The sequence below is a fragment of the Aestuariirhabdus haliotis genome (assembly GCF_023509475.1).
In the GTDB taxonomy this organism is placed as follows: domain Bacteria; phylum Pseudomonadota; class Gammaproteobacteria; order Pseudomonadales; family Aestuariirhabdaceae; genus Aestuariirhabdus; species Aestuariirhabdus haliotis.
In genome coordinates, this window is the sequence record NZ_JAKSDZ010000022.1 from 1 (window position 1) to 52048 (window position 52048).

At 52.8% G+C, this 52048-nt stretch carries 49 protein-coding genes; 24 read left to right on the forward strand and 25 right to left on the reverse strand.

From position 1 onward, the window contains the following. Nucleotides 1–432 precede the first annotated feature (432 nt). From MIB40_RS12665 to MIB40_RS12720, 12 genes are all read right to left on the reverse strand, one after another. Entirely contained in the window at nucleotides 433–846 is a 414-nt protein-coding gene (locus MIB40_RS12665) for a hypothetical protein (protein ID WP_249694794.1), read from the reverse strand. A 109-nt stretch (nucleotides 847–955) separates the two neighbouring features. Continuing rightward, on the reverse strand, nucleotides 956–1471 hold the full coding sequence (locus tag MIB40_RS12670; protein WP_249694795.1) for a DUF2489 domain-containing protein: 516 nt from the start codon (nucleotides 1469–1471) through the stop codon (nucleotides 956–958). Beyond that, complete coding sequence (locus MIB40_RS12675; RefSeq protein ID WP_249694797.1) at nucleotides 1468–1854, reverse strand: SseB family protein; 387 nt, start codon at nucleotides 1852–1854, stop codon at nucleotides 1468–1470. Before MIB40_RS12675 ends, MIB40_RS12670 begins: the two co-directional genes overlap by 4 nt. Next, nucleotides 1851–2315: a YiiD C-terminal domain-containing protein gene (locus MIB40_RS12680; protein WP_249694799.1), complete on the reverse strand. Its 465-nt coding sequence runs from the start codon at nucleotides 2313–2315 to the stop codon at nucleotides 1851–1853. The genes MIB40_RS12675 and MIB40_RS12680 overlap by 4 nt, the downstream gene beginning before the upstream one ends. After that, nucleotides 2308–3045 carry a tRNA (cytosine(32)/uridine(32)-2'-O)-methyltransferase TrmJ gene (gene trmJ, locus MIB40_RS12685; protein ID WP_249694809.1) on the reverse strand — a complete coding sequence of 246 codons (738 nt, stop codon included), beginning with the start codon at nucleotides 3043–3045 and terminating at the stop codon, nucleotides 2308–2310. Before trmJ ends, MIB40_RS12680 begins: the two co-directional genes overlap by 8 nt. 97 nt (nucleotides 3046–3142) lie before the next feature. After that, nucleotides 3143–5032 (reverse strand): hypothetical protein, encoded by a 1890-nt coding sequence (locus MIB40_RS12690; protein ID WP_249694810.1) that lies wholly within the window; start codon nucleotides 5030–5032, stop codon nucleotides 3143–3145. Nucleotides 5033–5157: 125 nt separating this feature from the next. Further along, complete coding sequence (locus MIB40_RS12695; protein WP_249694812.1) at nucleotides 5158–5643, reverse strand: LEA type 2 family protein; 486 nt, start codon at nucleotides 5641–5643, stop codon at nucleotides 5158–5160. Nucleotides 5644–5875: 232 nt separating this feature from the next. Continuing rightward, on the reverse strand, nucleotides 5876–6664 hold the full coding sequence (ppk2, locus tag MIB40_RS12700) for a polyphosphate kinase 2 (RefSeq protein WP_249694814.1): 789 nt from the start codon (nucleotides 6662–6664) through the stop codon (nucleotides 5876–5878). Nucleotides 6665–6708: 44 nt separating this feature from the next. Beyond that, nucleotides 6709–8967, reverse strand: coding sequence for a 7TM diverse intracellular signaling domain-containing protein (locus MIB40_RS12705; protein WP_249694825.1), 2259 nt, complete (start codon nucleotides 8965–8967; stop codon nucleotides 6709–6711). Nucleotides 8968–9136: 169 nt separating this feature from the next. Continuing rightward, a complete protein-coding gene (locus MIB40_RS12710) occupies nucleotides 9137–10093 on the reverse strand; it encodes an alpha-L-glutamate ligase-like protein (RefSeq protein ID WP_249694827.1) in 957 nt (318 codons plus the stop codon). After that, a complete protein-coding gene (locus MIB40_RS12715; protein WP_249694829.1) occupies nucleotides 10094–11632 on the reverse strand; it encodes an inactive transglutaminase family protein in 1539 nt (512 codons plus the stop codon). It abuts the gene before it with no gap. Between the two features lie 3 nt (nucleotides 11633–11635). Next, nucleotides 11636–12352: an ATP-dependent zinc protease family protein gene (locus tag MIB40_RS12720; protein ID WP_249694830.1), complete on the reverse strand. Its 717-nt coding sequence runs from the start codon at nucleotides 12350–12352 to the stop codon at nucleotides 11636–11638. Between the two features lie 216 nt (nucleotides 12353–12568). On the opposite strand from MIB40_RS12720, the gene MIB40_RS12725 reads away from it, so the two are divergent. From MIB40_RS12725 to MIB40_RS12745, 5 genes are all read left to right on the forward strand, one after another. Further along, nucleotides 12569–13909 (forward strand): Na+/H+ antiporter NhaC family protein, encoded by a 1341-nt coding sequence (locus MIB40_RS12725; protein ID WP_249694831.1) that lies wholly within the window; start codon nucleotides 12569–12571, stop codon nucleotides 13907–13909. 173 nt (nucleotides 13910–14082) lie between these two features. Beyond that, complete coding sequence (pyk, locus tag MIB40_RS12730; RefSeq protein WP_249694833.1) at nucleotides 14083–15516, forward strand: pyruvate kinase; 1434 nt, start codon at nucleotides 14083–14085, stop codon at nucleotides 15514–15516. Between the two features lie 194 nt (nucleotides 15517–15710). Further along, complete coding sequence (locus MIB40_RS12735) at nucleotides 15711–16478, forward strand: sulfite exporter TauE/SafE family protein (RefSeq protein ID WP_249694835.1); 768 nt, start codon at nucleotides 15711–15713, stop codon at nucleotides 16476–16478. Nucleotides 16479–16801: 323 nt separating this feature from the next. Beyond that, nucleotides 16802–17917, forward strand: a complete 1116-nt coding sequence (locus MIB40_RS12740; protein ID WP_249694837.1) for an extracellular solute-binding protein — start codon at nucleotides 16802–16804, stop codon at nucleotides 17915–17917. Between the two features lie 235 nt (nucleotides 17918–18152). After that, nucleotides 18153–18722 carry a Tll0287-like domain-containing protein gene (locus tag MIB40_RS12745; protein ID WP_249694839.1) on the forward strand — a complete coding sequence of 190 codons (570 nt, stop codon included), beginning with the start codon at nucleotides 18153–18155 and terminating at the stop codon, nucleotides 18720–18722. 72 nt (nucleotides 18723–18794) lie between these two features. Here the strand turns inward: MIB40_RS12745 and MIB40_RS12750 are convergent, their stop codons facing one another. The 4 genes from MIB40_RS12750 to MIB40_RS12765 form a co-directional block, all read right to left on the reverse strand. Continuing rightward, nucleotides 18795–20231: a hypothetical protein gene (locus MIB40_RS12750; RefSeq protein WP_249694841.1), complete on the reverse strand. Its 1437-nt coding sequence runs from the start codon at nucleotides 20229–20231 to the stop codon at nucleotides 18795–18797. Then, nucleotides 20228–20890 (reverse strand): class II aldolase/adducin family protein, encoded by a 663-nt coding sequence (locus tag MIB40_RS12755; RefSeq protein WP_249694843.1) that lies wholly within the window; start codon nucleotides 20888–20890, stop codon nucleotides 20228–20230. Before MIB40_RS12755 ends, MIB40_RS12750 begins: the two co-directional genes overlap by 4 nt. A gap of 9 nt (nucleotides 20891–20899) precedes the next feature. After that, entirely contained in the window at nucleotides 20900–21613 is a 714-nt protein-coding gene (locus MIB40_RS12760) for a hypothetical protein (RefSeq protein ID WP_249694845.1), read from the reverse strand. Nucleotides 21614–21706: 93 nt separating this feature from the next. Further along, nucleotides 21707–22210, reverse strand: a complete 504-nt coding sequence (locus tag MIB40_RS12765) for a CBS domain-containing protein (RefSeq protein WP_249694855.1) — start codon at nucleotides 22208–22210, stop codon at nucleotides 21707–21709. Nucleotides 22211–22527: 317 nt separating this feature from the next. On the opposite strand from MIB40_RS12765, the gene MIB40_RS12770 reads away from it, so the two are divergent. The 3 genes from MIB40_RS12770 to MIB40_RS12780 all read left to right on the forward strand — a co-directional run bounded on the left by MIB40_RS12770 (nucleotide 22528) and on the right by MIB40_RS12780 (nucleotide 27486). Beyond that, nucleotides 22528–24405, forward strand: a complete 1878-nt coding sequence (locus tag MIB40_RS12770; protein WP_249694857.1) for a sensor histidine kinase — start codon at nucleotides 22528–22530, stop codon at nucleotides 24403–24405. After that, nucleotides 24402–25778 carry a sigma-54-dependent transcriptional regulator gene (locus MIB40_RS12775; RefSeq protein WP_249694859.1) on the forward strand — a complete coding sequence of 459 codons (1377 nt, stop codon included), beginning with the start codon at nucleotides 24402–24404 and terminating at the stop codon, nucleotides 25776–25778. The genes MIB40_RS12770 and MIB40_RS12775 overlap by 4 nt, the downstream gene beginning before the upstream one ends. Before the next feature lie 94 nt (nucleotides 25779–25872). Next, nucleotides 25873–27486, forward strand: a complete 1614-nt coding sequence (locus tag MIB40_RS12780) for a protein adenylyltransferase SelO (RefSeq protein ID WP_264758564.1) — start codon at nucleotides 25873–25875, stop codon at nucleotides 27484–27486. Between the two features lie 55 nt (nucleotides 27487–27541). Here the strand turns inward: MIB40_RS12780 and nfo are convergent, their stop codons facing one another. Together nfo and MIB40_RS12790 are read right to left on the reverse strand one after the other, a co-directional pair. Continuing rightward, entirely contained in the window at nucleotides 27542–28384 is an 843-nt protein-coding gene (nfo, locus tag MIB40_RS12785) for a deoxyribonuclease IV (RefSeq protein WP_249694863.1), read from the reverse strand. 77 nt (nucleotides 28385–28461) lie between these two features. Continuing rightward, nucleotides 28462–28854: a DUF5064 family protein gene (locus tag MIB40_RS12790; RefSeq protein WP_249694865.1), complete on the reverse strand. Its 393-nt coding sequence runs from the start codon at nucleotides 28852–28854 to the stop codon at nucleotides 28462–28464. A 217-nt stretch (nucleotides 28855–29071) separates the two neighbouring features. On the opposite strand from MIB40_RS12790, the gene MIB40_RS12795 reads away from it, so the two are divergent. Next, nucleotides 29072–29881 (forward strand): hypothetical protein, encoded by an 810-nt coding sequence (locus tag MIB40_RS12795; RefSeq protein WP_249694867.1) that lies wholly within the window; start codon nucleotides 29072–29074, stop codon nucleotides 29879–29881. Nucleotides 29882–30045: 164 nt separating this feature from the next. Further along, nucleotides 30046–30279 (forward strand): hypothetical protein, encoded by a 234-nt coding sequence (locus MIB40_RS12800; RefSeq protein WP_249694869.1) that lies wholly within the window; start codon nucleotides 30046–30048, stop codon nucleotides 30277–30279. 178 nt (nucleotides 30280–30457) lie between these two features. Here MIB40_RS12800 and MIB40_RS12805 read toward each other — a convergent pair whose 3' ends face one another. Next, nucleotides 30458–31048, reverse strand: a complete 591-nt coding sequence (locus MIB40_RS12805) for a MarC family protein (RefSeq protein WP_249694871.1) — start codon at nucleotides 31046–31048, stop codon at nucleotides 30458–30460. 215 nt (nucleotides 31049–31263) lie between these two features. On the opposite strand from MIB40_RS12805, the gene MIB40_RS12810 reads away from it, so the two are divergent. Together MIB40_RS12810 and MIB40_RS12815 are read left to right on the forward strand one after the other, a co-directional pair. Next, a complete protein-coding gene (locus MIB40_RS12810) occupies nucleotides 31264–32136 on the forward strand; it encodes a transporter substrate-binding domain-containing protein (RefSeq protein ID WP_249694873.1) in 873 nt (290 codons plus the stop codon). A gap of 108 nt (nucleotides 32137–32244) precedes the next feature. Then, nucleotides 32245–33150, forward strand: a complete 906-nt coding sequence (locus MIB40_RS12815; RefSeq protein ID WP_249694874.1) for a TraB/GumN family protein — start codon at nucleotides 32245–32247, stop codon at nucleotides 33148–33150. Here MIB40_RS12815 and MIB40_RS12820 read toward each other — a convergent pair. Continuing rightward, nucleotides 33129–33854, reverse strand: coding sequence for a Crp/Fnr family transcriptional regulator (locus MIB40_RS12820; RefSeq protein ID WP_249694876.1), 726 nt, complete (start codon nucleotides 33852–33854; stop codon nucleotides 33129–33131). The two genes, MIB40_RS12815 and MIB40_RS12820, sit on opposite strands and share 22 nt — an antisense overlap. Before the next feature lie 112 nt (nucleotides 33855–33966). Here MIB40_RS12820 and MIB40_RS12825 point away from each other — a divergent pair, with 112 nt between their 5' ends. After that, nucleotides 33967–35133, forward strand: a complete 1167-nt coding sequence (locus MIB40_RS12825) for a hydroxymethylglutaryl-CoA reductase (RefSeq protein ID WP_249694878.1) — start codon at nucleotides 33967–33969, stop codon at nucleotides 35131–35133. A gap of 112 nt (nucleotides 35134–35245) precedes the next feature. On the opposite strand, the gene gcvT is transcribed toward MIB40_RS12825, so the two are convergent. Further along, on the reverse strand, nucleotides 35246–36367 hold the full coding sequence (gene gcvT, locus MIB40_RS12830; protein WP_249694880.1) for a glycine cleavage system aminomethyltransferase GcvT: 1122 nt from the start codon (nucleotides 36365–36367) through the stop codon (nucleotides 35246–35248). Between the two features lie 325 nt (nucleotides 36368–36692). On the opposite strand from gcvT, the gene MIB40_RS12835 reads away from it, so the two are divergent. Beyond that, a complete protein-coding gene (locus MIB40_RS12835) occupies nucleotides 36693–37106 on the forward strand; it encodes a YbaY family lipoprotein (protein WP_249694882.1) in 414 nt (137 codons plus the stop codon). Nucleotides 37107–37140: 34 nt separating this feature from the next. Here MIB40_RS12835 and MIB40_RS12840 read toward each other — a convergent pair whose 3' ends face one another. Beyond that, on the reverse strand, nucleotides 37141–38811 hold the full coding sequence (locus tag MIB40_RS12840) for a formate--tetrahydrofolate ligase (protein ID WP_249694883.1): 1671 nt from the start codon (nucleotides 38809–38811) through the stop codon (nucleotides 37141–37143). Nucleotides 38812–38965: 154 nt separating this feature from the next. Here MIB40_RS12840 and MIB40_RS12845 point away from each other — a divergent pair, with 154 nt between their 5' ends. Beyond that, complete coding sequence (locus MIB40_RS12845) at nucleotides 38966–39667, forward strand: pseudouridine synthase (RefSeq protein WP_249694885.1); 702 nt, start codon at nucleotides 38966–38968, stop codon at nucleotides 39665–39667. Between the two features lie 3 nt (nucleotides 39668–39670). Here MIB40_RS12845 and MIB40_RS12850 read toward each other — a convergent pair whose 3' ends face one another. Beyond that, the gene (locus MIB40_RS12850; RefSeq protein WP_249694888.1) at nucleotides 39671–41821 is read right to left on the reverse strand and encodes a penicillin acylase family protein; all 2151 of its coding nucleotides are present in this window, start codon (nucleotides 41819–41821) and stop codon (nucleotides 39671–39673) included. 193 nt (nucleotides 41822–42014) lie between these two features. On the opposite strand from MIB40_RS12850, the gene ppc reads away from it, so the two are divergent. Further along, nucleotides 42015–44660, forward strand: a complete 2646-nt coding sequence (ppc, locus tag MIB40_RS12855) for a phosphoenolpyruvate carboxylase (protein WP_249694890.1) — start codon at nucleotides 42015–42017, stop codon at nucleotides 44658–44660. 46 nt (nucleotides 44661–44706) lie between these two features. Here the strand turns inward: ppc and MIB40_RS12860 are convergent, their stop codons facing one another. Continuing rightward, nucleotides 44707–45201, reverse strand: coding sequence for a GNAT family N-acetyltransferase (locus MIB40_RS12860; RefSeq protein WP_249694892.1), 495 nt, complete (start codon nucleotides 45199–45201; stop codon nucleotides 44707–44709). 485 nt (nucleotides 45202–45686) lie between these two features. Here MIB40_RS12860 and MIB40_RS12865 point away from each other — a divergent pair, with 485 nt between their 5' ends. The 8 genes from MIB40_RS12865 (at nucleotide 45687) to MIB40_RS12900 (ending at nucleotide 51459) form a co-directional block, all read left to right on the forward strand. Further along, a complete protein-coding gene (locus MIB40_RS12865) occupies nucleotides 45687–46181 on the forward strand; it encodes a hypothetical protein (RefSeq protein WP_249694894.1) in 495 nt (164 codons plus the stop codon). Between the two features lie 5 nt (nucleotides 46182–46186). Then, nucleotides 46187–46663: a hypothetical protein gene (locus MIB40_RS12870; protein ID WP_249694896.1), complete on the forward strand. Its 477-nt coding sequence runs from the start codon at nucleotides 46187–46189 to the stop codon at nucleotides 46661–46663. A gap of 436 nt (nucleotides 46664–47099) precedes the next feature. Beyond that, nucleotides 47100–47777 carry an SPFH domain-containing protein gene (locus MIB40_RS12875; RefSeq protein WP_249694898.1) on the forward strand — a complete coding sequence of 226 codons (678 nt, stop codon included), beginning with the start codon at nucleotides 47100–47102 and terminating at the stop codon, nucleotides 47775–47777. A gap of 99 nt (nucleotides 47778–47876) precedes the next feature. After that, a complete protein-coding gene (locus MIB40_RS12880) occupies nucleotides 47877–48314 on the forward strand; it encodes a DUF6678 family protein (protein ID WP_249694899.1) in 438 nt (145 codons plus the stop codon). A gap of 87 nt (nucleotides 48315–48401) precedes the next feature. Beyond that, nucleotides 48402–49136 carry an NYN domain-containing protein gene (locus tag MIB40_RS12885; protein WP_249694901.1) on the forward strand — a complete coding sequence of 245 codons (735 nt, stop codon included), beginning with the start codon at nucleotides 48402–48404 and terminating at the stop codon, nucleotides 49134–49136. A 164-nt stretch (nucleotides 49137–49300) separates the two neighbouring features. Then, complete coding sequence (locus MIB40_RS12890) at nucleotides 49301–50044, forward strand: substrate-binding periplasmic protein (RefSeq protein ID WP_249694903.1); 744 nt, start codon at nucleotides 49301–49303, stop codon at nucleotides 50042–50044. 180 nt (nucleotides 50045–50224) lie between these two features. Beyond that, nucleotides 50225–51079 (forward strand): bifunctional methylenetetrahydrofolate dehydrogenase/methenyltetrahydrofolate cyclohydrolase FolD, encoded by an 855-nt coding sequence (gene folD / locus MIB40_RS12895; RefSeq protein ID WP_249694905.1) that lies wholly within the window; start codon nucleotides 50225–50227, stop codon nucleotides 51077–51079. Nucleotides 51080–51165: 86 nt separating this feature from the next. Next, nucleotides 51166–51459, forward strand: a complete 294-nt coding sequence (locus MIB40_RS12900; protein ID WP_249694907.1) for a DUF3144 domain-containing protein — start codon at nucleotides 51166–51168, stop codon at nucleotides 51457–51459. Nucleotides 51460–51492: 33 nt separating this feature from the next. On the opposite strand, the gene MIB40_RS12905 is transcribed toward MIB40_RS12900, so the two are convergent. Next, nucleotides 51493–51915, reverse strand: coding sequence for a DUF3010 family protein (locus MIB40_RS12905; protein WP_249694909.1), 423 nt, complete (start codon nucleotides 51913–51915; stop codon nucleotides 51493–51495). Between the last annotated feature and the right edge of the window lie 133 nt (nucleotides 51916–52048).

Genomic DNA, 52048 nt, shown 5'->3' on the forward strand with positions numbered 1-52048 from the left:
TGTTCAGGTCTCGACATGAACGGCGAGCTTCGCCTTGATAAAAACCATTTTAGGATCCGCAGAGATCTATCCGAATTAATCAGAGGTGCCTTAAGCATGCCCGCAAATTACGAGCCAATCTGGTTGTTGGCAATAAAATCAATGGCTAAGCAAAGGGTTGAGATTTTATATGTCTAGCAATGTAAAATTTACTGACATCGGGATGCTGTCATTAAGATAGCTATTCATTCAAGGGGGCAGAGTCACTAGAGTCCCAGTTAATGGCAAATAAAACAGGCTAAACCATCTTGGATTCTAAAATGGATGTGCGAGCAAACACTACAAGCTTAAGGGCTCTGACCCCTTAAGCTTCTGACCCCTTAAGCTTCGACCCCTTAAGCTTCCATGCTAAAGGGCCTTAACTTAGTGCCATTCAGGTCAGAGTCCTTTAACTCATAGAAGCAATTTCATAAACCAATCTTTTGACTCATCATTTTTTAGCCACTCAACAACATCTTCCAGAAAGTGCGGTTCAGGCGTAACATTTGTTCCTCGGTCACGATCTACAAAGTCAATTGAGAGAAACACACTACCTTCATTAGTCAATTTGAAACTTTTTCTCGTTTCAGATAGTTTCTTTATATTAGCGCACCAGCCAGATCCAGAAACCTCATACCACTCATCATTAAAGACAAAAAACAGACTATCTTCACTTTCAATTAAGGCGATAAAATTACCTTTTAAGAAAATACCGTAACCGCTTTTCTTCTCCAATGAAAAGAACTTTCTACCAATGAAATTTCTGTTCGCATCAATTTCAAAACCTATCCAAGGCCAGTGCGCATTTTTAACAATTAATGATTTCATTGTTTATCCGTTGGCACAGTATCTAAAGCAAAGGGGGCAGAGCCCTAAAGCAGAGAGTAGGTTGTCAGCTTTTAAACCATCTCCTAAGAAAACACTCCCTTCACTCAAACTAATGCGGTTTAGCCGACTCGGACTGATTGGCGGCGGCCAGTGCTTTTTTCTCTTCCGCTTCTCGATACGCGGTCGCCAGGCGCTGCAGGGCCAGCACCGCATTCTGGACTTCCTGTTTCAGCTCCGCCTCCAGGGCTTCCCGTGCCTGATCTTGCAATAGACGTTCGGTAGCCGGCAGGGCTTTTCGAGTCTGGTGGGTGGCGAACTCCCGGGAGCGATCGTACATCTGCTCGATCACCTTGTACTCGGGGGACTGCAGCAGTTCGGGGTCCAGTTTTTCCAGTAATACCTTAAGACGAATGCAGCCTTCGGTGGGGTTCAGTTCGCCGCGAGACATGGTGGTGGAGATGACCGTAATGGCTTCAAGTAATTTGGCCCGTTGCTCCTGCTGCAGTTCCAGGATGCGGCGATTATTACGGAACACCTGTCGCCATAAATAAATCGCATACACAGACAGGCCCAGGATCATCAGGGTGCCCAGCAGCACAAAAAATTGGGTGGAAGATGAGCTCACGAGTCGGTCTCCAGCAATGAACGAATAACGGGTTGTAATGATCTTATCACGTCGGCAGGCAAGACCAGATTATGAGGGCTGCCTGGATCAATCACCAGATTAATGCTGTCATCCAGCTCCAGCAATGGCCAGTACCCCGGAACTGAAAGGGGTTCACATTCGAAGGGCAGCTGAGCCGCCATTTCCTGGGCCAATTCCATACCGCTGAACAGGGCCAGAGCGCCTGTGTTCGGGGCTATCTCCAGCTGTAACAGCTCCGGGTCCTCTTTATTCTGTGACTGCGAAAGCAACTGTACTTCGGTGGTGATCAGGCATTCGAGAATGGCGTCCAGTGCGCGTTCCTCGCCCTGTTGTTTAGCCTGCAGTGCTTCGAGCAATGTCATGTCGCGTTCCTCAACAGGGCGACATAACGCCCTTGGAAACGCAATGCGGGCTCTGGCTCTGCGATGTTCACTTCAAGTTGAAGGCTGGCCTTGCCCCGGCTTTCGAGTAGGTTCAAAAAGCTTGTCCGTGAGTCCGCTTCGAGGATGCAATAGCTGTTCAACTCTGCTGTTACCGGTTTGAGGTAGTTCATCTGACTATCCGCTACCACCACCTCATTGGCACCCACCTGATCGGCCAGCAAGGTGGTAAAGCACCAGCCGGTGATGGTGACGAGTGTCGCCAGACTGCCGCCGAAAGCGGTGCCCTTGTCGTTGATATTCGGGGGCAATGGTGCGCTCAGCCTGAGTGATTCCCCATCGTAGTGCTCAAGTCGAACCTGCATGGCGGACAACAGGGGGATCTGCTCGAGAATACGTGCTTCCAACGCCTTGGCCAGCGGATAGGCCTGAGAATCACTCACCTTGGTTTTGCTCTCGGGTACTGGCATTTTGTTGGATACGACTAAGGATACCGCGCAATATATTGAGCTCGGTTTTCTCGGGGCGTGCACGGTTGAACAGACGCCGCAGTTTGGCCATGGTCTGCCCGGGATGATTGGCGATAATAAAACCGACTTTCTCCAGGGTTTGTTCCAGATGCTCGTAGAAGTAGGTTAACTCCCGGTTTTCGGGCAGCTCGGGGGCGGGTTGGGCGTCGGTGGAAAAGTCGCAGGAGGCAATATAAAGCTCGTAACTCAGCAGCTGTACGGCGGCGGCGAGGTTGAGTACGGGGTATTCCGGATTGGCCGGAATATAGACATGGTAATTGCACTGCTGGATTTCATCGTTGTGCAGGCCCATGGTCTCCCGACCAAATACCAGGGCGACCTGATTGCTGGTCGCCTCCCGGGCAACCTGTTCTCCGCATTGGCGGGCACTCAACTGGGGCAGTGAGAGGCTGCGGCTTCGGGCGCTGGTGCCGATGACTACCGAGCAATCAGCGATCGCTTCTTGCAAGGTGCCGACCACGGTGGCCCCGGCGAGAACATCCTTGGCCCCGGCCGCCATCGATTCCGACTGAGGGGAGGGGTGCTGTTCAGGGTCGACCAGGTAGAGGTGGCTCAGGCCCATGGTTTTCATCGCCCGGGCGGCGGAGCCAATATTACCCGGATGAAAGGTATTAATAAGTACTATTCGAACATTATCGAGCATGGTGACAATCAGTACGCTGACAAAAGGCCATTATAACCGTATCCGAGAGCAAGCGAGTGGCTTTTTGCAAGCCCTGGAACAATGACCCGGAGCGCTATTAGCGAATGACGCTCAGTTGCCGTTTGGCGTTATAGAGACTGATATGCCAGTTGTTGCGGGTAAAGGGGATTTTTACCGCTGTGGCATTCAGGGGCGCGTAACTACCGCTGTAGGGCGCTTCGTGTTCGGCAATAAAGTCGAGTCGTTCGCGGCTGGCGTTGTAGGTGTTGACCAGGAAGTTAATCGTACCCTGCGAAAGGGGTACCCGGTAATAACGAATCAGGTTCTGGGCCAGTCGTTCGGCGGCCTGAGCCAGATCTTTTTCGACCTCAAGGGACAGGGCCTCGCCCAGACCGGCTTTGCTTTTGGCGCTGGAACCCAGGGCAATGGTACTGATCAGGGCCGAGTTGGCACCATAAATAGCGCGCTGTACCTGGGGGGAATGCAAGGCGATATAGGGGTCCAGTGCCAGAGTAACCTCGATAGCGATCTCTTTGGCCTTGGTGACTGTCAGCCGACGTTGACCGGGATCGACCAGGGTTTGGCCATGTTTGGAACCAAACAAAATGTTGGACTCGCTCAGGTAATCGGCCATATGCAGGGCCAGTTTCAATTTTTGCTCCGGGTTCAGGTGCAAATTGTGCTCGGAGATCACCAGCGCCCGTTTGAGATTCTCTCGGGCCTGCAGGTCACTGTGGTGCGTTTTGGTCAGGTGTTGCCAGCGCTGCATCGCTTTGGTGAAGTCGGAGTGATCGCGGCCAAGGTGGATATAGGCGCGTCGGGCTTCGTTGTACAAAGCCAGGGCTTTTTCCAGTTGGTTGGTGCGTATTTGCAGGGCCATGGCCTGACGGTTATCGGACAGGGTTTGTGTTCGTAGCTGGTTTACGGTTTGTGCCAACCCCTCGATCGCTTCAACCGAGGCATTGAACAATGTCTGGGGGCTCAAGCCAGCGGCATTACTGATGTCATCGTTGGCATCGCAGTAGTTGAGGTAGGAGGCCAGTGCTCGAAGACGGCTGTAGACCCGAGCACGACTCAGGCGATAGTCGTTGCGCTCCTCCTCCAGACGATCGAATGCTTTGGCGATATCCCAGGCGCCGTTGTAATCAAATTTCAGATAGGCGATCTCGCGGCCACAGATCAACTCGAAGCAGAGCGTAAGCATCTCTTCGACATCCTTGAGGGTCATAAGCTCGGCATTGTCATGCTCGATGGCCGATAGAATTCGCTCGATAAACAGGGGGTCCCGGGCTCTGCCGAGTTTTGAGCTGGGAGCAATACCCTGCATACGCTGCAGCAAACTGTGGGCAATTTGAGGGTGGGTCTGGCGCAACTCATCGGCGGCTTCCTGCGCGGCAAAGGCGGCCTTATTGATTTCATCTTGCATGCGATGATAGAGCCCTGCACGCCGGAAGGTTTCTATCTTGCGTGCCTGTCCGGCCAGTTTCTGATTATTGCTCAGATCTTCAACCGCAGTGCTGATCCATTCAGGGCCCAAATCCAACTTGGTCAGGAGCATACCAGCCGCTTCAATTTTGCGGGTTTCTTCGCTCAGGTTTTCGAGCTGCAGATCTTGTACGCGATGAATAATGTCGGGCAGCTCATCGATGGTTTTGGTCAGTTTGCGTTTCTGGTCGGCCTCTTTATTGCCAGCAGTAACGTTGTAAATCAGTTTAAAACAGATACCCAAAAGGCCGGCAATAACCGAGTAGGCAAAAAAGTAGAGTGTTCGGTCAAAAGAGATCATCTCTCCGTAACCGATGTAGTAACCACCCACAGCCGCCAGGTAAGTAGCAGGCCCGGCTGTCCAGGCCAGACTGGCCAGGGTAATGCCCCAGGGTTCTTTGTTCGGCGCCGAGACCACACGGTTCAGCCAGTGGTTTCCTTTCTCTTCGAGAAGCACTGGCTTGGGGGCTGAACTTTTGCGCAGTCGGCGGAACAGGGCCATCTTTTTAGCACACTATCTTTGTGTTTCCGCTTACAAGAGTGCAAGCGCTGGAATCATTATTGTAGAGCCGTCTCTTTCACCGAATATAGTGCGTATTTATACGCATTCTGCCAATATTGAGCCGTTTATTTGAGCAAGGTGATTTCGCCGCTCTCCTTGACGTTAACGCTGGGTATCCACCATTGGCTAAGGTCCAGGCGACCATTAAAACTATAGCTGAGCATGTCGCGAGGGTTGGTCAGCAATTCATGCAGCAATCGTGCGCCATTAAATACATCGGTGGAGGCGGTTACGCTGAAGTCACTTTCTCCGTAGGCGGGCACGTCCTGGAGATTGCCACTGGCACCGCTGACCAGCTCATAGTCTTCGATGCTCACGCTATAAAAAATACCCTTTAGAGGCAACGGCGTATCGTTTGGGTTGATGATTCGCAAACCGATTTTGAAACGCTGGCTAAGGCCATCGGCCGGTAACAGTTTGATGCTGGTGACATGCAGTCGGGGTTTCTCATAATCCGGTGTTACCGAGGCGCAACCGGTTATTATTGAAGCGATGAACACCCAGCACAGTAGCTGGACAAGAGTTCTGGAGGTTTTTTTCAAGCTTGGCATGCCGATACTCTCTTTTTATTCAGTGAGCGAGATGTTCTTCGCTAAACGTGCTGTTATTCGGTGAGTGTTTTGTGATCCCGTAAACTTTCTGTTGTTAGCTAAGCTTGCAGTGATTGGGCGTACCTGGTTATCGAACGAACCTTGTTCCTATTGAATGATCATTGGCCTTGTCGAATAGCCATCGATGCGAGTGGATGGCCAGACAACGAGCCTGGCCATCAAAATATAGTCGTTAGAAATGCTCCGGGATAAAGGTTTGTTCCTCTATCGGAGTTCGAATATAGCCTTCCTTGTTGATGGGAGGCAGGTCGATCGTCGGGTATTCAAGTGCCTGGTAGGGGACCATGCTGAGAAAATGGGCGATGCAATTGAGTCGAGCTTTCTTTTTATTGTCACCGTTGACCACGTACCAGGGGCTGTGTTTGGTATCGGTATAAGAGAACATCGTATCCTTGGCCTGGGAGTATTCAGCCCAGCGGCTACGGGACTCGAGATCCATGGGACTGAATTTCCAGCGTTTCAATGGCGTGGTAACGCGCTCTTTGAAGCGCTTTTCCTGAACCTCATCGGAAACGGAAAACCAGTACTTGATCAGCAGGATGCCAGAGCGAATCAGCATGCGTTCAAACTCCGGGCAGGAACGCATAAATTCTTCGTATTCGTCGTCGGAACAAAAGCCCATGACTCGTTCGACGCCGGCCCGGTTATACCAGCTGCGGTCGAACAGTACGATCTCACCGGCGGAAGGCAATTCAGATACATAACGCTGGAAGTACCATTGGCTTTTTTCTTTTTCGGTTGGCACGCCCAGGGCGACAACGCGGCAAACCCGAGGGTTGAGTTTTTCCATAATGCGCTTGATCACGCCACCCTTGCCGGCGGCATCGCGGCCTTCAAACAGCACGACGACTTTGAGGCCTGAGGTTTTGACCCATTCCTGCATTTTGACCAGCTCGGTCTGTAAGCGAGACAGCTCGTTTTCGTAATCTGATTTGCTCAGCTTGGACACTGCATTATCCATCGGGCTCTCCTAAGTCTGTTCCGTTCTTGCCTGATCGTCTTCTATCAGGGTAGTGCCGGTGTGCTACCGAGTCGACTATTTTGCACGTCATTGCTCAAATCAAGAGGTTCCAGTTGCCGGGACAGTCGCTCCAGGGTGTCGGTAGGTTCGCTTTGGGCGGCAACACCGACGTGCAACGTAAGGTTGAAACGATCCTGATACTGTTCGTGAAGCTTTTCACGAAGCTCTTTATAGATGACGCGGCACATGGTCTGGGCGCTTTTCTGATCATGCCCGGGGAGCAGTAGCAGTAATTCATGACTACCGTATCGGCCGAGTATGTCAGAAGGTTGCATCAACGTACGACAACAGTCTACTAGGGTGTTAAGCAATAATAATTGTCCCTTGTCATCCAGGGGACGTTGTTCAACGAGGCACTCTTCAAGACTCCAGAGCGCAATGCACAGGGGTTCCTCATGTTTGTTCCATTGTCGCATGGCGCGTTGCGCATGTTTCAGTAGTGCGGTCCGGGTGAGGGCGCCACTGTCATCGGTTTCGCTGCCTTCGATGGTGACCCGGTAGCGACGATAATTCAGCACCTGCTCTTTGACTGTTTCACAAAAGCGATTGGCTTGTCGCAATTGATGATGGGAGAACTCCTGTTCGCTGCTGGGACAAATAAGAATTACGGACCATTCACGACGCCAGCTATACAGAGGAATGACCGCCAGAGCCGGTGCATCCTGTAGCGCAGAGGAGGGTTCTAGCGCATTGTCGCGTTGTTGCAGCATCATGGCTTCTCCCTGGCTGGCAACGCCTTCCAGTAACTTGATGCGTCCTGTGATCTCCCGACTGAAAAACTCCTCCAGCTGGTGATCTCGACTGTAGACGCGAATGCTGCCGGTGTTGCTATGGAGCAGGGCGCATCTTGGGGTTTCCATAACGTCGGCGAGGGTGCTGACCAGCTCGCTATAGACCTGTTGTTCCGAACTGCGCGAGTGGATGGAGGCCAGGTATCGGGTGACGGTGTCGGATTTGTGTCGACGTTTTTTCTCATCGGAAATCCGGGTGTCCACTTCCCGTGACATCTGCTCGGCTTTGTCTCGTTCCCGTCGAATGATATTGATGCGATCGGCCAGGCCGGCAGATAGTATGATGGCCTCGAGAGCAGCGGCGACATGGATGCCGTAGAGAGTGACCGGGCTCTGGTCGACCAAACCCAGTGCGCTTAACGTGGCAATAAAGGTCGCGGTCAGTAAGAAGGCCCAACCGGCCAGAAACCAGCGCGCTTGCCGATTTCCTTTACGCATGGCAATTATCGAGGCAACCACCATCAGGGGTGCCAGAACAAAATTCGCCCAGTTATGGAAGCTGGCGGTAATGGCATCAAAGGCGCGAATATTGAACAGGCAAAGAGTAGCTATGCAGCCCAATAAGCCGATCATCAGCCAAATAGCCCGATTCAGGTTTGGCGTGTAATAGGCAAGATTGACAAAGCTCTGGTTGAATCGTGCTGCGGTTGCCGCGGCCAGGCAGGCCATAAAGATCAACTGTTGTACGCCCCATTCTGGCCAGGAAAGCCAGGGTATCTGGTAGATGGTGGCTTCCCGGGTCATCAGAAACAGGCACAAAGAGACCATATAAATGGCGTAGTAGAGGTAATTCTTGTCCTTTAAAAAGGTGAACAGAGACAGATTGTAGAGCGCCAGAGCCAGCATGGTTGTGAAAATCACCGTCAGGAAAACGGTCATGTTGGTGTCTTGTTCGGCGAGAGCGTCGGGGTGCCATACTTTGAGGGCAACGCGAATGGTCAGGCTGTCTTCAACATACACATAGAACGGACGAGAATCGTTACTGTGAAGGGTGATGGGAATCTGGTAGTGCCAGTTTTTTGGGGCCTGTTTGTTACTGAAGTGGTCATACCCAATCGAATGCACCTGATAGCCCTCGTTGCTGGGCACATAAACACTGAGGTGATCATAAAAGGGGCGGCGAAACGCCAGGACCTGCTCTTGTGTTTCTTGCTCGGGTTGCAGAACGAAGCGCAGCCAGATGCCATCTCGAGTACGATCAAGCGTGAGTGGTGACTGTTGTTGCTGGGTAAATAGCCCACGATGAAAGGCGCGTTCAACCTGTTCGAGGCTGAGCGTGCCTCGGTTGGTTCGCCAGTATTGTAATTTGGGGGCAATATCAATAACCCGGCGATCATCGACCTGGATGGTCGACGGCTCAGCCGCTTGCAAGGGAGAAATAACAGCCAGTAGAAACAGCGTCACCAGCACATGACTGTAATGCAAACCAAGCCGAAACAGTGATGTTGACATAGAACCAATCCGTTAGGTAATGCGAAAAACTCTATCATGGACGAACGCGCAGACACCAGCTTACTACCGTTACAAAAGGTAGTGAGCGGCTCTGCTTTTTTGTTGGGTGATATGTACTGCAATCAACCAGGCAGCGGCAATCGAAAAGGACGGTTGGGGTGGCGTTAAGTTACTGCTTGGCGGTGTTCCCAAACTGTTCTATGGCATAGGCAACCCGGTCGTCTGTACTCATATCCGGGTGACGCAATGCTTCGATGGCTTGTAAACGAGGCAACAAGCCCGTGCCGTTGGCGATTTGAACGGCGAGGCCGGGGCGCGCATTGAGTTCCAGAATCATCGGCCCCTGATTTACATCCAGCACAATATCGGCTCCCAGGTAACCCAGCTGGGTCATCTCGTAACCGGAGGCCGCCAAGGGCAAAATACGATCCCAGTGGGGCACGGCCAGGTCGGCAAAATGGGCCCCGGTATCCGGGTGATGAGAAACCGGACGATCGTATTGCACGGCGTGCAATGCCTTGCCGGTGGCCAGATCAATACCGACACCTACGGCGCCCTGGTGCAGGTTGGCCTTACCATCGGAGGCCTTGGTGGAGACTCGCATCATAGCCATCACCGGAAATCCCTTGAACACAATCACACGGATATCGGGTACGCCTTCGTAACTAAAGTCATCGAAGACACTGTCGAAATGTACAAGGGATTCGACCATGGCCACATCGGGCTTGCCCCCAAGGCTGTACAGGCCGCTGAGAATATTGGAGCTGTGACGCATGACGTCCGCTTCGGAAACCCGCTCCCCGCTGGGTTTGAGGTAATAGTCGCCGTCGCGACCCGTAATCACCAGAATGCCCTTACCCTGGCTGCCCTGAGCCGGCTTGACGACAAATTCACTGTAGAGTTCGAGAATATGAGAGAGGGTATTGACCTGATATTGATGTTCCACCACGCCCAGCAGTTTGGGCGTCGAGGCCTCGGCCTTTTCGGCCACCTGTTTGGTTTTAAGCTTGTTGTCGACCAGGGGATAGTAACGCCGGTCGTTGTAGCGGGAGATGTAGGAAACATTGCGCCGGTTCATGCCCAGCATGCCATGGGCATGCAGTTTTGCGGGGGTGGTAAAGAACATTCAGTGCTCCTTAACCATGGCCTGGAAACGACGCAATTCGGTCAGGCGGTAGCCGGTATACTGACCGATCAGCATGATAATGCCAAGCAACACCAGTAACAGCTCCGGGAAGTTGAAGGTCAGGTGCTCGACCAGGGTATTGGTCATAGCCAGATAGGCCATGACGGCCACCAACAAGCTGCCACCGCCTTGAATCAGCACTTCCTTGGGACCATCTTCTTCCCACAGGATCGACATACGCTCGATGGTCCAGGCCAGGATGATCATCGGGAAGAAGGTTACGGTCAGGGCCTGGCTGAGTCCCAGTTTATTACTCAGAACGCTCATGATGGCCATGATGATAATGACCACAATCACCACCGAGGATATTCGCGCTACCAGGAGCAGATTGAGGTGGCTGAGGTAGGAGCGGATCCAGAGTCCGACGGAGACAATAGTGAGGAAGATCGCCAGGCCGACAAACAGAGTGGTCTGGATCAGAGCCAGGGCAATCAGGATCGGCATAAAGGTACCGGAGGTTTTGATACCTACCAGAATTCTCAGCAGCACGACTACCAGGGCGCCGATGGGAATCAACAGAATGTGTTTGAAGGTGTTCTGGATTTCTGTCGGTAAGCTATAGATCGAGAAATCGACCAGGGCGGCTTTGGTATCTTCACCCAGAGCAACGGCGAGGGCCTTGGCTGGGCGGCTATTTTCGATAATTGAAAAGGTCACTCGGGAATTGCTGCCCCCTTCGACATCCAGCAGCGACACGCCTCCGCGTTGCCATAACAGGAAGTTATCCGGGGTGCCGGTATCCCCGGTCTCCGGATCAAGCAGAATCCAGTGGGGGTCGGCGTAGAGTTCAATCAATTCGGTCAGGGTCTGGCGCTTGCGGCCGTCTTCCAGGTGCAGCCCTCGAGCGATGCGGGCGGGAATCTTGGCACGGTTAAGCACCACCATCATGATCGCGACCTTCTGCCCCATGGATGAGTTGTTCTCGGTATTCAGCAACAGGCTCATATCCATATTGCTCTGGGGATTGTTCAACAGTCGCACCAGCTCATTGGCAAAACTCTTGGCATCGGCCGAGCGTTCTGTGATGTGGGTAACCAGGCTATCCGCGGCGATCCGGGTGGATTCGTCCAGGTGAGAAAAGTCGATGACTTCCGGCGGTGTGCTGGCCTCCAGAGGCGTGCGAACCGGCGCATGGAACAGCTGCAGGCGATAAAACAGGGTTTGGGGGCCGGTGGCATTGCGTCGGGCCCATTCTGCCCGGCGCTGTACGCCTTCGCTGTCCCAGCCAAAACCGTAGCCTGGAGAGGCAAAATCCTGGCTGATGACGATGTCGTTAGGGTCGCTATCGGGTAACGCTAGGGACACCTTGACCGGTTTGTCTTCGGCATTGAATACCACCTTGGCTTCCACGGTCCAGACGGAGCGTTGCTCCCCCGGTAGCAGCGGAAAGCCCAGCTCGATTTTTTTATAAGCGGTCAGCCCCAACCCCAGACTGATGCAGATGAAGGCTAGCAAATAGACTTGTACACGTGCGGACATAGGTTATTTTCCTGCGGGGACGGGTTTGCCGGCGGCCAGCTTTTTACTGACATCAACCACGAAAATATCGGTCAGCAGATTGCGGCCGACCAGGACCTTGTAATCGAAAGCTTCCCGATCGGCCAGAGTGACTTCGATCCGTTCACTGACTTTGCCGATGGTCATGGTCACCATCACTGCAAAGCGTTTAACGTCCTCGGCGCCGTGTCGCTTGATGGAGGCGATACGGGTAATACGGCGTTCCAGGGTTTGCGACCCCTGGCCATTTTCGCCCAGGACCTTGAACTTCACCCACTTTTTGCCGTCACGCTCAAATTCAACCGTGTCCCAGGCATGAATGGACGTCGTGGTGGCACCCGTGTCGATGCGGGCTTTGGTGGTGAAATTGCCCGGACTGACATGGGCCAGTTCCACTTCGCCGATGATCGTTTTGTCGCCAGGCAGCTTTTGGGTTTTGCTGGGCGCTTTAGGTGCGGGAGCCACTGCGCAGGGTTTGCATTGAAGGGCCTGGGATGATGGCGAGGCTGTTTCAATACTGATCTGCTTGTCGGCTGTGGGCGCTGGGCTGGCGGTTGGTGGCGGTGACGATTGCGTCGAAACGGGTTGAGAGGTGGTCGGAGTGGCCGGCGGTGTACTCTGGTCTTTTGGTTGCGGGGCGGTTTGACAACCGACGATCAGGAATAAAATGGTGGCCAGGAGCGTAACCCGAGACAGGCGCATAATCGAATCCTTGTGCAAATTGTATCGTGTTGAGAGTATTCTGTATCAGTACAGGGTAGCAAAGATCCCTGTTTATAGGACAGCGGCAATTGTATGCAACCATCTATCCGGAATGGCCCGGTGGCGGGTGCAACAGGCACATACCATTAAATCCGACACAGACTCGCATAAGGTTATGTGACACAGGGTCTCTCAGTGCATAACTCCGGAACACATATGAAAGCGTCATCACCATCGATAGGCAGCGGCTGGTCGCTGTTACCCCTGCTTTGTTTTTTATTGATTTTCTTTGGCGCGGGTCTGTATTACCACAGCATTGGCACCGAGTTTGCGTTTTACCAGGTTAAAGCGCCGGTTGCGATTGTTCCGGCCATCGTTCTGGCCCTGATTCTGGGCAAGCAGTCCTTATCGGTGCAGCTCGATACTTTTCTTCGTGGCATCGGGGATAGCAACATCATTATGATGTGTCTGGTGTTTCTATTGGCCGGTGCCTTTACCGCCGTATCCAAGGCGATTGGCGGTGTCGATGCCACGGTGAACCTGGGCTTGCAATGGATACCGGCGCAGTGGGTCTTGCCGGGTTTGTTTGTGATCGCGGCTTTTATTGCCACCGCAATGGGTACCTCGATGGGCACCATTGCTGCGGTGGCGCCTATTGCCGTGGGTGTGGCTGATGGCACTGGATTGTCGTTGTCCTTGGCGGTTGGTGCGGTCATTGGCGGTGCCATGTTTGGTGATAACCTCTCCATTATCTCCGATACCACCATTGCGGCGACTCGCACCCAGGGCTGTGAAATGCGGGACAAATTTCGCCTCAACTTTATGATTGCGGCCCCGGCAGCTCTGGTCACCATCCTGCTATTGTTGTTGCTCGGCGATGCCGCCACCGTGGGCGAGATACCAGAGGTGGAATGGTGGCTGGTTTTACCCTACATGGCCGTATTGTTGATGGCGTTGTCCGGTTTTAATGTGCTGCTGGTGTTGTTTTGCGGAATTCTGTTTTCGGGAATTTTGGGGCTTGCGCAGGGAACCTTCGCCGTCGCTGGATTTGCCAATGCCGTTTATAGCGGTTACGAGTCGATGCTGGAAATAATGTTGTTATCGATGTTTATCGGTGGCCTCGGCGCCTTGATGAAAGAGCAGGGTGGACTGAGCTTTCTCACTCACTGGATTTTGCGCATTAGTCAGCGGGGCGGTTTGATGGCGACAAAACGAGCGGGTGAGTCGGCCATCAGTGCTCTGGTGGCGTTCAGTAACCTGTTTGTGGCCAACAATACGGTTGCCATTGTGTTGAGTGGTGGCGTCGCCAGGCAGATTGCAGAGCAGCATGAGGTGGACCCAAAGCGCAGCGCGAGTTTACTCGATATTTTTTCCTGCGTGGTTCAGGGGTTGTTACCCTATGGTGCGCAAATTTTGTTGGCCGCATCCTTGTCCGGACTTTCACCTCTGAGTCTGGCGGGCAGTATCTGGTACTGCTGGCTATTGGCAGTCGCCGCTTTGATTGCGGTGTTCATGGGGTTGCCCAAATCCACCACAGCCAGTACCGAAGGTGTTTAGCTTCCTGTGTTAACAGGGTGTTTAGGGATGCGGGTAGTCGATAGTCGCAGGCAGTTGATAGTTATTAACTGTTACTAGTTATAAATTGTTGATGGATTTGAGTGAATAGATTGTGAAATGTTCTCGCCTTGTCGCCAAGGTATCTAATTGACCAATAACGGAGTATTGAAAGAATGATCAGACGGACCAAAATTGTTGCCACGCTTGGCCCTGCGACCGATGACCCTGCAGTGTTGGAGCGCTTGTTGCTGGCCGGAGTGAATATGGTTCGCCTGAATTTTTCCCACGGCGATGCGGATTCTCATCGGCAGCGTGCGCATTGCGTGCGCGAAATCTGCCAGCGGCTGGGGCTTAGTGTGGCGGTGTTGGGGGATCTGCAGGGACCTAAAATTCGCATAGCCCGTTTTGCGCGTGGCAAGGTCCAGTTAGCGCGAGGCGCGGCTTTTTGCCTGGATGCGAATCTCGATAAAGAGGCGGGAGATGAAAACCGTGTCGGCATCGCCTATAAGGCACTTCCCGGCGACAGTAAGCCGGGCGACCTGTTGTTGCTCGATGATGGCCGAATTGTGTTGGAAGTGACCGGGGTAGAGGGCAGTGCAATCCACACCAAAGTGTTGGTGGGTGGAGAGATTTCCAATAACAAGGGCATTAATCGCCAGGGGGGAGGGCTCTCAGCGCCGGCTCTGACCGAAAAAGATAAAGCCGACATCGTGCTGGCCGCAGAGCTGGATATTGATTATCTGGCGGTCTCTTTTCCGCGCAGCGCCGAGGATATTGAGCAGGCCCGTCAATTGATTCGTGAGGCAGGCGGCGAAGCCCTTGTCATGGCCAAAATCGAGCGAGCCGAAGCGGTCGCCGATGACGTGACCCTCGATAGCATTATCAAAGCTTCCGATGCGGTTATGGTGGCCAGGGGTGACCTCGGGGTGGAAATTGGCGATGCCGAGTTGATCGGCAAACAGAAACAGATCATCAGCCGCGCGCGAAAATTGAACCGGATTGTGGTGACCGCAACCCAGATGATGGAAAGCATGATTCACAACAGTTTGCCGACCCGCGCCGAGGTGTTTGATGTCGCCAATGCGGTTCTCGATGGCACCGATGCGGTGATGCTTTCTGCCGAAACAGCGACCGGCGATGACCCTTGCGGTGTTGTTGAGGCGATGTCCCGAATCTGTATCGGAGCCCAGACCCATCGATCGGTAACCAACTCGCGCCACCGTATGGACATCACCTTTTCCAGTATTGAAGAGTCGATCGCCATGGCGGCCATGTACAGTGCTAATCATCTTGAAGGTGTGACGGCGATTGTCTGCTTGACCGAATCAGGTTCGACGCCATTGTTGATGTCTCGTATCAGCTCCGGTTTGCCTATCTATGCCATGACCTCCCATGTTCGTACCCAGAGACGGGTGGCCCTCTATCGAGGGGTAGAGCCGGTTCCCTGCGCCATCGAGCAGTTACCCGAGGGCGAACTGGAAGAGCGTGCACTGGCAGAACTGCGGGATCGTGGCGCCTTGAAAACAGGCGACCTGGTGATCTTGACCCGCGGGGATCGGGTTGGGGTTGGCGGCAAAACCAATAGCATGCGGATTTGCCGGGCATAGCGGTTCATCGGCAAGATTGCTCGGAGGTTGAAGGTGGCGGTTGCGGCTTTGGAAGGGGTTCCATAATACGGAAGTGGGTTGTGGGGCGAGCTTGAAAAGGTGTAATCAATATCGCACACTCGCCAGCCGCAGAGCGGTTGATGGTGGGTTCACTTTTTGGGCGCTAGGGCGGTTAACAGGATGAGGGTATCACCGTGGAGTATGAGCTAAACCTTATTGTTATAGTGGCATTAGTCAGTGCGGGCCTGATTTCCGGTTTTATTAACACCCTGGCTGGAGGCGGATCGATGTTGAGCTTGCCGGCGTTGATGCTGGTGGGCATGCCGCCTGAAATTGCCAATGCCACCAATCGAGTCGCCGTACTGTTGCAATCGATCACCGGTATGGCTGGCTTCAACAAGCATGGTGCTCTCGATCAAGGAGCGATTGCTCCGATTTTGGTACCAACATTAGTAGGCGCCCTGGTCGGCGCTCTGATTGCATCTTACCTTCCTTCAGTGGTTCTCAAACCCGTATTACTCGGATCGATGGTGTTGATGGCCCTGGTGATGCTGTTCAAGCCAGCGACCATTATCCCCGACTCTGATACCACGCCCTATACCTTTGCTGAACGTCCCGCCGCCTGGATGGGGATGTTCATTGCCGGGCTCTATGGTGGTTTTGTGCAGGCCGGGGTGGGCTTTATTCTGATTGCCGCGCTGGCAGGCGGATTGCGTTACGATCTGGTGCGGACCAACGCATTGAAGAATGTCTGTACCGCGGCGCTCAGTGTGGTGGCCCTGGGCGTATTTATCGCTCGGGATCAGGTGCTCTGGGTGCCAGGACTGACGCTGGCGGCAGGCAGTGTGGTGGGGGCTCACCTCAGTGTGAAATTTGCTATCAAGGCCAGCCAGCGCACCCTCAAGTGGATTCTTCTGGTCATGGTGCTCATCGCTTGTGGTGCCGCGATGTTTAGCGGTTAGCCAGGGTTCTCTGGCGCCTGGTCTATTGATGACATCCCGTTGGTTTGGTGTTGCCTGAGTCAAAGCGGCACTGAGCCGGCGTGCCTGTCATACAAGCTTTGTCTTAACCGGGCCAATTCAGTATTGGCGCCTCTCAATTGCCCTGTTTCTATACGGTCATCACTCTATTGGCTATGTAAAAAAAGTGTGAAGGCTGTCAAATAAAAATGACATTCCGTCAAGTATTGCGATACAGTGCGTTCGATATTTATGTACACTTCGTGCAAAAAATCAATCACTTAATCTAGGGACGGACGGGGCTTGCCCCGGAAAAACAGGTGTTTATGAACAATTGTTGGCGGTTATTGGTTATAATCTTTTGGTTTATGGTATCCAGTGTTCAGGCCCAAACTCTGAGAGTGTTGAATTGGTCCGATTACGTCGATGAAGGCGTGCTCGAACAGTTCAAACAGGAGCAAGGGGTTGAATTGGTTTATGAGCTGTTTGAAAGTGAAGATGAGTTCCTCGAAAAATTTTTCGACGCCAAGGAACCCTGGGATGTGATTGTTCCCCCCAGCGCTATGATTCCTTTCCTGAGTGGGCGTCAGTTACTGACGCCGCTGGACCCAAAAATGATTCCGATGAGCAAGGGACTCGATAAGGGGATTATGTCTCGTCTGGCACGACAGGATCCTGATAACAAATATGCAGTGCCCTATATGTGGGGTACCACCGGCATCGGAGTTAATGAGCAAATGCTGGCGCAGTTAGGTATTGATCCCGTGCAGATGAATAGCTGGTCATTGTTGTATGACGAAGATTTACGTAAGAAAGTCTCACAATGTGGGATTGCACTGTTGAATGAATCCTCCGAAATGTTCGCCACCGCATTGATCTACCTGGGCTATTCGGTCAATACCAACAATAGAAGTGAATTGGATGCGGCCGCGGCTCTGTTGAAAAAAACCATCACGGATACCCGCTATCTACATACCTCTCAATACAGTACGGATCTTGCCGAGGATAAACTGTGTCTGGCAGTGGGTTACTCGGGCGATATTATGGCGGATGTGGATGAAAGTGAGAATGAGGCCGTCAGTTATCGAGTTCCTGAAGAGGGTGCTGCAGTATGGTTCGATGCCATGGCGATTCCAGCATCCAGCCAGCAAAAGAAGCTGGCACATGCCTTTATTAACTTTATGATTCAACCCGCTGTTGCCGCCAGGAACACCAACTATGTTGCTTACCCGAATCCGGTTCCGGCTAGCCTTGATCAGGTAGATGTTGATGTGAAAGAGGATCCGGCGGTGTATCCACCCGCCAATATTCAGGCTCGATTGCAGGCGATTGGTGCGTCTGAGCGTAAACTCAGGCGTTACAAGCGTAAGCTGTGGGTGTCGGTTAACTGTCATTCGGGACGGTTTTGCCAAATTCCCATGAAGAACCCCTACGGCTACTAGGGTTTCTCAAGGCGAGCCATATCGCTCATGCCTGGCACCAGGCTGTGCCATCAGTTGCTCAACTCTTTTTGACACGTCACCTGTTAGCACAAAACTAACAGGTGACTCTTTTACTTGTTTTGGGCCAAGGGACGCCGTAATTTGCCGAAGGTATGAATCTAGATCAGTGACAAGGGCGTGGGTCTGTGTAAGGATAATCCCTAATTGACTATGGTCCGAATTAGGGAGAATCACCATGTGCCGCCTTTTCGCAGTGATCGCTGTTGTCACCGCCTTTGCCAGTAGTTCTGTGCTGGCCGATGAGCTAGCGGTTCATCGAGACGAGGCACGAGCGATCAGCAAAGAGTTTGGTCAGCAGTTGCAAGCCGTGTTCAAACCCGCAATGGAGAGAGGGGGGGCGATTCATGCCATCGACGCCTGCAATGTCCAGGCAACCCCAATCGCTAATGAACGTGCCCAGGCCAGTGGTTGGAAAGTTGGCCGTACCTCTTTACGTACCCGCAATAGCGCTAATGGCCCCGATGGCTGGGAACGGGCGGTGCTGGTGCAATTTGAACGCCGTAAACGGTCCGGGGAAAATCCCGCAAACCTGGAATACTTCGAAATGGTGGAAACCGGTAGTGGCAGCGAAGTGCGTTATATGAAAGCCATCCCAACGGCCGGTGTTTGTCTGGCTTGTCACGGCCGACAGATTGACCCCGATGTGGCGGCCCATATTGAGAAACTCTACCCGGATGATCGCGCTACCGGTTTTTCCCAGGGTGATTTGAGAGGGGCTTTCAGTCTGAGTAAGACACTGCCTTAAGGCATTAATATTGAGGTCAAACGCTGTTCTTGTCTTGGCCGATTGCCTGAACAGGGATTATTGCCGCAAGTGCTAGTCGCTGCCATCCTGTCGATTGACGGCGGCCTCAAATATTTGCTGTAGCAGATCGGGGTCGTCGAAATGCCTTTCAGAACTAAAGGCTATGGCATGGTGTCCCCACTGCCGCATTGCGCCGGGTGATTCGATACCACTGGGCCAGAGTAAAATCTTTTCCGCTCGTTGAGTGCCGCTCACCAGACCCTTTGGTGAAGAAAACAGATTTTGAGATCCCGCCCCCCAGGGTAAGCGCCGGAGTTCGTCCGAACTCTGTAGCTGGTAACGGTTGGCGTCTGCCTCTTTCCTCCCCCAATCCGCACCGATCAGCATATGATCCTGACTACTTATCGATACTCGTAAGCGTTGTCCGCTCTGGTACTGGGCCGGTTTAAGCAGCAAGGGGGGCTCTCCAATCGATGCCTCCGTCTTCAACTGAAGCGATGTTTGCAAGGGCAGGACAGAGTAGTAACAGCCGCAGGGGTGAATGCTGTCCAGTAGCAATGGCTGGCCTCGTTCGTCGAGCGTGATGCGAAGGTAAAGCCCATCCAGTTTGCCCGCGTATATATCAAGCCAGTTGCTTGCCGGGGGCCGTTGATCAAACCAGACCAGGTAACTCAGTTGCAGCAACCAGCGGTTGTTCCAACGCGTATAGCTTGAATGGGTGTAGGTCACGACCTCTAGCGGGTTGACTCCTGGTTCATCGTTCAGCCAGCGTGGGGCGCCTGGCAGGTCGAAGTCTCCCCCTTGCTCGATCTCCCAGACCGGCGCGTAATGCGCGAACAGCTGCTGCTGCCGGGAGGGCGTCATAACCGGCAGCCCTAAATGACTGCGTTGATAGGCTTCAGTCAGCCATTGCCGTATTTGCCCGGGGGGCAGGCGTGCCGGCGATGCTGGCTGGTACTGGCGGGTTGGCAGCTGGGGACCCTGATAAAAGCGAGACTTGAGTTCCTCGTGCAGGTCTTGCAGCGGTAAACCCATCAAGCGGCTGGTCAAAGGGTAGAGTCCAATCACCTGTAACTCGGTTCGATAGCGAGACGGGTAGGGTATCGTCGCCAGTCGTTCGGGCCAGCTGGCGTCCTGAATAAGGTGTTGGGATTGTTGTTCGAGGCAGTTTTCCAGAGAGTCGATTGGATGGTCACTGCCAAGATTGGCGTGATCACTGCGCAGGGCCTGACGGCCAAGTTCAAGGCTGATTTCGAGCCATTCCCGGCGCTGTGACTCTGTCTGCAGGTCCCCTAATAATGACCAAAGGGTTCGATCGGCTCTCAAGTAGGGAAAGGGACTCAGGGGCTGTTCCTGAACATCGGCTATGCCCCTATCTCGGGCTTGATGATACAGCGATTGCAAATGACCATCGCATATCCGGGGTTCGGGGTTGGGTAGCGGCGTTGTTGTACTGCATCCGATCAGGAGCGCCAGGCCGCAGAGGGTCAGAATGAATCGAAGACTCATGGTGCTGGGCTATCGTGCAGAGTTTTCGCAGACGCCTGAAGCCTGACCAACGCCTCGGCGGCAGTCGATAAACACGGTCCGTAGCTGATGATGCCATCCTCATGGCCGAGCATGGCAATGACGCCCTGATCGGCGGTCAGTAATGAACGTATTTCCTGCGCCATCGTCGGTGTTCCATAGGCGGTGTTGCTATCCGTACAAGACAGGGAAAGCTTACGGGCCTGATGCCAAATCAGGGGGCAATGGACATGGATTACGGCATTGCAGCCATGACGCTGCTGATAGATCACCGCGTGACTCAAGGCTTCTGATGAAGGTTCCGATTCTCCCTGGGACCAGAGCCGGTTCTGCTCGACTTCTGCGTTCAGCACCACAGCCACATTTGAGGCTGCGAGGCTGCTCAAATGGCCCGTTTGGGTGCCGCTGATTATAAATGCATCCACGCCAGTATCCCTGTGTTGGCGATCCGATCCTGGATACGGCCAGCGCTGGCTGATATTGCCGAATCCGAGTCCCTGGTAACGGACGTTCGATTGCCCGATCATGCCCCTGTCGAGCATCTGCTGACGCCAATAGTTGAGTCGCGACAGGTCAGGAATCGGCAGCAAGGCGCGCTTTTCGTGATGGCAGCGGTATTTGGTAACCCCCTCGCGTTCCATCAGGCGTTCCTAGTACCGGATAAGCAGCGGCTGATAAGCAAATGATGCGCTGAGGTGGTGCAGCAGGGCATGGTGACCTTCGCTTTGCCAGGTATCCGTCAATTGCTCGTTGATCTCCTGGTAGCGTTGACGAGCCTGATCCAGGTTAGCGGGCAGGGCTTGTTGGCTACGGTAGTCTCGAATCAGGCTGAGCCAGAATTCACTAATTCCCATAATGTAATGGGGCCAGGCGCTGGCCAGTTCAGGGCTCCAGTTGGGATCACTGCTGTCGGCTATATCGGGTCGAGAGTTGTTGCTGATACCTCGGTGGTGCATGCGAACCAGGTCTTCGGCCAGTAGCTGGTTGCTCCAGGGATGGTTCACCACCTCAAGGTAAATCTGGTTGGCGGTGCTTGCGTCGGTGTACAGAAGCAGGGTCAGTTGATGACCGGCTGAGCCGCGGCCCGCCCGTCGATGAAAGCGCCAGAACCTGACCTGCTCTCTATGCCGATCCAGACTCGGGCCAAGTAATTCGGCAGCGAGCAGCAGGTCCATGCTCCACTCGGGGTCATGTTCGGGATCCCACCGGTGTTGCAGCATTATGTAACGCCAGCCCATGGCATTGGCCTGGTCGGGTAACTCGGCTGCCGCAGCCGCCACCCCCGTTTGCGATGGTGGCGATGTGGCAGAAAGGGCGCAGCCGCCTATCCACAGGCTGCAAAGAGCAATGAGCAGTTTTTTCATAACGGCTATTGTGAAAGGCGTTGGCCCCGGGTGCAACATCTACCAGGAACAAACCTCAGGGTGCCAGGAACCCACACAGGTGGGGATGATTAGTCAGGCACTGGCCTTGGCGGCTTGATAGACCAGTCTCACCACATCCATGCTGGAGACGATGCCGATAATCTGATCGTCTTCGGTGACAAAAATGCGGTGAATATTATTGGTAGCCATGACCTGGGTAATCTCTTCTACCCCGGCGCCGGCATCAACGGCGATGATTTGAGCGGTCATGATGTCACTGACCCGGCGCTGCCCACAAAATTCCAGGTCGTCTACCTGATCGCTTAATCGGGCGCTTTGTTCGTTGTAAAAATTCTGCTTGCTGACCACTTCGTCTTTGTACTGCGGGTTATTGCTGTAGCGCAGGATATCGGTGATGCTCACGACGCCTACCAGCTCTCCCTCCTGGTTCAGTACCGGGGCACCGGACAGTTTGTATTCGGCAAAAAAACTGGCCAGTTCTGGAATATCCCAATTAGCCGATACACTGAGTACGTCGGGAGTCATCAGCTGGCGTGCTGCCAGCTGGAACAGTGAACTTTCGCGCATATCAGTCATGGGATTATCCTTGGATGCAGGGGCTGTTTTGCAAAGCGGCAGTGTCGTGGAAACGCTCTTGAGGGTCAATTGATACACATCAACTGAGTTCGCGCGAATGGTCAGTCGTCTTCTTTCTAGTACTCACCTTAGTGTAGACCCACGATATGTTCAATAACGGAGTAACTCCGGTGGAAAACTGCAGTCACAGTACTATTATTGATCACCTCAAGGCAGGCCCTCGTGTGTTTTCGGTAGCCATCGCATCTACGGTTAAAGCCCCTTGCCGAGCATGCTAATATGGGGCTCCCCGGTTGCCTATACGTTTGGTATTTTCTGTGTCAGACCTGATCTCATTTATTCACCGCCGCAGCGCTTTGATGATTGGCTCTCTGATCCTGTTGTTTGTCCTGCTGGTATGGGTCAGTGGTTCTCTGGCTCGGCAAGTAGCCTATGACCGTTTGCAAGAAAGTGCCGAAGCACAACTGCAGCGCTACACCAACTCTCTGGAAGTGACCCTCAGCCGCTATGAATTTATCCCGGAGCTGTTGGCGACCAACCCCCTGTTGCGTGATTTTTTACAGGACAAGCGCGATGAGTATGTGTCACAGCGCTTAAACCGTTTCCTGGAAAAGATGAATGAGATCAGTAATACCTCCGATGTTTATCTGCTCGACAGTCGGGGCACAACGGTAGCCGCCAGTAACTGGAACCTTGCCAATACCTTTATTGGAAATAACTACGCTTTCCGACCCTATTTTACCCAGGCGATGGAGGGGCGGGCGGGTCGATACTATGCCCTGGGCATCGCCTCGGGTAAGCGAGGTTATTACTTTTCCTACCCCATTACCGATGCCGAAGACATCATTGGTGTCGTGGTGATCAAAATCAGCCTGCGGGATATCGAATTTCAGTGGAGTAATATTCGACTTCCCCATGAACCCGAGTTGATGGTAACCGACCCGGATGGCATCACCTTTATTTCGACACGCCAGCAATGGTTGTATCACTCTCTGGAGCCCCTGAACGCAGAAGGCTGGGAACGAATTCGCGAAGAGCGCCGTTATGGTGAACAATCACTGGGTACCCTGAATGCTCGTTGGGTCAGCTTGCCGGAATCGTTGCAGGGTAGCTCCGCGCAAATGGTATTGATCAATCAAAATCGTCGCTCCAGCCCCTTTTTGGTCAACAGTTACAATATGGAAACCGCCGGTTGGCAGGTGCACTTATTGAGCCCTACCGAGCCGGTCAGGAATCAGGTGCTGACCACAGTCATCATCAGTGCGGCACTCTACATCATCGTCGTGTTGTTACTGCTGTTTCTTGTCGAGCGGTTACGCAATGTGAATCGATTGCGACAGGCTCATGACCTGTTGGAAAGCCGAGTCGTGAGTCGAACCGCCGACCTCTCTGAAACCAATCGTCGCTTACTGGACGAAGTGGAAGAGCGGCAACGTACCGAGCAGCGCTTGCGACAGACGCAGGATGAGCTGATTCAGGCGGCAAAACTGGCGGTCATGGGGCAGATGTCAGCGGGCATTAACCATGAACTCAACCAGCCCCTGGCGGCGATTCGCAGTTATGCCGAAAATGCTAATAAATTTCTCGAGCGAGGCCGGGAGCTTAATGCTCGCGCCAACCTCGATGAAATTGTCCAGCTCACTTCACATATGAGCAAAATTGTTGCTCAGTTCAAGGTGTTTTCGCGGAAAAGCTCTGGCACCCGTGTCTCGGTTTCGGTCAATGCTGCCCTTAATGCCGCCATCAATATTATTGCGCCGCAGTTGCGTCAGCAGCATGTGCAATGGCACATCGAGGGACAAGAACAGGATCTCTACGTACTGGGCGATATGGTGCGACTCGAGCAAGTATTGGTCAATCTGCTGTCCAATGCGTTGCAAGCTATGGAAAGTGCAGAGTGTAAATCGCTCAATGTGAGACTCTTTTGTGATGATGAGAGCGCAAACCAGAAGGTCGTGATTGAGGTGCATGATAGTGGAGAAGGCATTGAAGACGCCTTGATGGAGCGAATCTTTGAGCCCTTCTTCACCACCAAGGGTGTGACCCAGGGGTTGGGGTTAGGATTATCCATTTCTCATCGCATTATCGAGTCGATGCAGGGCAATATGATAGCGAGTAATCACCCCGATGGTGGGGCGGTATTCCGAATTGAATTGCAACGCAGTCAGGCGCAGCAAGGTAGTCAGATAGCATGAACACAGGTGAAAAAATCGTAGCGAAAAAAGGTCAGGTGCTTTTTGTCGATGATGAGCACCATATCCGGGTTGCCGTGCAGCAAACCCTCGAATTGGAAGATTACCAAATCCGCTGTTTTAGTACGGCTGCTGAGGTATTGGAAAACCTCGATGCCGACTGGCCAGGGGTGCTCGTTAGCGATATCAATATGCCGGAAATAGATGGCATCGAATTGATGCGGCGAGTGCGAGAAATTGACGCGGATCTGCCGGTTATCCTGGTGACCGGCCATGGCGATATCTCGATGGCGGTATCGGCCATACTTGACGGCGCCTACGACTTTATCGAAAAGCCTTTTGCCTCCGAGTTGCTGGTGGATGTGGTCAAACGAGCGCTGGAAAAACGTAACCTGACCCTGGAGAATCGTAACCTAAGGCGGGAAGTGGAAGCGCAAAGTGCGCCGGGTCCACGAATTCTGGGTAACACACCGGCCATTCAGAATATGCGTCGCGTTATTCATCAGGTGCTGGACGCTCCAACCGATATCCTGATCAATGGTGAAACCGGAACGGGTAAAGAGTTGGTCGCGCGTTATCTGCACGAACACAGTAAGCGCCGGGAGAATAATTTCGTCGCGATTAATTGTGGCGCGGTACCCGAGAATCTGATCGAGAGTGAACTCTTTGGCCATGAGGCCGGTGCTTTTACCGGTGCCGAAAAGTCCAGAGTGGGTAAGTTTGAATACGCCAATGGCGGCACCTTGTTTCTGGATGAAATAGAAAGCATGCCCATGGCGGTGCAGGTTAAATTGTTGCGAGTCATTGAAGAACGAATGGTTGAACGGCTGGGCTCCAATGCCTTAATACCTCTGGATGTTCGCATCGTGGCGGCGACCAAGGTGGACCTTCGGGAGTTGAGTGATGCCGGAAATTTTCGCAGTGACCTGTTCTACCGTCTGAATGTAGTGACAATTGATATTCCCTCACTTCGCGATCGCCTCGATGATCTGCCCCTGTTGTTTGAACATTTTGCCTTGATCGCCTCAGCGCGCTACCAGCAGGAGATTATCCCTTTGCCCGGTGAGCGTATGCATCAGTTATTGCAGCACGATTGGCCTGGTAACGTTCGGGAACTGCGTAATCTGGCCGAACGCTATGTCTTACTTGGTGACGAAGCCAATCTGGCGCCGGGCGAACAATCGCAGTCGGAAGAGATACAGAGTCGGCAAACCCTGGCGGAACGGGTCGATCAGTTTGAGCGCTCCCTGATTCGCGAGTCCCTGCAGCGTCATAAGGGGAGTATCAAGGAAACCATGGTGGCTTTGGGGCTGGCGCGAAAAACCCTGTATGACAAAATGAAAAAGCACGATCTGGATCGGCTGGACTACAAATAATCGAAGATCCGTTGATGGTTAGTGTGCGTATGTGAATAACGCTAACGGCGAAAACCTGACCCGCGCTCAACGCCGGCGCGCACGAGATATGATGATGCCTTTAACTGCCCTCGCCGCCGGTTTTTCCCGGTGGCAGTTTGATAACCGTTATATTCAGGCGCTGCCCGCTGATCCTGAAACAGACAACTACCGGCGTCAGGTGACTTCGGCGTGTTTCTCTTATGTATCGCCGACCCCGGTCCCGGCTCCGCAGCTGGTAGCCTATTCGCGGGAAGTGGCTGAGCAACTGGATCTATCCGAACAGGATTGCCAGCATGACAGTTTCTTGCAGCTCTTTAGTGGCAATAGTTTATTGCCGAGTATGACGCCCTGGGCCTGCTGCTATGGGGGGCACCAGTTTGGTAACTGGGCCGGACAGTTGGGAGATGGTCGGGCCATCAATCTGGCGGAGACGGTCAATCAGCAGGGCCAACATTTCACACTGCAGTTAAAGGGCGCGGGGCCTACGCCATATTCCCGAACAGCCGATGGTCTGGCTGTACTTCGTTCCTCAGTTCGTGAATTTCTGTGTTCGGAAGCGATGCATCACCTTGGGGTTCCGACGACAAGGGCGCTCAGTTTGATCAGCACGGGCCAGCCAGTGTTGAGAGATATGTTTTACGATGGCAATGCGCGCCATGAGCCGGGCGCGGTGGTGTGTAGGGTGGCGCCTTCCTTCACCCGTTTTGGCAACTTCCAGATTCATGCTGCGCGCAATGAGATCGATATTCTCAAGCAGTTGCTGGACCTTACGATTACTCGGGATTTCCCGGAATTGGGCACGCCCGGTGAAGAGGTGTATGCAGACTGGTTTTCGATCGTCTGCCAACGCACGGCGAGTTTGATGGTGCACTGGATGCGAGTTGGTTTTGTGCACGGGGTGATGAACACCGATAACCTGTCCATTCTGGGGCTGACGATCGATTATGGACCCTACGGCTGGCTGGAAGGATATGATCCGGATTGGACCCCCAATACCACGGATGCCGGTCAGCGTCGTTACCGTTATGGCCAGCAACCGCAAATCGCTCATTGGAATCTCTATCAGCTGGCCAACGCGATCAGCCCGTTGTTTCAGGATACGGAGCGCTTGCAGGCTATTCTGGATCAGTATGCGGTCGATTATCAGCAACAATGGCAAACGATGATGGCGGCCAAACTCGGGCTGGATCAGTGGCGAACCGAGGATGACACCCTGACAACCCGGTTGCAGGATCTGCTGCGCCTGACGGAAACCGATATGACCATTTTTTATCGGTCATTAGCGTCCATAAAAACCAGCGAAGCAGCCCTGAACGTGGATGATCGTACTTTGGTTGAGCCGTTGATGGAGGCTTTTTACCAGCCCCAGGAGGTGACCGGTAAGATAGAGCAGCGGATTGCCAATTGGCTGCGGGATTACCAGCAGCGTCTGCGTCAGCAGGATGTCAGTGACCAGCAACGAAGGCAGGCAATGAACCAAACCAATCCACGCTTTGTGCTACGAAACTATCTTGCCCAGCAAGCGATTGATCTGGCCGAGCAGGGAGATTTCAGCGAAGTAGAACGGTTACTGGAATTATTAAGGCGTCCATATGATGAGCAGCCGGGCATGGACAATTATGCCAGGCGGCGTCCGGAATGGGCACGCCAGAGAGCAGGTTGTTCGATGCTATCGTGCAGTTCCTGATTATGGCTGATCTTTGTCAGCGGCGTTAAGGGATAATACCGCTGACAGGGTGACCCTAGAGTGCGAAGCTTCGTAGTAGCTGAATCTCTTCGGACCAGATGCTACTGTCGATGGTTTCCAGCACCATGGGAATCTCATTAAAACGATTGTCCGTCATAATGTAGCGAAAGACTTCCAGACCAATCTCACCCTTACCCAGGCATTGATGGCGATCCACTCGACTACCGAGTTTGATCTTGGCGTCATTCAGATGCATGCCTTTCAAATATTGAAAGCCGACCAGTTGTTCGAATTCAGCAAAGGTACGCTGGCAATCCTCCTCTGTGCGCAGGTCATAACCGGCGGCAAAGGCATGACAGGTATCGAGGCAAACCCCGACCCGGGATTTATCTTCCACGCCCTCGATGATCTGGGCGAGGTGTTCAAATCGATAGCCCAGATTGGAGCCCTGGCCAGCAGTATTTTCGATTACTGCCGTGACCCCTTGACTGGCGTCCAGGGCAATGTTGATCGATTCGGCGATGCGCGCCAGACAGTCATCGATGGCGATCTTTTTAAGGTGACTGCCTGGATGGAAGTTGAGATAGATCAGGCCTAACTGCTCGCAGCGATGCATCTCGTCGATAAACGCGGTACGCGATTTTTCCAATGCGTCATTTTCCGGATGGCCGAGATTAATCAGGTAGCTGTCGTGGGGCAGGATCTGTTCGGGGAGAAATCCTAGCTCGTCGCAGGTCGAGCGAAACTCATCAATGACCTCTGTGCTGAGGGGAGGGGCTTCCCAGCGGCGCTGGTTCTTGGTGAACAGGGCAAAGGCATTGGCTTCCAGTGCTTTTGCATTGCGCGGGGCGTTGGCCACCCCGCCGCTGGCACTGACATGGGCTCCGACATACTTCACGGACAGCTCCTGGTGAGATTAAGAGGCCGGATATTATACCTGGAACCTGCTGTCAGGTAATCGACTTTACCGTGTGATTAATCCCCATCCCTGAGATAGCGGCCAAGGTCTATGGTTTCCGTCGGATCAATATTCAGCGAATCGCGAATCTTCTTGAACAATGCGTCATATTCCTTGCTTTGCATAAAAATATTGGAGGCATTAACCGCATGTTCGCCATCATGAAGCACTTTCATGTCTTTTAGCTCTTCGCGGGTACGGTGAGCAAAGTTAAAGGCCATGTCTCGACGCATGTGGAACGAGCTTTCCAGATGATTACCGTCGGCCATTTTGACATCCAGGGCAATCTGCACCGCTTTTTCGGCGTCGTTAGAATCGGTGGCGATAGTAACTTCGACATTGGCGTGGAGAGTGCGCCCGTCGGCTTTTACGAGTTGATAATGAACCGGGTCAAATTTAGTCACAGCCATTGTGTTCTCCATTTCATCAAAAGGGTGATGACTACATAGTAGGGTATAGGTTTGATGTTGTCAGCCTGTGGAAAATACTACTGCTATTTCAGTAAGTCCGTACGCTGTGTTGAAAGTTGGCAGGCCGGAACAGGGTCTTGAGGCTAGCGGTTAACGTCGAGATAAACGGGGTTGATTTTGGTGGAACCGAATACGGGAAAAGGGTTAAAGGAAATAGATGTTTGTGTATGTAAAAAGAGGCGCTTGTATCCACCTGCTACGGCTAACAATGTCGGTCATGCTGTTGTTGGCAGGGATCTCATTATTGATGGCGCTTTTCCAAAACAGCATGCAGGTTCTGTTAATGGAGTCCACTTACGGCAGTCAGGGCCAGATTAATGCCTTTTTTCAACGCTTTTTGTTCCGGGGCGGAATAACGCCTCGTGAGCTATTGATGCTGCTGGCACTTGGTAAAATCATGGCAGGGGTATTGTTGCTGATCAATCACTACCAGGTCATTGTGATCGGAACTGTAATTATTGGTCTGGCTCTAGGTATAGCGGCTCTGCCGGTGATGACGGTACCTATGGTAGAGCTTGAGGTAATGGCCTATACCTCCCCGGCGTTGTTGGTGCGAATAGCCGACGTGGGATTAATCTTATTGCTGGTGGCGCTGTTGATCGACCGGCAGTCAGCGGCTGGTTTTTCGATCACAGGGTTACGGTTGTTAACCCTGGGTATCGCCCTGCCTCTGGTGGTGGGTGCAGTGTTCCATGGTATGGCGAAAATCAACCACTTTGGTCTGCCTGCCTGGGTGTTGTTGCTCAGTGCGATACCCTTGTTGCTTGGTCGGGGGCGAATATTACAAGTAGGGGCAGGCTTATCCCTGGGGGTCTTGGTTTATTACCTCCTGCTTAGAGGCACAATGATCGAATCCTGGTGGCAATGGCAGACAATAACCGAATGGTTACCCATGATGGTGGGCTGCTGGATCCTGTTCTGTCGTGCTGGATTCCCAGCTGATAAGAGCATGGAAACCGAAGACTGATTAATCAGAGGTGCCTTATATAACGGAAGATCTGGTGCAGGTATCTTTTAAATTCTAACTGTTATTGCTGTTTGCTCCTGATTGTTGAAAAAACAACCAGAAAAAGCGGTATACTCTGGTTGTGAGCGGTTACCGTTAATAGTGTCAGAAGCGAGGTTGTGGTCATGCCAGTAGAAGGACTTTCCGTATCGTCTCCAGTGACCCCGAATACTAACCAGGGCAATCAGGATCGAGTCCAGCAGCAGCGCCAGCAGGTAGAGCAGGCGCAACAGGTGGAACAACAGCAAGAAGATGTGGCTCAGGTGCAGCAGGTTGAGCAAAGCCAGGAAGCTCGTCAGGAAGAGCAAATTCAGGATCAGGAGAACCGGGTAGGCACCCAGATTGATCTGAGTGCCTGACCGGTCAGCCAAGGCCAGCAAAGCGCTTTTTCTTTACAGGTTATAAGCGGCGGTGTGGTGTCTTGTATAGATCGTTTAAATCCAATAAAAAAGGGAACTCAGGTTCCCTTTTTTATTGCTGCGAACCGGACCAGGCCAGCTTATTGCACAGATAGGGCCTGGCCACAGGCCAGATCACTTACACCATAAAATTTCTTACCCCGGTGAAAAATATCTGCGCCGCAATGGCCGATACAAACAGCCCTGTGACCTTGGTCAGGATCACCTGAACCTCGGGGCGATTAAGGAATCGCGCCCGGTTCGATAACCGCAACAGTAGCCCGACGGCAATCACCGCGCAGAACAGCGATAAGGCAACAGTAATGCGTTCCTGGGTGCTGTTAACCTCGGCGCCAATAACCATCAACACACCGATAACGCCGGGGCCAACAGTGATAGGCATGGCCAGGGGCACCACAGCAATCTCCTGACCATGGTCGGCAGAGACATCGGAGCGTCCATTGATCATCGACAGGGCTGACAGGAAGAGCACGGCACCGGCACCGATCCGAAAAGCATCCAGGGTGATGCTGAACAGTTCGAAAATGGTTTCACCGGCAAAGAAAATGATAAGGCTACTGATCATAACCGCCACAGTAACCTTGTTAGCAATGCGGTTCTTCTCGGGTGCCCCCAGATTTTTTGTTAACGAGGCAAAAACCGAAACCACAAAAAACGGGGTAAAAATAAAGAAAATCTTAAGGAAATAATGAATAAAAACCGGGGTCATAACCGATCTCCCTAATCCAGTTGAGGCGCTTACCTGTAGAGAGTGTGGTAGCGCGCGCAGGGTAAAGAGATACGGTATCGAACGCAACCGTTTTAAGGCTTTGTCAGTGTCACCTGTTGTACCCCGAGAGGGACATCCAGGGGGCGAAACCGCTGATCCATGCGCTGGGAGGATGGCGGTCTCCTGGATTCTCTAATAACCTTATTGAAAAGCTGATGGATGGAACAGGGTTGCTACTGGCTAAACAGGGAGAAGGGCAGTTGGTCCCAATATTGTCATGGAAGAAGAGATACCTCGGTGTCGACGTACGCCGTGCTCTATTGTTGTTGCTGGGAGGGCTCTTGGCACCTCTGCTGAATGCGGCTCCCCTGGAATTGCAGTTGAACGCCTACCATCTCCCTCCTTTTGCCTATGACCCGCAACGCTCCGATCAACATCAGGGTTTTATGGTTGAATTGATCGCTTTGGCGGGGCGGGAGCTGGGCTGGAAAATAGAGCCTCGTTATCTGCCTTTTGAAAGGTCGACCCGAGCTTTCGGGCGGGGTGAAGGGGACCTGCATGTCGCTGTCATTCCTTCTGATAGAGCCGAGCTGGACCTGTTGCAAGAGAAATGGGCCTGTGCAGATTCATTGATGACACTGAGGGTATACCGTTATGACAATCTTGAATTTGTCACCGAGGATGAATCACAAACCCCTGGGGCTGACCTTCTGGTGGCAGGGCCTTTGCGAGACCTGGTGTTGCCTCGGGTAGAGCCATCGACTGATGTTCAGGTGGTGAACGAAACTTTCCGTCTGAGCAAGATGTTTTGGTACGAACGGGCACGCTCGGCCATTATTGCCGGCTTGACGATGGAGGATTTTTTCTCCGCCACACCGCCAGATTTTGACTATCAACGAACGCTGTTGTTTCAGGAGCAGGTGAAGCTCTGCATGAATCGTTCATTGATTAATGTTGAGGGCAAGCTGAAACGCTTTATGAGCGCCTGGAAACGCCTCTATCGTGATCGGGATCAGGAGCCGGTACGCAGCATTTTGCAATATTATCAGGTAGAGTCCTATTGGTGGCTCGACGAGCTTCATCGTTAAGTGCCAAGTCCGACCCTGGGTCCTCTGTCGGTGAATAAGCGGGTGAGGACCCGTTACGGCTTATCAGCTTCGCGAATACCCCCTTTGACTCTGTCACGAGTGTTGCCTATGACCAGCCAATTCTACAAGTCACTTCTTTGTTGTGCCCTGCTTCTGGTATCGAGTGGGTGGCCGCAAGGATCCCTGGCCGAGAGCCTGATTATGGCCGACGGTGAGGGGGCCGTCTGGCGGATCAGCAGTGGTGGCCAACAGCTGTTTATCGGCGGCACCCTGCATATGCTGGGGGCAGAAGATTATCCGCTGCCTGAGCCCTTTGCTTTGGCTTACCAGCAAGCCGATGCGGTGTTTTTTGAGGCGGATCTGGCGTTAATCGAATCTCCGGCATTTCAAACCAAACTGATGGCGGTGATGCTGTATCCCGAAGGTGACAGCCTGGAAAACCGATTAAGTCCCGATGTGTATCGTCAGCTTGAGGCGTATTGCCGCAGCAAGGGATATCCGATGGACCTGTTGCGCACCTTTCGACCCGGGCTGGTCTCGGTGACCTTGTCGGTTATGGAGATGCAACGACTGGGTATGGCGGGGACCGGTGTCGACCAGTACTTTTTCCGTAAGGCCCAGCTCGATGGCAAGGCGATTGGTGAACTGGAGACGGTCGATGAGCAGCTGGCCGCAATGTCTGCCATGGGGGAGGGCATAGAGGACCAGATGATTCTTAACACGCTGCGTGACCTTAAGACCCTGCCGAATACTCTGGTGTTGGTCAAACAGGCCTGGCGTAGCGGTGACCTGGCGATACTGGAACAAGATGTGATGGCGCCGATGCAAAATGATTACCCGGATATCTATCGCGAACTCCTGGTAGAGCGAAACAATGCCTGGATGCAAGAGATTGAGCGGTTGTTACAAAACGACCAGACCGAGCTGGTATTAGTTGGAACCCTGCACCTGGTAGGGAATGATGGTATTTTGCAACAGCTACGCCAGCAGGGTTATACCGTCGAGCGCTGGTGAGCCCTGGCGTTGTTGGGACTTACTTCCCGAGCTTGCACCAATGCTCGTAGGGCGTCGGGTCGATCTATCTTGATACTGGCATAGCTCAGCTCAATCCAGCCTTGTTGTTGCCAGTTTTTCAGTACTCTGTGCAGGCTTTGTCGGGTAATGCCCAGCATGTCGGCAATCTGCGCCTGGGAATATTGCAGATGCTGCGTGGCATCCGGCCGATGCAGGCGGCACAGACGCAATAACTGACTGGCGACTCGCGTCGTCAGATCATAGAACGCCGACTCTTCCAACAGCTGTCCTGCCAGCCGGATGCGACGACAGAGGATACGAATAAAGTGGCGATAGAGTTCGGGGTGTTCGGACAACACCCGATCAAACTCCGTTAGTGGGATCATCAGCAACTCACTCTGAACAATGGCGGTGGCTGTTTGCGCGTAGGGTTCCCCGTCTAGCGCCGGAATTTCCCCGCACCACCAACCGGCTTCGATGGTACCAAATAACAGCTGTTTGCCGGTGCTGTCGCTGGCTGTGAGCTGGATCTCGCCGCTAAGCAAACCATAAAACCCCTTGGGCTTATCTCCTCTCCGGTACAGAACCTGCGAGGGCGGTAGCTGAATATGACGAGCGTGCTTTAGCAGCGATTGCTGCAGGTTCGGATCCATTGAGGCAAACAAGCCACTGCTGGTGAGTTGGGCCGCATCGGCGGAAGGCATGTTTGATTTCCTGTGAACTGTAACTTTTTTGACGGTGTTGTCGGTCAGGCCAATCTACACTGTACGGGTTTCAACGGCTGGGTGCACCGGCCCGCAACAGGGAGCGAGGATTATGGCTGACAGGATTCCCCGAAATAAAGATAACGATAATAGCGAAACCATGGCGTCCCAGCGGCGCGATTTTATCCAGCAGCAAACGGGTTCGACAGCCCGGCATCTGGGGCATTACTCGATTGACGCCGAGTCCACTCAAGGCAATATCGAGCACTTTACCGGTGTAGCCCAGGTGCCGCTGGGACTCGCCGGGCCGTTGCGGGTTAACGGCGAGCACGCCCAGGGAGACTTTTATGTGCCCATGGCAACCACAGAAGGCACCTTGGTGGCCAGCTACAACCGGGGCATGCGGTTACTGCGTGACGCCGGGGGCATTACCGTATCGGTGGTAGATGATGCCATGCAGCGGGCCCCGGTGTTTGTCTTTAAAGACGCGCGCCAGGCTCGGGATTTTGGTGTCTGGGTCGAACAGAATATTGCGGCCATCCGTGAAGTTGCCGAATCCACAACGTCCAGTGGCAAATTGCTGCGCATTGATCAATACGCAGCAGCCTGTTTGCGCTACCTGCGCTTTAACTTTTCAACCGGTGATGCCGCAGGCCAGAACATGGTGGGGCGCGCAACGTTCGCAGCCTGTGAATGGATCATGCAACAGTATCAGGGCATAGAACGTTATATGTTGTCGGGCAGTATGGATACCGACAAGAAACATTCACAGCTCAATACCCTGCACAGTCGGGGCAAGCGGGTTATCGCGGAGGCGGTGATTCCAGACCATTTGCTGCGCGAGCAGATGGGCGTCTCGGCCGAGTTGTTGTTTCGCTCCCGCCAGATCAGCAACACCGGCTCGTTTATGGCCGGAGCGATGAACAATGGCTCCCATTCGGCCAACGGTATTACGGCCCTGTTTATCGCCACCGGGCAGGATGTCGCCAATGTGGCCGAATCTTCGGCAGCGGTGGTCTATGTCACGTTGACGCCGGAGGGGGATTACTATTATTCCATCACCCTGCCGTCGTTGATTGTAGCGACCCATGGTGGCGGTACCGGGCTTCCGACCCAGCAGGAGTGCCTGCAGATGTTGGGCTGTTCCGGTAGTGGCAAGGTTAACAAACTGGCGGAAATTATTGGTGCGACCGTACTCTGTGGCGAACTGTCGCTGGGAGCGGCGGTGATTGCCGGCGACTGGGTCACCAGTCACGAACAATACGGGCGTAATCGTTAAGGCAACTCTGTTTGACGGTCGGACTCACAGTCTGTTGCTGACCAACCCGTACAGCAGCCATTAAAATGGCCGGCAACCCTGAGGTGACCGGCCATTGTTGAAGGGTGAATGATTAACCTCGGTAGTAGCGCTGTTCAACAAAAGGCGTGCGCGAAACAGTCAATGGTAGCTGTTTGCCTCGCACCAGAGCGAATACCTGGGTATCGATGACGCTGTACGGCGTCTCTACATAGCCCATGGCAACCGGCGCGTTGATGCTGGGGCCAAAACTGCCGCTGGTGACCACGCCAATCTTGTCGCCATCGGCGTTGACCAGTTCGGCACCCTCACGAATCGGTGCTCGACCCTCGGCCAGTAAACCGACCCGTTTGCGCTTGTAGCTCTTGTTGGCAATCTGCTCGAAGATAATTTCGGCACCGGGGAAACCACCAGCGCGCTCGCCATCGGCACGGCGGGGCTTGCTGATGGCCCAGATCAGGCTGCCCTCGATCGGCGTCGTGGTGGTGTCGATATCGTGGCCATACAAGCATAAACCGGCTTCCAGGCGCAGTGAATCCCGAGCCCCCAGGCCAATGGCTTCGACCTCTGGCTGCTCCAGAAACAGGCGGCACAGGCGTTCGGCATCGCTGCTTGGGATAGAGATCTCGTAACCGTCTTCACCGGTATAACCGGAACGGCTGACAAAGCACTCGACGCCGTCGATGGTCATCAAACGGGAGTCCATAAACACCATGTTGGCGACTTCGGGAGCGATTCGGCTCAGGGCGGTGACCGCTGCCGGTCCTTGCAAGGCCACCAGTGCTCGATCATCCAGACGCTCCAGCTGCACATCCTCACCCAGATGCGCTTGCATATGAGCAATGTCCTGCTCTTTGCAGGCTGCGTTGACCACAACATAGAGATGGTCGCCGTAGTTGGTCACCATCAGGTCATCGAGCAGGCCGCCTTGCTCGTTGGTAAACAGGGCATAGCGTTGCTTGCCAGCGGGCAGGTCGATAATGTCGACCGGTACCAGGGTTTCCAGAGCGGCGGCGGCATTGGCACCCACCAATTTGACCTGACCCATATGGGAGACATCGAAGAGACCGGCTTTTTCCCGTGTGTGCAGATGTTCTTTCTTGACCCCGAGCGGGTACTGAACGGGCATATCGTAACCGGCAAAGGGCACCATCTTGGCTCCCAGTTCCACATGTAAATCGTACAGCGGTGTTTTCAGTAATGGGCTATCAGACATAGGGGTCTCCGGGTTGAGCCAGTGCAATATCGGGTTCACTAACAGTAGTCGATAGCGCCCGATTTCACAGCTGGAGGGTCTCTTGTTTTTGGGATTAAGTTTCCTATAGGAATCAAAGTATAGTCTTAGGAAACATAAGAAAAAAGCCTTTTTGTGTCTCGGTGCCCTGTTTCTGAGCCGAGTTTCAGGGCCTGAAGGCTGCGCTTGAATACCGGCCAGATGGGGCTAGGATCAACAGAGTAGAGCGATCCCGGGCGAAGCTGAGATATAGGCCGTTACCGGATTGTGGAAACTGTTATCACAGCGCCTGAAAGGAACTCAGCCCATGGTAAATGACCGCTTTTATCTGCGTGTTTTGATCATCAGTGTATTGGTGTTGGGTGGCTGCCAGTGGGGCAGCTCCAGCCCTCAGTCCCAGATCGAGGTCGAGGTCACGTACCGCGAGCGCATGATGCTACCGCCGAATGCGAAGATTTATGTGATGCTGCAGGATGTCTCTAAAATGGATGTGGCGGCAATCACCCTCAATGAGCAGCAGCTCAAGAGCGACGGTAAGGCGCCTCCCTATCGCTTGACCCTCAGTTATGATCCGTCGCGACTTGATAGCCGTCACCGGTACGCCGTGCGGGCCGAAATACGCAGTGGCGGTAGTCTGATGTTTACCACCACAGAGCATATTGACCCCTTTGTTGAGGGCTCGCCGCGTCCCTTGCCGATTTTGGTTCGGCGGGTCCAGTAGTCAAGCCCGCCTGATCAGTTGGGCACCGGATTGATTATTCGAGCCCCTCGATCACCCCGTCGGGATTGACCTTCATTCGTGCGGCTGCCGGTACCTTGGGCAGGCCAGGCATGCGCATGATGTCGCCGGTCAGCACGACAATAAAGCCCGCTCCCGAATTCACATGAAGGTTCCTGATGGTGACCTCAAAGTCCCGCGGGCGACCGTGCAGCAAAGGGTCGTCGGACAGTGAGCTGGGGGCTTTGGCGATGCAGATTGGCAGATCGGTCAGTCCGAGCTGCTCAATCTGGCGCAGGTCTTTCTCGGCTTGCTTGGTGAAGGCGATGTCGTCGGCGCCATACATCTCCTGGCAGACGGCGCGAATCTTATCGAGAATTGGCATCTCAAGCTGATAAAGGGGCTCAAAAGGTCGACTCTTTTCGGCGCTTGCCATCACCAGTTTCGCCAGCTCCAGTGCTCCTTTGCCGCCATCGGCATGATGGGTAGTCACGGCGCAGGATACTCCGTGCTGTTCACAACGCTGTTTGATCAGGGCAATCTCGTCATCGCTGTCGGTGGCAAATCGGTTGATCGCCACGACTGGATGTTTGTTGAAATGCTCCACGCTCTCAATGTGTTTATCCAGATTTTCCAGCCCGAGTCGCAGGGCTTCGACATCTTCGTTAAGCAGGTCATTGCGTGCCTTGCCACCGTGCATTTTCAGGGCTCGTACGGTTGTGACCAGCACCACGGCATCGGGGTCCAGGTTGCCGAGTCGGCATTTGATATCGAAGAACTTTTCCGCTCCCAGATCAAAGCCAAAGCCCGCTTCGGTGATTGCCCAGTCGGCATAATGCATGGCCATTCGGGTGGCGACCAGACTGTTGCAGCCGTGAGCAATATTGGCAAAGGGGCCGCCGTGGACAAAGGCGGGGGTGCCCTCGAAACTTTGTACCAGATTGGGATGCAGGGCGTCGCGCAGCAGCGCCATCATCGCGCCGGTGATATTGAGCTGACGGGCGTAAATGGGCTCTCCCGAATAGCTGTAGGCGGCCAGGGTATTATCGAGGCGGCGGTGCAAATCTTCGGCATCACTGGCCAGACACAGCATCGCCATCACTTCGGAAGCGGCAGTGATATCGAATCCGCCCTCACGAGGGATACCTTGCCCCTTGCCGCCGAGACCGACCACGATGTGGCGTAGGGAACGATCATTCATATCCATCACCCGGCGCCAGACAATCTGGCGTGGGTCGATTCCCAGCTCATTGCCGTGAAAAATATGATTGTCGATGCTGGCCGAGAGCAGATTGTTGGCCGACGTGATGGCGTGAAAGTCGCCGGTAAAGTGCAGGTTGATACGGTCGGCCGGCATGATCTGACTATAGCCACCACCGGTTGCGCCACCTTTCATGCCCAGGCAAGGGCCCAGCGAGGGTTCCCTTAGTGCCATACACACCGATTCTCCCAGCTGGGTAAAGGCCTGTCCCAGGCCAATCGTGGTAGTGGTTTTGCCTTCACCGGATGCCGTAGGGGTGGTTGCGGAAATCAGTACCAGACGATTCTTGCCCGGTCGAGGGCGAGGGGCTGCCAGTGCGTTCAGGTCGATTTTGCAAATATCACGGCCATAATGCATGCGATGGTCAGGATCGATTTTCAGTGTATCGGCTATGTCATCAATGGGGCGTGCAGTAAACTCTTTGGCTATCTCAATATCGGTAGGCATGGGATACTTCCGCAGTTGGGGCGGGCGTGGGCGCCTGCAAGAGAAAAAATTGAACCTGTTCAGGCTAGCGCTGGTATTGCTTCGGTGCAAGTGGAGCCAGGTGGACAGTCAGTTCCTGGCATTTCGAGATGGGTTGCCCTGAGGTTGTATCTATATGAGGTTGGTTCATTTTTTACGCAAGCATTGTGAACTGAACAAACAGAGTTCGCAGCGCTTGCTTGCCAGTGGCCGAGTTCGGGTGGATGGCAATGTGGTACGCGATCCCGGTTGTCGAGTAACGCCCTATTGCACCATCGCCCTGGATGATAAAGCGTTGCAAACCGGAACTCCCTGCTATCTGATGTTGCATAAACCGGCCGGCGTGGTGAGCGCAACGCAACACCCGGAGCATCCTACGGTACTGGATCTGGTGCCGAATGAATGGCACCCGGGCTTGCACCTGGCGGGTCGGCTCGATCTTAATACCACGGGATTGTTGTTGTTAACCAACGACGGTCTCTGGTCCAAGCAACTGTCACGACCCGAGCATAAGGTCGACAAGGTGTATCGAGTGCAAACCCAACACCCGATTGACTCGCGTTACATAAAGCAGTTTGCCGAAGGTATCTATTTTTCGTTTGAAGGTATTACCACCGCACCGGCCGAGCTCGAATTGATCTCGAAGCACAGCGCGCGGCTTACTTTACGGGAAGGACGCTACCATCAGGTCAAGCGCATGTTTGGCTTTTTTGATAACCCGGTCGTGGCCCTGCACCGTGAGCGAATCGGGGAATTGACCCTCGATCCCTCACTGGCCCCCGGTGACTACCGTTCACTTAGCCCCGCCGAAATTCAGTGCCTGGTGCCGACGGGATAAATGTCAGGGGCGATAGCGACGCGAGCTGTGTTGGATCAAATGCTCCTTGTCGAGCCACAGGGGTTTGTCTTGCCAGGTGGCGAACAGTGGCGCTTGATCAGTATAATGAGGTGAGCTCACATTTAGCGTGGCGCTGCCGTAATTGTGAACCGAGCGTGATTGCACTTCGCCTGCGGAACTCCATTCGACGAACATAATATAGCTGTCGCCGGCGCTGGCGATCTGCTGACCGGTAGCATCGTCCGGATCGCCATACACGGCACGAACAATATCGGGCCCGCCGTCCAGGGGCCAGCTGTGTTGACCGCGTCGCAAGCGATTAAAGTCGCCGTACTCCGGATCGATACGACCAAAATGGGTTTGCAGACGTTCGATGGCGGCCAACAGATTCGGCAGCAGGTTGTCCGAAGCCATGTTGTTCTCGCGAAAATCGACCAGGGGCTCAATCGTGAGAACCCCGAGAGCAGCAGCATGATTCGAACGATTGGTGCGTAGATCCCAGCTTTTTAACAGCGCCAGGGCCGGCGCCAGCTGTGGATGTTTTTGCAACTCGATGCTCAGGTCGCGCGCCAGCAGTTTGCGTAGAGCCTGTATGGAGGGGTGCGATTCATGGTAAGCCAGATCGTATTTTATTCGGTGCAGCTCCCGGGCGTTGATGGCTGGCGTGGTCGACAACAGATGACGCAGTCGCAGGGCACGATTGGTCATGGCCGTTTCAACCCCCAGGCTGTCATCAAATTGTTCTGGCTCGGGCTGGCCGGGTCCCATACTGGATACGTACGGCGTGTTGTTGGCATTGAAAACAAAACCCGCCGGTGGATTGCGCGTCATGGGTAGCTGTTCAAAGGGCAGGTACTCCTGCCAGATCAGGTCGCTGTCATCCCCGGGCAGGTCTTTGCTCCAGTCCCATCCGGCTTTGCGTTTGGGCATCATGGCGTTGTAATAATGGGCAATGTTGCCGTCACGATCGGCGTACACGTAATTAATGCTGGGCATCGCCATCATCGACATGGCGGATTCAAATTCACTCTGGTTGTTGGCTTTATTGAGGCGATAGAGCTGCTCCAGGGTGCGCATCTCATCCATGCCGGCCCAGCGCAGGGCAAAGGTGCCGTGGTCCAGTTTCAGTACCGGCCCATGGGCAGAAAAATAGAGCGGCTCGGTAAACTCCCAACGCAGAGGTCCCAATAATTGCACCAGAATATCGGCCTGGCGCACTTCCAGGTCATGCCAGTTGCCGTCCATCCAGTACTGGTCCGGGTTGTCCGGGTTGATACGCAGTTGGTAGATATCCACCAGGTCGGGCTTGTTGACCGTGTTGGCCCAACCCAGATTGCGGTTGTGTCCGTGCAGGATGATGGGCGAGCCAGGGAAGGTGGAACCCGCCATATCCCAACCTTCCTCAGAGTGCAGGCGCGCTTCGTACCAGGCCACAGGGCCACTTAATGGCTGGTGGGAGTTAACCAGTAAACGTGTGACCCCATCACCACTGCGATGGGGGGCAACCGCAATGCCCTGGCTGCCCAGTTCCGGCTGGGGTTGGCGGGTGAATTGAAACGCGGTATCGCTGTGGCGAGACAACGCGCGCGGTGACTCGCCAGCAAAGAGTTCTCCAATGATGGTGTCGAAACCATAAAACAGCGGCGTCTTGAACGTGAAGCCGGCGACCAGGTCTTGTCCTTGTACCGGCAGCAGATATGAGGCGACTTCATCCGGGTGGCGCGCTGCGTACAGATTAATGCCGTCGGCGTAGGCCTGGGCGATGGCCCGGGTCTTGGCGTCGATGCGTGAATGGTAGCCTTCATTTACTACCTCCCATACCCGCATCAGGCGAATCAGGTAATCGGTTTTGGCAGCGTCGGGGCCTTTGACGGCCGCCAATGTCCCCCGGGTCGCCATGATCACATCCTGGATCGTGGCGAAGTCATCTTCCGCATGGGCATAGGCCAGGCCAAAAGCTGTGTCTTCGTCACGTTGTCCATAGATATGTGGAACCCCGAAACGGTCGCGAATAATTTCCACCTCGTAGTCATCCGCGCGAGATAGCAGTGGCGCCAGGTCAACCTCGTCTGGCGCGTAGTAGACAATGGTGCCGCCTAGGCCCACGCCGCTGAGTACGAGTAACCAGAAGAAGAGTTGCAGGGATCGGATCATAAAGAGTCGCACACGAGTTGTTATTGTTATGAGAAGCGTTTCAGAACCATGATGCCAGAAAGTTGATCAATAGGAAGCGGTTGTCGGAATCAACCAGAGAAACTGACAAGAAATGAAGACAAAAGTGGTCTGTTCAAGCGCCATGTGTCGTCACATAATAGAAGGCTAACCTGGGGCAACAAGGAATCTGACGATGGCTGAGAAGGACAAGCACGGGGCGTTGCGGGATGACGTCCGTCTGTTGGGAGAGGTGTTGGGTGACACCATTCGTGATCAGGCCGGACAGGCGCTGTTCGATAAGGTAGAACAGATTCGTTCCCTGGCCAAAGCGGCGCGCAACACAGATAACAGCCAGGCGCTGCTGGAAGTGATGTCCGAACTGAGTGAGGAGGAGCTGGTACCGGTTGCACGGGCCTTTAGCCATTTTCTCAACTACGCCAACATTGCCGAGCAGCATCATCGAGTGCGTCGCCGTCGTGCCCATCAGCGCCGCGATGATGAGCCGCCCCAGCAAGGTTCACTGGCCGAGCTGATTCCTCGTTTATTGCAGCAGGGCATCGCGCCCGACAAAGTCCGGGATACCCTGGCCGAGCTGCAGGTGGAACTGGTTCTGACCGCTCATCCCACCGAAGTGACCCGTCGCACCCTGCTGCGCAAATACGAAGATATTGGGGAAATTCTGGATAAACTGGATCACCCGGACCTGACCTTGCGCGAACGCGAAGCCCAGCTCAATCGTCTGCGCCGCCGCATTGTCGCCGCCTGGCATTCGGATGAAATTCGCCACCGTCGGCCGACACCGGTGGATGAAGCCAAGTGGGGCTTTGCGGCGATTGAAGCCACCTTGTGGGAAGCCCTCCCCGAAACCCTGCGGGAGATCGACCGGGTCTTGCGTCAGCATACACAGTTGCGCCTGCCGCTGGCGTCGGCACCCCTGCGCATCGCCTCCTGGATGGGGGGCGACCGTGATGGTAATCCCAATGTGACGGCCAGAGTGACCGAAGAGGTGCTGCTGCTGGCGCGCTGGAAAGCGGCCGACCTGCTGTTGCGTGATATCAAGGAGCTGCGCGCCGATCTGTCGATGATCGACGGTAATCAGGCGCTGCGAGATCGGGTGGGTGATCACCCCGAGCCTTACCGGCAATTATTGCGTGAGGTTCGCGACCGGTTGCAAAATACCCGCGACTGGGCCGAAGCCAAACTGGAGGGCAAGACATTGTCAGCGCCCATCTATCTGCACGATGATGAGCTGCTGGAACCTCTCAACCTGATCTATGACTCGTTGATCGAGTGCGACATGGAAGCGATCGCCGAGGGCAGTCTGGTCAATATTATTCGCCGCGTGCATTGTTTCGGCCTGGCCCTGTTGCGCCTTGATGTGCGACAGGAATCGACTCGCCATGCCGAGGCGATCAGCGAGATCACCGAATACCTGGGGCTGGGATCCTACCTGGAATGGGACGAGCAACAAAAGCAGTCGTTCTTGCTGGACGAGCTGCAGAACCGACGGCCACTGATTCCCGCTGACCTGCCCGCCAGCGACGAGGTCCAGGAAGTGCTCGATACCTTCCGCACTCTGGCGCAACAGCCGGCATCGGCGCTGGGCGCTTATATCATCTCCATGGCGACCTCGCCATCGGATGTGCTCGCCGTGCGGTTATTGCAGCAATGCTGTGGCTGCAAGCAACCCCAGCGTATCGTGCCCCTGTTCGAAACCCTGTCGGATCTCGAGGGCGCCGCAGACAGCATGCAGCAGCTGTTGTCGATCGACTGGTATCGGCGGGATATCAACAACCGCCATGAGGTGATGATCGGCTACTCCGACTCCGCCAAGGACGCCGGCTTTTTTGCCGCCTCCTGGGCCCAGTACCGAGTGCAGGAACAGCTCAGTGCTGTGTGCCAGCAGCAGGGTGTGCATTTAACCCTGTTCCATGGTCGCGGTGGTTCGGTGAGTCGCGGCGGCGGCCCGGCTCATGCTGCCGTTTTATCCCAGCCTTCGGGCACCGTTAATGGTGCCGTGCGGGTGACCGAGCAGGGCGAGATGATTCAGTTCAAGTTTGGTGTCATGGGCTTGGCCCTGCGCAATCTGGAGCTGTATACCTCAGCGACTCTGGAAGCCACTTTGGCACCGCCACCACCGCCCCGGGACAGTTGGCGCCAGATGATGCAGACATTGGCCGAGCGTACTGTGGTGGAGTACCGCCGAGTGGTGCGTGATGACCCCCGTTTCGTGCCCTATTTCCGCACCGCAACCCCCGAGTTGGAACTGCGACGTCTGGCCCTGGGCAGTCGCCCGGCCAAGCGCCATGTGGGTGGTGGGGTGGAAAGTCTCAGGGCGATTCCCTGGGTCTTCGCCTGGACCCAGATGCGTTTGATGCTACCCGCCTGGTTAGGCACGGGGCGAGCCCTGGCTGAACAGTTGGAGCAGGGGCAGTTGGCATTGCTCAAGGAGATGGATCAGCAGTGGAACTTCTTCCGCATGCTGCTCGATATGCAGGAGATGGTATTGGCCAAGGCCGACAGTCGAGTCGCCGATCATTACGAACGCCATCTACTGGACGATGATGAACTCAGCGCCCTGGGCGTCGAGCTGCGCCAGGGTTTAACTGAGGCGGTCGATGCTCTGCAAACCATCAGCGGCGAGGAACTGCTGGTCAGGATTCCCGTGCTGCGTCGTTCCATCGATGTGCGTAACCCCTACGTCGATCCGCTGCATATTTTGCAGGTGGAACTGATGCGCCGGTTGCGGGAACTGGGCGATGGTGGCGATCCAACTCTGGAGCAGGGATTGATGATCTCGATCGCCGGCATTGCCGCGGGTTTGCGCAACACCGGCTAAAGCGAGCGTCGAGGGTCACAACAGGTAGAGAGTAAACCGAGAGGCTTTATTCCGTCTCTTCCCGGTAAATTGTCATACCACGAGCCTGATAATTTGCCAGCGCCGCCGGATGGTCGAGGGAGCAGGTATGCACCCAAACCCGCTCGGCGCCCATGGCCCAGGCGTTGCTGAGGGCATGGCTCAGCAGGTAGCCGCCTACTCCCAATCCGATCGCCTGTTCGGCCAGGCCAAAGTAGGCAATCTCCACTTCGGCGCCTGGCTGTTTTTGCAGTTCGTAATAGCCGGCAATAGCACCCTTGCGATACGCCACCCAGGTGCGCACTTCACTCTCGCAAACCCACTGCTGCCATTGTTCCAGATCCCACACCAGGCGGTCGGTCCATTCCCAGCGTTCGCCAACAAGTTGGTACAGGAAACGGTTGAATTCGGGTTGGGGGATTTCGACTTCAGTCACCGAAAAATCGGCATCGGGGTTGTTCTTGGCTCGTAATTGATCGGCCTGGGTCATTTCCAGATAGGTGGTGGTAACGGGGGGCGACATGGAGGTTTAACTCTGGGATTGATAAAGATGATGAGTCACATGATAAGCGGCGTGATGGAAAAATAACATCCTGATTTAGCACAGGGTTCCCCCTTCCAGAACGACAAGCAGGTGGGTGATGATTCGAAAAAGGCCGAAGGTGCGAGACATGGACGATCGAGAGCTGCCTTTGCTTCGTTTCTTTATCGCGTATAAAGAAATGAAGTCGTCTGCGGGGCGAAACCCGCAAGGTTTAGTTTGGAAGGTAAGATCAGATGCCGGTTGGGAGGGGGCGAGGGTGTTAGGTTCAACTTGGGGCTGTAAGGCCAATGCTTAGTGTATAAAAATATATTTTAGAACAGTCGTGCAAGTTTGTTGCATCCGGGGTGGGTTGTTGCGAGGATAAGCTAACGTAAACATATTACCTTGTAAGGTAGGGAAGCTTGCAAGGTGGGGTGACCTTGCAGGGTCGTGCTAATAAATTGTTATGCAAAATAAGGAAGTTTATGCCTCTCCCATCTGATTTATATGAAGTCTTTGGTCTTGATGAGGGTATGAGGCCGGGAGTTTGTTTTGAGAACCTGGAGGCTGAAGAAGTAGTTCGGATCTATAAACATATTAAAGATCATATCGGGCCTACCTCATCTGAAACTAAGGCATGGAGTAATACTTTAGAAACTGATGTTGAAATAGCCTCTTTAGATAATCCGGCACGTCAGGTGGTAAGTGGTGAGCTTGATTCTTTTCGCCATTATTTGCCTGATTACCAATTTGGCGATATAGCTGTGAGCTCAGTATCAGTTTATGTTTTTCCTAGATCATTAGAGCTATTTTATGATGTTAGGGATATAGGTTCTAAAACTGAAGTTGAGAACATATTGGCATTGATTAAAACAATTAACACCATGTGTCCAAGTTGCACTCCATTCTTTGCAGAGGAAGATGGCACACCAAGGGAAGAGCCATATCAAAAATTACTTAGGTGCTATCTAAATGCATAACATCAATGATCGCCAGCAAAGCTGGCTGGACGCGCAAAAAGCCGCGCGCCCATTATGTTGGCGTTACATGGCAAAGGAATAAGATGGTTTATCCTGATTCAATAGACAAGGATTTAGTTGGAACATATCCCGCAGCTACCAAATCTGGCGGCGGCTACTTTTATGATCTGGTTTTAGAGTATCGTATTTGGTGTAGACCTTGGGAAGGTGCTCCAGATGAGTTTGACGGTGAAATTTATTACTACGCATTCCATAGTTTTAAAGAAGCAATGGAATTCTCTAATTCGACCAAAGGTTCTGAAGATCCACTTGTCTTAGTTAAACAGCTGGAGTGGATAAATGAGCCCGAGTCAGGAGCGTATATTCATGAAGTTGGAGAGCGCATAACGGAATGGCGAGTTGAGTGGTTGGATGACGGTCCCAGAACTGAAAGCTCAATTCCTGATTTTTTGGCATCCAATGGCCATGTAACAAGGCAATGAACTTCACGCGTAATCATCGCTTCGCGGCACGCGTTTAAGCCAGTTATTTTAGCGTTACATTTACAGGAAAGCTAATGCTCTTTGAAGACGCAGAGTTATTGGAAATAGTTCGATCTCTAAATGAAGAAAAGAACCTTCCTAGTATGGCTTTTCGCAGAAATGTGCGAATTTATGAGTTAGTGATCTACGTGAATAATATTATTGGCCGTTGTATCTCTAATAATGAAAAATCAATTCTCATATTCATTGAGAGAATACGGGTGTTTAGTAATGATCACTCAGAATTGGTAGCTGAAACAGAGTACTTTGCTTTAGTGAGTAATCTTCTCGATCGGTTGGAGGCTAAACATGGCTTCTAAATGTAACAATCACAGGCAGTGGGCGAGAAAAAGATCGAATCAATGCTGTAAGCGTTAACTGTCACTAAGGAGTCTGTGTGGAATCTGCAATAATAGTTCTTTTGGATAAAATTCCTAGCTGGGTGATTTGGCTTATTCCCGTTGTTTGGTTAGCTCCTAAATTCTTTGGATTAAGAGTTATCCGGAAAACTCATGGAGGTGTGAAGTTTACAACTCCGATTAAATTTAAAATGCTTTTCAATTTTAAAGAGTGGTCCTTATTGCCTCCCTTCATGCCTTCAGAAGCTGCGACGGTCACCCCAATTAGTCCAGGTATATGCTTATATAATAAGTTGCTTTCAGATATCGAAATATATCCAACAGCAAGACAGACCACCAATTTACAATATCAAGCACTTGTAACGAATGATAAAAATTCAATAGCAGTAAGTACGATAATTGCCTATGAAGTTACAGATTTAGTCCGTGCTTTTGGTGAGACTTGGGATGTTGAGGATCTAATAAAAGATATTTCATTGGCTCGAGTTCGGTTGCTATTAACTGCTATGTCCTTCAAAGATATAATTAAAGATCAAACTAGTATTGATGAATCTCTGACAGAAGCTATAAAAGCAGATCTTGAAGAATATGGTATTCAAGTAATTAATGCGTATTTCACTGATTTAGCACCTTCATCAAACACGCTATTTATGGGAGGGAATGGATCAAGCTTGCTCCCAACCCCCATCAATGAAGAGCATCGCAATGCTAGCTAACACAGTTAACAAAGCCAGCCAGTTCGCCAGTAAGATGGCTGGACTCGTTTCACTTGCCATTGCTGGCAGGCGTTATACGAGGGTGGAGACCCCCAATATATGAGTTTTGATCAGAATCATAATGATGAAATTAGACGCAGATTTAAAACAAAAGCTAAATCTATGTCATCTCATATGAGCAATACCAAGTGGCGTAAATTATTTAAAACGGTAGCCCCTGTTCTACGTGCTACTGCTCCATGGGGTTCGGATGTCCAAACTAAATGTCGCTATAAACTTCTTGGCGAAGATCTAGAAAGGTCAGGTAAGTGGCCGGAAGAGAAAGATCTTTTAGAAATATATATTAGTGATGGTGTGTGGGGTTGTCCTGTAGAGTATCAGCACATTGAATGGGTAATGATACTTTTAACTTATGAAATAAACCCAAACGCAAAAGCAGTTCATAATATTAAAGAGGTAGCGGAGGTGTTAAAGGGTGTGGCTGAATTCCCAATAGAAGAGACAGGTAATTCTCTAAAAATATTGGGCTACAAATAAAGATTTGTAACAATGCGTATAAGTGTCCACAAAAGTGGTACAAGATCATGACCGCTGATGCGGTCGTTATAGATTTAGGAGAGTTTAGTGCCAGAAAGAAAAAGAATTGCTCTACTGATTGATTGTGACAATGTAAGTCATAATTCTATTGAAGGTGTATTAGAAGAACTGGCTAAGTTTGGAATGGTAAATGTACGCCACGCTCATGGAGACTGGAATAATCCATCTCTATCTGGCTGGATTGAAAGGCTTCATCCATATGCAATAAGGCCCATGCAGCAATTTGCTTATACAAAAGGGAAAAATGCAACTGATTCTGCAATGATTATTGATGCAATGGATCTTCTTTATAGTAAAAGTGTTGATGCTTTTGCTTTAATGACCAGCGATAGTGATTTTACTCCTCTTGTAGTTAGGATTCTTGAAAGTGGCCTCCCAGTCTATGGCTTTGGTGAAAAGAAAACACCCAAACCGTTTGTTGATGCCTGCTCTCCGTTTATCTACACGGAAAACCTTATTAGCAAAGAAGATAGCGATGAAAAGCAACCTTCCCCTAAAAGGCAGATAAACGAAGAAAGAAATAAGCTGAGGGGAGATACATCACTCGTACGACTTTTGAGAACTGCTGTTGAGCAAACATCTGAAGATGATAACTGGGCTCACATGAGCAAGATTGGTCATTATATATCCAATAACAGCTCATTTTCTGCTGTCAACTATGGTTATAAAAAACTTGGTGATCTGATACGAGCAACTGAATTATTTGACATCGAGATGAGGCATGATGGGACTGCCATGTATATTAAGGATTTAAGGAAATAAATTTCTAACAAATCAATCAACTACGCGTCTACGGCGCAGGGCAGCTAAAACTCCACTTCGCTCCATTTTTTCTGCCGGTTATTGAGGAGTTATAATGAATGCCGGTTATCAAGGTTGCCGTTATATAAGCTATTCATATTTTCGTTATAGCAAAGGAATGGGTTATGAGGGTGTTGGGTTTTCTTCTGTTGTTTCTCCTTGGTTCAAGCCTTGGCTATGGGGATGACATTACGATAGCCACCGAGCATTTTCCTCCCTTTCAAATTGTCGAAAACGGCAAAATACAAGGCGGCTTGTCGGTTGAAATTGTCAATAAGCTGCTGGAAGAAACAGGGTTGCAAGCTCCAATAGTGGCTTACCCCTGGGCAAGAGCCTACAAAATGGGCTTGACCGACAGGAATGTGATGATCTTCTCTATGGTGCGAAGCGAGGAGCGTGAAAACCATTTTAAATGGGTAGGCCCAATTACCGGCTCTAAAGATTATTATTTTTGGAGTCTGAAGACATCCAGCGGAGTCAGCATTAACTCTCTTGAAGACGCCAAACAATTCTTGATTGGTGTTCCGAGGGAGAATTACCAGCATCAATTTCTTGAGAACAATGGCTTTACCCATCTGACCATAACGAATGATTTTGATGCTACTTTGAGAATGCTCTATGCCGGTCGTATAGAGGCTATTCTAGGCTCCGAGATTTCTATCACGTATAGGGTCGATAAGATGGGATTTGATGCCTCGTTGCTGAAGAAACAATACGGGATAGATCAACGTTGGGGTGAGTTATCCATTGCCTTTAGTAAAAACACGCCCGACGAATTGGTTGAACGGTTTCAGCAAGCGTTAAAGAAGATCAAAGACAATGGAGAGTATGAACAGATTTTGCGAAAGTGGGTGTTGCAGGAGCATTAGGTGATGTGACAAACGGCTTGGTTGCCCGGTTTTATTCGTGAGGTCTAGTGGTAGAATGCTATATCCTCGATAATCAGCACCCGCGGGGGCTTTCAAGTCAGGCGTTTTGTTGAAAGGCTGTAAAGCGTCCAGTGGGTATTGTTTCTGATTGCTATCTACTTCTTCCACAAAGGTAAAGCTATGTCCTCCCTGATACTCGACGGAAAATCACTGGCGCAAAAAACCGAACAGGAGCTGGCCGAAAGGGTATCCGCATTGCGAACGGCCGCCAATGGCGCGGCACCCATTCTGGCGACCATTCTGGTGGGGGATGATCCAGCTTCGGCAACCTACGTCAAAATGAAGGGCAACGCCTGCGAGCGTATCGGCATGGAGTCGTTACGGGTAGAGCTTCCCGCCAGCACGAGCACAGAGCAGCTTAGGCAAACCATCATCGATCTCAATAATAACGCCGACGTGCATGGTATTCTGCTGCAGCATCCGGTGCCGGAACAGATTGATGAAAGACTGTGCTTTGATGCGATTGATTTAAAGAAGGATGTCGACGGGGTGACCTGTCTCGGCTTTGGTCGCATGTCGATGCAGGAAGCGGCTTACGGTTCGGCCACGCCCCAGGGCATTATGCGGTTGCTGCAGGCCTATGACCTGAATATCGAAGGCCTGCATGCGGTGGTTGTGGGTCGAAGTGCCATTCTGGGTAAGCCGATGGCTATGATGTTATTGAATGCCAATGCCACCGTGACCATCTGCCACTCCAGAACCCGGGGGCTTGAGCAACATATAAAATCGGCCGATATTGTGGTGGGGGCGGTGGGCATTCCAGAGTTTATTAAAGCGGATTGGATTAAAGACCAGGCGATTGTGATCGATGCCGGTTATCACCCGGGTGGCGTGGGCGATATCGAGCTGGCCCCGCTGATCCAGCGGGTAAAGGCCTATACGCCGGTTCCCGGTGGTGTCGGCCCGATGACCATCAATACGCTGATCTATCAATGCGTTGAGGCCGGAGAAAAAAGCCTGTTGGTTGATGGTTAAATCCTTTACCGTTTAGGTAAGCCTGAATCATTCAGAGCTGCTTTAGCAGCAATTAACAACCCATCGAACACTGCCAAGGACCTTTCATGCCGGACGAAAGCGAAAAACAAAAAATCTACGCAATGGCTGACCAGTTTATCGATGTAGCCAATAAGCTGGCCGCTGAGCCGGGGCAGGATCTGGCGCTGGTCGGCGCCGCCATTCGTTACGCGGCGGCGCGCTTTAATGCCCATGAGGCCGCATTACAGACCGAGGATCTGGCCGCCGAACAGATGGAGGTGTTGTCCTGGTTTACCGATCAGTACCAGAAGATGCTGATCGATAATATCGACCAGCATATCGAGATGCAGAAACAGCGTAAGGCCGGCAGTCAGCATTAAGCCCTGATGGAGACCGATCTAGCCAGCGCGGAATTAGCGACTCAGGCTGGCAAAGGCGGTAACGAAGGCAACTTCCTGAAAGGCTTTGAGGCCGGTGTCTTCGAAGGCGATAGCGATGGGGTTTTTACTCAGGCATTCCTTGATGGCCGAAGGGGTGAGAATCTCGACCTCTATGTCGCTCATAAGCTGCAGCGCGGCTTCCATTTTAAAGCCCAGCGCACCACCGGCAAATTTACCCTTGGGCGCACGCTGGCGAATGACGACCTTGTCGACCTTGTAGTCGGCCATCAACTTGGCGAAGGCAAACTGAAACTCCTGCAGCTGTTCTCGGCTGTTAATGTCCAGCAGATTCAGGCGCCGTACCCGGCAATCGGGCAGGTCAAACAAACCATCTGATTTGGACAACAGGCAAATATTGGCTTCGCTGGCCTTTAACTCAACACCGCAGACTCTCATAACACCACCTTTCAGTTTCAACGCGGCGCATTATAGCCTAAGGCACCTCTGATTAATTCAGATAGAGCTATGCGATCCTAAAAATGGCTTTTATCAAGGCGAAGCCTGCCGTTCATGTCGAGACCTGGACAAG

Bases quoted from the DNA above. Each gene is read 5' to 3' on its own strand.
- MIB40_RS12665 (WP_249694794.1), bottom strand. From the start codon at position 846: ATGAAATCATTAATTGTTAAAAATGCGCACTGGCCTTGGATAGGTTTT.
- MIB40_RS12675 (WP_249694797.1), bottom strand. From the start codon at position 1,854: ATGACATTGCTCGAAGCACTGCAGGCTAAACAACAGGGCGAGGAACGC.
- trmJ (WP_249694809.1), bottom strand. From the start codon at position 3,045: ATGCTCGATAATGTTCGAATAGTACTTATTAATACCTTTCATCCGGGT.
- MIB40_RS12690 (WP_249694810.1), bottom strand. From the start codon at position 5,032: ATGGCCCTGTTCCGCCGACTGCGCAAAAGTTCAGCCCCCAAGCCAGTG.
- MIB40_RS12695 (WP_249694812.1), bottom strand. From the start codon at position 5,643: ATGCCAAGCTTGAAAAAAACCTCCAGAACTCTTGTCCAGCTACTGTGC.
- ppk2 (WP_249694814.1), bottom strand. From the start codon at position 6,664: ATGGATAATGCAGTGTCCAAGCTGAGCAAATCAGATTACGAAAACGAG.
- MIB40_RS12705 (WP_249694825.1), bottom strand. From the start codon at position 8,967: ATGTCAACATCACTGTTTCGGCTTGGTTTGCATTACAGTCATGTGCTG.
- MIB40_RS12710 (WP_249694827.1), bottom strand. From the start codon at position 10,093: ATGTTCTTTACCACCCCCGCAAAACTGCATGCCCATGGCATGCTGGGC.
- MIB40_RS12715 (WP_249694829.1), bottom strand. From the start codon at position 11,632: ATGTCCGCACGTGTACAAGTCTATTTGCTAGCCTTCATCTGCATCAGT.
- MIB40_RS12720 (WP_249694830.1), bottom strand. From the start codon at position 12,352: ATGCGCCTGTCTCGGGTTACGCTCCTGGCCACCATTTTATTCCTGATC.
- MIB40_RS12725 (WP_249694831.1), top strand. From the start codon at position 12,569: ATGAAAGCGTCATCACCATCGATAGGCAGCGGCTGGTCGCTGTTACCC.
- pyk (WP_249694833.1), top strand. From the start codon at position 14,083: ATGATCAGACGGACCAAAATTGTTGCCACGCTTGGCCCTGCGACCGAT.
- MIB40_RS12740 (WP_249694837.1), top strand. From the start codon at position 16,802: ATGAACAATTGTTGGCGGTTATTGGTTATAATCTTTTGGTTTATGGTA.
- MIB40_RS12745 (WP_249694839.1), top strand. From the start codon at position 18,153: ATGTGCCGCCTTTTCGCAGTGATCGCTGTTGTCACCGCCTTTGCCAGT.
- MIB40_RS12750 (WP_249694841.1), bottom strand. From the start codon at position 20,231: ATGAGTCTTCGATTCATTCTGACCCTCTGCGGCCTGGCGCTCCTGATC.
- MIB40_RS12755 (WP_249694843.1), bottom strand. From the start codon at position 20,890: ATGGAACGCGAGGGGGTTACCAAATACCGCTGCCATCACGAAAAGCGC.
- MIB40_RS12760 (WP_249694845.1), bottom strand. From the start codon at position 21,613: ATGAAAAAACTGCTCATTGCTCTTTGCAGCCTGTGGATAGGCGGCTGC.
- MIB40_RS12765 (WP_249694855.1), bottom strand. From the start codon at position 22,210: ATGACTGATATGCGCGAAAGTTCACTGTTCCAGCTGGCAGCACGCCAG.
- MIB40_RS12775 (WP_249694859.1), top strand. From the start codon at position 24,402: ATGAACACAGGTGAAAAAATCGTAGCGAAAAAAGGTCAGGTGCTTTTT.
- MIB40_RS12780 (WP_264758564.1), top strand. From the start codon at position 25,873: ATGCCTTTAACTGCCCTCGCCGCCGGTTTTTCCCGGTGGCAGTTTGAT.
- MIB40_RS12790 (WP_249694865.1), bottom strand. From the start codon at position 28,854: ATGGCTGTGACTAAATTTGACCCGGTTCATTATCAACTCGTAAAAGCC.
- MIB40_RS12795 (WP_249694867.1), top strand. From the start codon at position 29,072: ATGTTTGTGTATGTAAAAAGAGGCGCTTGTATCCACCTGCTACGGCTA.
- MIB40_RS12800 (WP_249694869.1), top strand. From the start codon at position 30,046: ATGCCAGTAGAAGGACTTTCCGTATCGTCTCCAGTGACCCCGAATACT.
- MIB40_RS12805 (WP_249694871.1), bottom strand. From the start codon at position 31,048: ATGACCCCGGTTTTTATTCATTATTTCCTTAAGATTTTCTTTATTTTT.
- MIB40_RS12810 (WP_249694873.1), top strand. From the start codon at position 31,264: ATGGATGGAACAGGGTTGCTACTGGCTAAACAGGGAGAAGGGCAGTTG.
- MIB40_RS12815 (WP_249694874.1), top strand. From the start codon at position 32,245: ATGACCAGCCAATTCTACAAGTCACTTCTTTGTTGTGCCCTGCTTCTG.
- MIB40_RS12820 (WP_249694876.1), bottom strand. From the start codon at position 33,854: ATGCCTTCCGCCGATGCGGCCCAACTCACCAGCAGTGGCTTGTTTGCC.
- MIB40_RS12825 (WP_249694878.1), top strand. From the start codon at position 33,967: ATGGCTGACAGGATTCCCCGAAATAAAGATAACGATAATAGCGAAACC.
- gcvT (WP_249694880.1), bottom strand. From the start codon at position 36,367: ATGTCTGATAGCCCATTACTGAAAACACCGCTGTACGATTTACATGTG.
- MIB40_RS12835 (WP_249694882.1), top strand. From the start codon at position 36,693: ATGGTAAATGACCGCTTTTATCTGCGTGTTTTGATCATCAGTGTATTG.
- MIB40_RS12840 (WP_249694883.1), bottom strand. From the start codon at position 38,811: ATGCCTACCGATATTGAGATAGCCAAAGAGTTTACTGCACGCCCCATT.
- MIB40_RS12845 (WP_249694885.1), top strand. From the start codon at position 38,966: ATGAGGTTGGTTCATTTTTTACGCAAGCATTGTGAACTGAACAAACAG.
- MIB40_RS12850 (WP_249694888.1), bottom strand. From the start codon at position 41,821: ATGATCCGATCCCTGCAACTCTTCTTCTGGTTACTCGTACTCAGCGGC.
- ppc (WP_249694890.1), top strand. From the start codon at position 42,015: ATGGCTGAGAAGGACAAGCACGGGGCGTTGCGGGATGACGTCCGTCTG.
- MIB40_RS12860 (WP_249694892.1), bottom strand. From the start codon at position 45,201: ATGTCGCCCCCCGTTACCACCACCTATCTGGAAATGACCCAGGCCGAT.
- MIB40_RS12865 (WP_249694894.1), top strand. From the start codon at position 45,687: ATGCCTCTCCCATCTGATTTATATGAAGTCTTTGGTCTTGATGAGGGT.
- MIB40_RS12870 (WP_249694896.1), top strand. From the start codon at position 46,187: ATGATCGCCAGCAAAGCTGGCTGGACGCGCAAAAAGCCGCGCGCCCAT.
- MIB40_RS12880 (WP_249694899.1), top strand. From the start codon at position 47,877: ATGAGTTTTGATCAGAATCATAATGATGAAATTAGACGCAGATTTAAA.
- MIB40_RS12890 (WP_249694903.1), top strand. From the start codon at position 49,301: ATGAGGGTGTTGGGTTTTCTTCTGTTGTTTCTCCTTGGTTCAAGCCTT.
- folD (WP_249694905.1), top strand. From the start codon at position 50,225: ATGTCCTCCCTGATACTCGACGGAAAATCACTGGCGCAAAAAACCGAA.
- MIB40_RS12900 (WP_249694907.1), top strand. From the start codon at position 51,166: ATGCCGGACGAAAGCGAAAAACAAAAAATCTACGCAATGGCTGACCAG.
- MIB40_RS12905 (WP_249694909.1), bottom strand. From the start codon at position 51,915: ATGAGAGTCTGCGGTGTTGAGTTAAAGGCCAGCGAAGCCAATATTTGC.